The sequence below is a fragment of the Actinomycetospora straminea genome (genome assembly GCF_028737255.1).
Classification (GTDB): Bacteria; Actinomycetota; Actinomycetes; order Mycobacteriales; family Pseudonocardiaceae; genus Actinomycetospora; species Actinomycetospora straminea.
Window position 1 is genome coordinate 57,672 of sequence record NZ_JAQZAN010000020.1, and the last position, 55,934, is coordinate 113,605.

Annotated in this window: 57 protein-coding genes and 2 tRNA genes (1 of these 59 only partly in view); 39 read left to right on the plus strand and 20 right to left on the minus strand. The window is 72.1% G+C overall.

The genetic code is table 11. The annotated features are described in order from the left end of the window. Positions 1-347: the 5' portion of a DinB family protein gene (locus tag PH190_RS23715; RefSeq protein ID WP_274233999.1), read on the minus strand. Its footprint begins 205 nt before the window's first position; only the first 347 of its 552 coding nucleotides appear in the window; it begins with the start codon at positions 345-347; its stop codon lies beyond the left edge, outside the window. Between the two features lie 83 nt (positions 348-430). On the opposite strand from PH190_RS23715, the gene PH190_RS23720 reads away from it, so the two are divergent. After that, positions 431-1,603 carry a serine hydrolase domain-containing protein gene (locus PH190_RS23720; RefSeq protein ID WP_274234000.1) on the plus strand — a complete coding sequence of 391 codons (1,173 nt, stop codon included), beginning with the start codon at positions 431-433 and terminating at the stop codon, positions 1,601-1,603. 90 nt (positions 1,604-1,693) lie between these two features. Further along, positions 1,694-2,662, plus strand: a complete 969-nt coding sequence (locus tag PH190_RS23725; protein WP_274234001.1) for a DMT family transporter — start codon at positions 1,694-1,696, stop codon at positions 2,660-2,662. A 2-nt stretch (positions 2,663-2,664) separates the two neighbouring features. Here PH190_RS23725 and PH190_RS23730 read toward each other — a convergent pair whose 3' ends face one another. Continuing rightward, positions 2,665-3,048, minus strand: coding sequence for a VOC family protein (locus PH190_RS23730; protein WP_274234002.1), 384 nt, complete (start codon positions 3,046-3,048; stop codon positions 2,665-2,667). Positions 3,049-3,168: 120 nt separating this feature from the next. Here PH190_RS23730 and rox point away from each other — a divergent pair, with 120 nt between their 5' ends. Continuing rightward, positions 3,169-4,596 carry a rifampin monooxygenase gene (gene rox / locus PH190_RS23735; RefSeq protein ID WP_274234003.1) on the plus strand — a complete coding sequence of 476 codons (1,428 nt, stop codon included), beginning with the start codon at positions 3,169-3,171 and terminating at the stop codon, positions 4,594-4,596. 56 nt (positions 4,597-4,652) lie between these two features. Here rox and PH190_RS23740 read toward each other — a convergent pair whose 3' ends face one another. Further along, positions 4,653-5,615 (minus strand): SDR family oxidoreductase, encoded by a 963-nt coding sequence (locus tag PH190_RS23740; protein WP_274234004.1) that lies wholly within the window; start codon positions 5,613-5,615, stop codon positions 4,653-4,655. A 42-nt stretch (positions 5,616-5,657) separates the two neighbouring features. Beyond that, positions 5,658-6,392, minus strand: a complete 735-nt coding sequence (locus PH190_RS23745) for a DUF3159 domain-containing protein (RefSeq protein ID WP_274234005.1) — start codon at positions 6,390-6,392, stop codon at positions 5,658-5,660. A 201-nt stretch (positions 6,393-6,593) separates the two neighbouring features. Here PH190_RS23745 and PH190_RS23750 point away from each other — a divergent pair, with 201 nt between their 5' ends. Further along, positions 6,594-7,466 carry a helix-turn-helix transcriptional regulator gene (locus PH190_RS23750; RefSeq protein ID WP_274234006.1) on the plus strand — a complete coding sequence of 291 codons (873 nt, stop codon included), beginning with the start codon at positions 6,594-6,596 and terminating at the stop codon, positions 7,464-7,466. Between the two features lie 12 nt (positions 7,467-7,478). Here PH190_RS23750 and PH190_RS23755 read toward each other — a convergent pair whose 3' ends face one another. Both PH190_RS23755 and PH190_RS23760 read right to left on the minus strand, forming a co-directional pair. Further along, positions 7,479-8,258: an MIP/aquaporin family protein gene (locus PH190_RS23755; RefSeq protein WP_274234007.1), complete on the minus strand. Its 780-nt coding sequence runs from the start codon at positions 8,256-8,258 to the stop codon at positions 7,479-7,481. Between the two features lie 349 nt (positions 8,259-8,607). Beyond that, complete coding sequence (locus PH190_RS23760; protein WP_274234008.1) at positions 8,608-9,513, minus strand: LysR family transcriptional regulator; 906 nt, start codon at positions 9,511-9,513, stop codon at positions 8,608-8,610. 72 nt (positions 9,514-9,585) lie between these two features. Between PH190_RS23760 and PH190_RS23765 the strand changes: the two genes are divergently transcribed. The 4 genes from PH190_RS23765 to PH190_RS23780 all read left to right on the plus strand — a co-directional run bounded on the left by PH190_RS23765 (position 9,586) and on the right by PH190_RS23780 (position 15,134). Then, complete coding sequence (locus PH190_RS23765) at positions 9,586-10,800, plus strand: MFS transporter (RefSeq protein WP_274234009.1); 1,215 nt, start codon at positions 9,586-9,588, stop codon at positions 10,798-10,800. A 1,395-nt stretch (positions 10,801-12,195) separates the two neighbouring features. Continuing rightward, positions 12,196-12,933 carry a GAF and ANTAR domain-containing protein gene (locus tag PH190_RS23770; protein ID WP_274234010.1) on the plus strand — a complete coding sequence of 246 codons (738 nt, stop codon included), beginning with the start codon at positions 12,196-12,198 and terminating at the stop codon, positions 12,931-12,933. Further along, positions 12,934-13,704 carry a GAF and ANTAR domain-containing protein gene (locus PH190_RS23775; protein WP_274234011.1) on the plus strand — a complete coding sequence of 257 codons (771 nt, stop codon included), beginning with the start codon at positions 12,934-12,936 and terminating at the stop codon, positions 13,702-13,704. Positions 13,705-14,021: 317 nt separating this feature from the next. After that, positions 14,022-15,134, plus strand: a complete 1,113-nt coding sequence (locus PH190_RS23780; RefSeq protein WP_274234012.1) for a GAF and ANTAR domain-containing protein — start codon at positions 14,022-14,024, stop codon at positions 15,132-15,134. Between the two features lie 82 nt (positions 15,135-15,216). Here PH190_RS23780 and PH190_RS23785 read toward each other — a convergent pair whose 3' ends face one another. Continuing rightward, the gene (locus tag PH190_RS23785) at positions 15,217-15,978 is read right to left on the minus strand and encodes a GAF and ANTAR domain-containing protein (RefSeq protein WP_274234013.1); all 762 of its coding nucleotides are present in this window, start codon (positions 15,976-15,978) and stop codon (positions 15,217-15,219) included. 76 nt (positions 15,979-16,054) lie between these two features. Continuing rightward, a complete protein-coding gene (locus PH190_RS23790; RefSeq protein ID WP_274234014.1) occupies positions 16,055-16,825 on the minus strand; it encodes a GAF and ANTAR domain-containing protein in 771 nt (256 codons plus the stop codon). Positions 16,826-17,411: 586 nt separating this feature from the next. Between PH190_RS23790 and PH190_RS23795 the strand changes: the two genes are divergently transcribed. Next, on the plus strand, positions 17,412-17,969 hold the full coding sequence (locus PH190_RS23795) for a hypothetical protein (RefSeq protein ID WP_274234015.1): 558 nt from the start codon (positions 17,412-17,414) through the stop codon (positions 17,967-17,969). Positions 17,970-18,736: 767 nt separating this feature from the next. Here PH190_RS23795 and PH190_RS23800 read toward each other — a convergent pair. The 6 genes from PH190_RS23800 to PH190_RS23825 form a co-directional block, all read right to left on the minus strand. Then, positions 18,737-19,063 carry a hypothetical protein gene (locus PH190_RS23800; protein ID WP_274234016.1) on the minus strand — a complete coding sequence of 109 codons (327 nt, stop codon included), beginning with the start codon at positions 19,061-19,063 and terminating at the stop codon, positions 18,737-18,739. Between the two features lie 105 nt (positions 19,064-19,168). Then, entirely contained in the window at positions 19,169-19,366 is a 198-nt protein-coding gene (locus PH190_RS23805) for a hypothetical protein (protein ID WP_274234017.1), read from the minus strand. Positions 19,367-19,376: 10 nt separating this feature from the next. Further along, on the minus strand, positions 19,377-19,907 hold the full coding sequence (locus PH190_RS23810) for an STAS domain-containing protein (RefSeq protein WP_274234018.1): 531 nt from the start codon (positions 19,905-19,907) through the stop codon (positions 19,377-19,379). Between the two features lie 721 nt (positions 19,908-20,628). Continuing rightward, positions 20,629-21,810, minus strand: a complete 1,182-nt coding sequence (locus PH190_RS23815) for an FmdB family zinc ribbon protein (RefSeq protein ID WP_274234019.1) — start codon at positions 21,808-21,810, stop codon at positions 20,629-20,631. 1,343 nt (positions 21,811-23,153) lie between these two features. Next, the gene (locus PH190_RS23820) at positions 23,154-23,951 is read right to left on the minus strand and encodes a class I SAM-dependent methyltransferase (protein WP_274234020.1); all 798 of its coding nucleotides are present in this window, start codon (positions 23,949-23,951) and stop codon (positions 23,154-23,156) included. Next, entirely contained in the window at positions 23,941-24,969 is a 1,029-nt protein-coding gene (locus tag PH190_RS23825; protein WP_274234021.1) for a hypothetical protein, read from the minus strand. The genes PH190_RS23820 and PH190_RS23825 overlap by 11 nt, the downstream gene beginning before the upstream one ends. Positions 24,970-25,238: 269 nt before the next feature. Here PH190_RS23825 and PH190_RS23830 point away from each other — a divergent pair, with 269 nt between their 5' ends. From PH190_RS23830 to PH190_RS23865, 8 genes are all read left to right on the plus strand, one after another. Beyond that, on the plus strand, positions 25,239-25,568 hold the full coding sequence (locus tag PH190_RS23830; protein ID WP_274234022.1) for a hypothetical protein: 330 nt from the start codon (positions 25,239-25,241) through the stop codon (positions 25,566-25,568). After that, complete coding sequence (locus PH190_RS23835) at positions 25,565-25,789, plus strand: hypothetical protein (RefSeq protein WP_274234023.1); 225 nt, start codon at positions 25,565-25,567, stop codon at positions 25,787-25,789. Before PH190_RS23830 ends, PH190_RS23835 begins: the two co-directional genes overlap by 4 nt. Positions 25,790-25,981: 192 nt before the next feature. After that, positions 25,982-26,722 (plus strand): hypothetical protein, encoded by a 741-nt coding sequence (locus PH190_RS23840; RefSeq protein ID WP_274234024.1) that lies wholly within the window; start codon positions 25,982-25,984, stop codon positions 26,720-26,722. After that, positions 26,715-27,599, plus strand: coding sequence for an FtsK/SpoIIIE domain-containing protein (locus PH190_RS23845; protein ID WP_274234025.1), 885 nt, complete (start codon positions 26,715-26,717; stop codon positions 27,597-27,599). The genes PH190_RS23840 and PH190_RS23845 overlap by 8 nt, the downstream gene beginning before the upstream one ends. After that, complete coding sequence (locus PH190_RS23850) at positions 27,596-27,898, plus strand: hypothetical protein (protein ID WP_274234026.1); 303 nt, start codon at positions 27,596-27,598, stop codon at positions 27,896-27,898. Before PH190_RS23845 ends, PH190_RS23850 begins: the two co-directional genes overlap by 4 nt. Beyond that, the gene (locus PH190_RS23855) at positions 27,895-29,436 is read left to right on the plus strand and encodes a replication initiator (protein WP_274234027.1); all 1,542 of its coding nucleotides are present in this window, start codon (positions 27,895-27,897) and stop codon (positions 29,434-29,436) included. Before PH190_RS23850 ends, PH190_RS23855 begins: the two co-directional genes overlap by 4 nt. A 51-nt stretch (positions 29,437-29,487) precedes the next feature. Then, complete coding sequence (locus PH190_RS23860) at positions 29,488-29,697, plus strand: helix-turn-helix domain-containing protein (RefSeq protein WP_274234028.1); 210 nt, start codon at positions 29,488-29,490, stop codon at positions 29,695-29,697. Beyond that, the gene (locus tag PH190_RS23865) at positions 29,697-30,854 is read left to right on the plus strand and encodes a tyrosine-type recombinase/integrase (RefSeq protein ID WP_274234056.1); all 1,158 of its coding nucleotides are present in this window, start codon (positions 29,697-29,699) and stop codon (positions 30,852-30,854) included. The genes PH190_RS23860 and PH190_RS23865 overlap by 1 nt, the downstream gene beginning before the upstream one ends. 89 nt (positions 30,855-30,943) lie before the next feature. Here PH190_RS23865 and PH190_RS23870 read toward each other — a convergent pair. Continuing rightward, positions 30,944-31,017 (minus strand) — tRNA-Gly (locus PH190_RS23870). 169 nt (positions 31,018-31,186) lie between these two features. On the opposite strand from PH190_RS23870, the gene PH190_RS23875 reads away from it, so the two are divergent. Next, positions 31,187-31,345 carry a hypothetical protein gene (locus tag PH190_RS23875; RefSeq protein ID WP_274234029.1) on the plus strand — a complete coding sequence of 53 codons (159 nt, stop codon included), beginning with the start codon at positions 31,187-31,189 and terminating at the stop codon, positions 31,343-31,345. Positions 31,346-31,418: 73 nt separating this feature from the next. Continuing rightward, positions 31,419-31,492 (plus strand) — tRNA-Pro (locus tag PH190_RS23880). Between the two features lie 11 nt (positions 31,493-31,503). On the opposite strand, the gene PH190_RS23885 is transcribed toward PH190_RS23880, so the two are convergent. Continuing rightward, entirely contained in the window at positions 31,504-31,875 is a 372-nt protein-coding gene (locus PH190_RS23885) for a VOC family protein (protein ID WP_274234030.1), read from the minus strand. A 164-nt stretch (positions 31,876-32,039) separates the two neighbouring features. Between PH190_RS23885 and PH190_RS23890 the strand changes: the two genes are divergently transcribed. From PH190_RS23890 to PH190_RS23900, 3 genes are all read left to right on the plus strand, one after another. After that, the gene (locus PH190_RS23890) at positions 32,040-32,240 is read left to right on the plus strand and encodes a helix-hairpin-helix domain-containing protein (RefSeq protein WP_274234031.1); all 201 of its coding nucleotides are present in this window, start codon (positions 32,040-32,042) and stop codon (positions 32,238-32,240) included. A 67-nt stretch (positions 32,241-32,307) separates the two neighbouring features. Then, the gene (locus PH190_RS23895; protein ID WP_274234032.1) at positions 32,308-32,709 is read left to right on the plus strand and encodes a cupin domain-containing protein; all 402 of its coding nucleotides are present in this window, start codon (positions 32,308-32,310) and stop codon (positions 32,707-32,709) included. A gap of 136 nt (positions 32,710-32,845) precedes the next feature. Then, positions 32,846-33,208, plus strand: a complete 363-nt coding sequence (locus tag PH190_RS23900; RefSeq protein ID WP_274234033.1) for a DUF4180 domain-containing protein — start codon at positions 32,846-32,848, stop codon at positions 33,206-33,208. On the opposite strand, the gene PH190_RS23905 is transcribed toward PH190_RS23900, so the two are convergent. Then, positions 33,189-33,515: a YnfA family protein gene (locus PH190_RS23905; RefSeq protein WP_274234034.1), complete on the minus strand. Its 327-nt coding sequence runs from the start codon at positions 33,513-33,515 to the stop codon at positions 33,189-33,191. The two genes, PH190_RS23900 and PH190_RS23905, sit on opposite strands and share 20 nt — an antisense overlap. Then, positions 33,512-34,318 (minus strand): pentapeptide repeat-containing protein, encoded by an 807-nt coding sequence (locus tag PH190_RS23910; protein ID WP_274234035.1) that lies wholly within the window; start codon positions 34,316-34,318, stop codon positions 33,512-33,514. The genes PH190_RS23905 and PH190_RS23910 overlap by 4 nt, the downstream gene beginning before the upstream one ends. 606 nt (positions 34,319-34,924) lie before the next feature. On the opposite strand from PH190_RS23910, the gene tig reads away from it, so the two are divergent. From tig to clpX, 4 genes are all read left to right on the plus strand, one after another. Beyond that, positions 34,925-36,478, plus strand: a complete 1,554-nt coding sequence (tig, locus tag PH190_RS23915; RefSeq protein ID WP_274234036.1) for a trigger factor — start codon at positions 34,925-34,927, stop codon at positions 36,476-36,478. A gap of 242 nt (positions 36,479-36,720) precedes the next feature. Next, on the plus strand, positions 36,721-37,323 hold the full coding sequence (locus PH190_RS23920) for an ATP-dependent Clp protease proteolytic subunit (RefSeq protein WP_274234057.1): 603 nt from the start codon (positions 36,721-36,723) through the stop codon (positions 37,321-37,323). Positions 37,324-37,336: 13 nt separating this feature from the next. Beyond that, positions 37,337-37,990 (plus strand): ATP-dependent Clp protease proteolytic subunit, encoded by a 654-nt coding sequence (locus PH190_RS23925; RefSeq protein WP_274234037.1) that lies wholly within the window; start codon positions 37,337-37,339, stop codon positions 37,988-37,990. Positions 37,991-38,237: 247 nt separating this feature from the next. Continuing rightward, complete coding sequence (clpX, locus tag PH190_RS23930; RefSeq protein WP_274234038.1) at positions 38,238-39,524, plus strand: ATP-dependent Clp protease ATP-binding subunit ClpX; 1,287 nt, start codon at positions 38,238-38,240, stop codon at positions 39,522-39,524. A 14-nt stretch (positions 39,525-39,538) separates the two neighbouring features. On the opposite strand, the gene PH190_RS23935 is transcribed toward clpX, so the two are convergent. Together PH190_RS23935 and fdhD are read right to left on the minus strand one after the other, a co-directional pair. Beyond that, positions 39,539-40,474: an alpha/beta hydrolase gene (locus PH190_RS23935; RefSeq protein WP_274234039.1), complete on the minus strand. Its 936-nt coding sequence runs from the start codon at positions 40,472-40,474 to the stop codon at positions 39,539-39,541. An 85-nt stretch (positions 40,475-40,559) separates the two neighbouring features. Then, a complete protein-coding gene (gene fdhD / locus PH190_RS23940; protein WP_274234040.1) occupies positions 40,560-41,408 on the minus strand; it encodes a formate dehydrogenase accessory sulfurtransferase FdhD in 849 nt (282 codons plus the stop codon). Between the two features lie 103 nt (positions 41,409-41,511). On the opposite strand from fdhD, the gene PH190_RS23945 reads away from it, so the two are divergent. The 13 genes from PH190_RS23945 to proB form a co-directional block, all read left to right on the plus strand. After that, positions 41,512-42,891 (plus strand): OFA family MFS transporter, encoded by a 1,380-nt coding sequence (locus PH190_RS23945; RefSeq protein ID WP_274234041.1) that lies wholly within the window; start codon positions 41,512-41,514, stop codon positions 42,889-42,891. After that, positions 42,888-43,019 (plus strand): MFS transporter small subunit, encoded by a 132-nt coding sequence (locus tag PH190_RS23950; RefSeq protein ID WP_274234042.1) that lies wholly within the window; start codon positions 42,888-42,890, stop codon positions 43,017-43,019. Before PH190_RS23945 ends, PH190_RS23950 begins: the two co-directional genes overlap by 4 nt. Before the next feature lie 57 nt (positions 43,020-43,076). Then, a complete protein-coding gene (folC, locus tag PH190_RS23955; protein ID WP_420791705.1) occupies positions 43,077-44,645 on the plus strand; it encodes a bifunctional tetrahydrofolate synthase/dihydrofolate synthase in 1,569 nt (522 codons plus the stop codon). After that, positions 44,642-45,037: a DUF4233 domain-containing protein gene (locus PH190_RS23960; RefSeq protein WP_274234043.1), complete on the plus strand. Its 396-nt coding sequence runs from the start codon at positions 44,642-44,644 to the stop codon at positions 45,035-45,037. The genes folC and PH190_RS23960 overlap by 4 nt, the downstream gene beginning before the upstream one ends. 74 nt (positions 45,038-45,111) lie before the next feature. Further along, positions 45,112-45,516: a nucleoside-diphosphate kinase gene (gene ndk, locus PH190_RS23965; protein ID WP_274234044.1), complete on the plus strand. Its 405-nt coding sequence runs from the start codon at positions 45,112-45,114 to the stop codon at positions 45,514-45,516. 556 nt (positions 45,517-46,072) lie between these two features. Beyond that, entirely contained in the window at positions 46,073-48,055 is a 1,983-nt protein-coding gene (locus PH190_RS23970) for a TIGR03960 family B12-binding radical SAM protein (RefSeq protein WP_274234045.1), read from the plus strand. A gap of 70 nt (positions 48,056-48,125) precedes the next feature. Then, positions 48,126-48,647, plus strand: a complete 522-nt coding sequence (locus tag PH190_RS23975; protein ID WP_274234046.1) for a GNAT family N-acetyltransferase — start codon at positions 48,126-48,128, stop codon at positions 48,645-48,647. Further along, complete coding sequence (locus tag PH190_RS23980; protein WP_274234047.1) at positions 48,647-49,471, plus strand: TIGR03936 family radical SAM-associated protein; 825 nt, start codon at positions 48,647-48,649, stop codon at positions 49,469-49,471. Before PH190_RS23975 ends, PH190_RS23980 begins: the two co-directional genes overlap by 1 nt. A 184-nt stretch (positions 49,472-49,655) precedes the next feature. After that, complete coding sequence (locus PH190_RS23985; RefSeq protein WP_274234048.1) at positions 49,656-53,003, plus strand: Rne/Rng family ribonuclease; 3,348 nt, start codon at positions 49,656-49,658, stop codon at positions 53,001-53,003. 169 nt (positions 53,004-53,172) lie between these two features. Further along, entirely contained in the window at positions 53,173-53,472 is a 300-nt protein-coding gene (rplU, locus tag PH190_RS23990; protein ID WP_274234049.1) for a 50S ribosomal protein L21, read from the plus strand. Between the two features lie 11 nt (positions 53,473-53,483). Next, a complete protein-coding gene (gene rpmA, locus PH190_RS23995) occupies positions 53,484-53,753 on the plus strand; it encodes a 50S ribosomal protein L27 (protein WP_274234050.1) in 270 nt (89 codons plus the stop codon). 99 nt (positions 53,754-53,852) lie between these two features. Further along, a complete protein-coding gene (gene obgE, locus PH190_RS24000; protein WP_274234051.1) occupies positions 53,853-55,337 on the plus strand; it encodes a GTPase ObgE in 1,485 nt (494 codons plus the stop codon). Continuing rightward, positions 55,334-55,934, plus strand: a 601-nt coding sequence (proB, locus tag PH190_RS24005; protein ID WP_274234052.1) for a glutamate 5-kinase, incomplete at its 3' end; no start/stop codon positions are given. The genes obgE and proB, both read left to right, overlap by 4 nt.

A 55,934-nucleotide genomic window follows, 5' to 3' on the forward strand; every position in this document is an offset into this window, starting at 1 on the left:
GCGAGGGCCTCGGCGGCGGTGCCGGCGTAGTGGTGGCTCGCGTAGTCCACCGGCGGCCCACCGAAGTGGCCCGCCACCCGCATCGCGAGCACACCGACGATGACGTGCCCGAGGCGCCAGGCGATGGTCGTCACCGGCGGCGGGTCGGGCTCGGGGAACGCGAAGTCGATGACCACGTCGCCCGCGCCGGCGGCCATCGGCCAGGGGGACGCGCCGCGCGGGCGCACGCTCCACGCACCGGGCGCGGGCTCCCAGAGGTACTGCTCGTCGGTCAGCCCGTCGAGGCGGGCCCGGAATCCCCGCCACAGGAAGTCGACCTGCTCGACCAGCATCGGGTTCCACTCCATGCGACACCCCTCCGTTCGTCGGGTCCCGACGAGTGTGGCGCCGAGCACACTGGTGCGGACGATCACTCCAGGAGGTCCACCCCATGAGCAGGACGATCGACGGCTCCGGCATCGACAGCGTGCTGGCGGCCGCCGTCGACGCGGGCGACGTGCCCCACGTCGCGGCGATCGCGGCCGACGCGGACGGTGTGTTCTACGAGGGCGCGGCCGGGCCGCGCGCGGTCGGGGAGCCCGACCAGGTCTCCACGAGCACGCACTTCCGGATCATGTCGATGACCAAGATGGTCGCGACCACCGCCGCGCTGCAGCAGGTGGAGCGCGGCGAGCTGGACCTCGACGCCCCGGTCGAGCAGTACCGGCCGGAGTTCGCCGAGATCCAGGTGCTCGACGGCTTCGACGGCGACACCCCGCGCCTGCGGGCGCCCGCGAGCCGGGCGACCGTGCGGCACCTCATCACCCACACCTCGGGCCTGAGCTACTGGTTCTGGAACGCCGACATCCACCGCTACGAGCAGGTCACGGGCCACCCGAACGTCGTGCCCGGCCTGCGCCGCGCCCTCATGGCGCCGATGGTCGCCGACCCCGGCACGCGCTTCGAGTACGGCATCAACACCGACTGGCTGGGGCTCGTCGTCGAGGCCGTCGCCGGCGCCACGCTCGACGTGGTGATCAAGGACCACATCACCGGGCCGCTCGGCATGGACGACACGGTCTTCGCCCTCGACGACACCCAGCAGGGCAACAAGACCCCGGTGCACGTCCGCGGCGAGGACGGCGCGTGGACCAACGCCGGCAACCTCCTGCCCGACGACCCGGAGTGGTGGGCCGGCGGCCACGGCCTGCACTCCACCCCGCGCGACTACATCCGCTTCGAGCGCGCGCTGCTGCGCGGCGGCGAGCTGGACGGCACGCGCATCCTGCGCCAGGAGACCGTCGACGCCGCGTTCTCCGACCAGCTCGGCGGCCTGCCGTTCCCCGAGGAGATCGCGACGGCCGACCCGGCCACCACCGACGTGCTGCACCTGGGCCCGGGCTGGACCTGGGGCTACGGCCTGCTGCTCAACACCGAGGACGTCCCCGGACGGCGCCGGGCGTGGAGCGGGGCGTGGGCGGGCCTGCTCAACACCCACTTCTGGATCGACCGCAGCACGGGCATCTGCGCCTCGATCTACACGAACTCGCTGCCGTTCATCAGCGAGCACGAGGCGTGGAAGCTCTACGGCGACTTCGAGTCGGCGCTCTACGCCGCGCTGTGATCACCGCACTGTGACGACCGCCCCTGTGACCACCGCCCTGTGACCGGGGACCGTTTGCGTTGTCGTTAGCGGTGCTATGGACTGGGGGCCATGCTCCGTGACAGGCGCGCCGGTCCCGTGGCCGTGTCCGCCGGCTCGTCCGGCGCCACGGGGCCGGCACCGTCGCGGGCCTGGCTCGTCCCGCTGCTCAGCGCCCTGTTCGTGCCCGTCTACGCGTCCGGGTTCGTGGTCGGCAAGATCGCCACCGCGCACATGGCCGTGCCGACGGTGCTGCTGTGGCGGTTCCTCGTCGCGCTCGTGGTGGTCCTGGTCGCGGTCGTCGCCACCCGGCCCGCGCTGCCACGGGGACGGGCGTGGGGCCACCTCGTGGTGACGGCCCTGCTGCTGCAGGTCGGACAGTTCGCGTTCTGCTACGCCGGGCTGGCCGCCGGTGTCCCGGCGGGTGTCACCAGCCTCGTGCTCGGCATGGCGCCGCTGCTCGTCGGCCTGCTCACGCCGCTGGTGCTGTCCACGCGCCTCGGCGCGGCGCCCGTGATCGGCCTGATCGTCGGCGCGTGCGGGGTCTACATCGTCCTGTCCGACCGCCTCGGCGGGGACCTCGGCACGACGATCGTGCTGCCGGTGCTGGGCGCGCTGTCGATGGCCGCCGGCACGCTCTACCAGAAGCGGTTCAACGACGAGACGCCCGTCGCGACGAGCGTCGCCGTGCAGATGGGGACCTCGCTGGTCGTCACCGCCGCCGCGATGCCCTTCCTCGGTGCCGCCTGGCTGCCCGCCGACGCCGCCGGGTGGTGGACCTCGCTCTGGCTCGGCGTCGTGAACTCCGCGGGGGCTTTCGTGCTGATGTTCGTGCTGCTGCGGTGGCGCTCGACGGTGCACGTCAGCTCGCTGCTCAACCTCGTCCCGGCGGTCACCGCGCTCGCCGCCGTCCCGATCCTCGGCGAGCCGTTGACGCTGCACGCCGTCGCCGGGCTCGCCGTCGCCCTGCTCGGCATGTACATCGGTCTCGGGCTGGTCGGACGGCGGCGGCGCGCCGCCGTGCCGACGCGAGCCACCTGACGTCAGGCGCCGGGCACGAACAGGCAGAACAGGTGCCCGTGCGGGTCCCGCATGACCACGACGCCCTCGGCGGGCTGGTGGCCCTCGCGGACGGCGCCGAGCGCCTCGGCGCGGGCGACCTCGGCCTCGAGCGCGTCGGGGGCGACGAGCAGGTCGAGGTGGGCGTGCATCCGCTGCTCGCCCTCACGTGCCGGCCAGGCGGGGGCGAGGTGGCCGTGCTCGAGCTGGAAGCTGATGCCGGGACGCTCGCGCTCGGGGCTGCGCAGGCGGACGAAGGTGGGGTCGCCGCCCTCGACCGTCACCCAGCCCAGCAGGGCGCGGTAGAACGCGGCGAGGCCGGCGGGGTCGGGCGTGGAGAGGACGACGGACCCGACGATCGGAGCCACCTATTTCCCCGCCATGGCCAACGTATAGCGGACCGGGGGGCTTGCGGCAAGGCCCGGTGCGTTCCGCAGAATGCGCGCCCGCATTCTGCGGAATCGTCGTCGCATTCCTCGGGAGGATTCTTGTTCGACGTCGTCGTCGTCGGTGCCGGCCCCGCGGGACTGGTGCTGGCGAGCGAGCTGCGCCTCCACGGCGTGGACGTGCTCGTGCTCGAGCGGGACGCGGAGCCCACCCGGATCGTGCGCTCGCTCGGGCTGCACGCGCGCAGCATCGAGATCCTCGACCAGCGCGGCGTGCTCGACCGCTTCCTCGCCGTCGGGACCCAGCACCCCGTCGGCGGCTTCTTCGCCGCGATCCCCTCGACCCCACCCGAGCGGCTCGACTCCGCCCACGCCTACGTCCTCGCCATCCCGCAGCCCACCACCGACCGGCTCCTCGCCGAGCGGGCCGTCGAGCTCGGCGCCGAGGTCCGGCGCGGCGTGGCGGTGGTGGGCCTCGAGCAGGACGCCGAGGGCGTCACCCTGGCGCTCGACGACGGTACGCACCGGCGGGCGCGCTACGTCGTGGGCTGTGACGGCGGGCGCAGCACCGTGCGCCGGCTGCTCGGCGTCGCCTTCACCGGGGAGCCGTCGCGGACCGAGACGCTGATCGGCGAGATGGAGGTGGGGGAGTCGCCGGAGACGGTGGCCGCGGTCGTCGCCGACGTCCGCCGCACCCAGCTGCGCTTCGGCGTCGGGTCCCTCGACGGTGACGAGGTGTACCGGGTCGTCGTGCCCGCCGAGGGCGTCGCGGCGGACCGCTCCGTGCCGCCCACCCTCGACGAGGTGCGCCGGCAGCTGCGGGCGGTCGCGGGCACCGACTTCGGCGTCCACTCCCCGCGCTGGCTCTCCCGCTTCGGCGACGCGACCCGCCAGGCCGAGCGCTACCGGGTGGACCGCGTCCTCCTCGCCGGCGACGCCGCGCACGTCCACCCGCCGGTCGGCGGACAGGGCCTCAACCTCGGCATCCAGGACGCGGTGAACCTGGGGTGGAAGCTCGCCGCCGCGGTCGCCGGGTGGGCACCGGACGGGCTGCTCGACAGCTACGAGGCCGAGCGGCACCCGGCGGGCGCGGACGTCCTGTGGAGCTCGCGGGCGCAGATGGAGCTGATGTCCACCGAGCCCGGCGCCCGCGCGGTCCGGCGCCTGGTCACCGAGCTCCTGGCCTACGAGGACGTCCGGCGCCACCTCACCGAGAAGATCACCCGCACGGCGGTCCGCTACGACCTCGGCGGCGAGCATGACCTCGTCGGGCGCCGGCTGCGCGACATCGGGCTGGCGCGGGGGCGGCTGTACGCGCTGCTGCACGAGGGCCGCGGGCTGCTGCTCGACCAGACCGGGCGCCTGACGGTGGCGGGCTGGGCCGACCGCGTCGACCACGTCGTCGACGTCAGCGAGGAGCTCGACGTCCCGGCGGTGCTGCTGCGGCCCGACGGCCACGTGGCGTGGGTCGGTGAGGACCAGGAGGGGCTGGCGGCGACGCTGTCCCGGTGGTTCGGCGCCGCCGCGTGAGTAGTCGCGACACGACGAGGCGCCCGCGGCCGGCCGGCCGCGGGCGCCCTCGGTCGTCAGGCGCGCGGCGCCACCGGCGGGGTCGTCGCGGGGAACGACACCCCCGTCATCTCCTGCGACACCTGCCACACCCGCTCGGCCTCGTCGATGCTGCGCAGCGTCGGCCACGACTTCTGCTCGCCGGGCGGGCCGCCGAGGCCGCCGATCCCCTGGGGTCCGTAGAAGTGCCCGCTGCGGGCCTGCGGCGACGTCGCGGCGTAGAGGGCGGGGAGCCCGGCGCTCTCGACGGTGCCGGCGAGGATGCCGTGGCGGGACAGGAAGCCGATGACCTTGCGGCCGCGGACGGCCTCGGCCCGCCCGAGCTCGGGGCGCGCCATGAGCAGGTTCGACGGCGCGATGCCGGGGTGCGAGGCGTTGCTCGTGATGCCCCACCCGCCGGCGCGGCTGCGGCGGTCGAGCTCGAGCGCGAAGAGCCCGAACGCGATCTTCGACCGGCGGTAGGCGCGCATCCCGTCGTAGGAGCGCTCGGCGTTCAGGTCGTCCCAGTCGATCGACCCGGCGCGGGCGGCGATGCTGAGCTGCGAGGTCACCCGGCCACGGCCGGCGCGCAGCAGCGGCAGGAGTTGGGCCACGAGGGCGACGTGGCCGAGGTGGTTGGTGCCCCACTGCAGCTCGAAGCCGTCGACGGTGGTCTGCCGCCCGGGCGGGGTCATGACGCCGGCGTTGTTGATGAGCAGGTGGATCGGGCGGTCCTCCGCGCGCATCGCGGCACCGAGCGCGGCAATCGAGGCGAGCGAGGACAGGTCGAGCTCGCGCAGCGACACCGCGGCGCCGGGGACCTGCTCGCGGATGGCGCTGATCGCCGCCTCGCCCTTGCGCGGGTTGCGGACCGGCAGCACCACCTCGGCGCCGGCGGCGGCCAATCGTCGGGCGATCCCGAGGCCGATGCCGTCGCTGGCGCCGGTGACGACGGCGCGGCGGCCGGTGAGGTCGGGGACGGTGAAGGGCGTGCGGGACATGGCTCCTCCTGGAGGGGTGGGTCGGGGCTGGTGACCGGGGCGCTACGGGGCGGCCGTGATCGCGCGGCGGGCGGCGACGAGGGTCACGGCGGCGATGAGGGCGAAGACGGGCGCGGCGGCGACGCCGAGGGCGGCGAGGACGGCCGGTTGGTCGGCGAGGTAGGCGAACCCGCGGGCGACGAGGTTCACGGCGTGGAAGGCGACGGCGGCGAGCGTGCTGAGGGTGTAGACGCGCATCAGGCGGGGGTGCTCGCGCCAGTCCGCGGGGCCGCCGACGAGGCGGTTGAAGATCATGCCGGTGATCGGCCGGCGCACGAGGACCGAGCCGAGGAAGACCACGCCGAGCACCGCCGGGATGAGGGTCGGCAGCAGGAAGAAGGCCCGCGCCTCGCCGGAGAAGGCGGCGATGCCCGCGCAGACGCCGGCGACGGCGAGGCCGATGAGCGCGCCCCGCAGCGACTCCCGGCGGGCCAGCCGCACGCCGAACGCCACGGGCGCGGCGACGGCGAGGGCGATGAACGCCCAGGTCAGCCCGCCCACGGCGTCGGCGGCGACGAACGCGATCGCGGGCAGGCCGGCGACGAGGATGCCCGTCATGCCCCCGGAGCGCGCGAGGCTCCGGCGCAGCGCCGCGGACAGCGTCGTCGGCTGGTCGTCGTCGGGCTCGTCGGCCTGCCGGTCGGCGGGCTGGTCGTCGAGCTCGTCGCCGGGCTGGTCGTCGACGGGTCGAGCGGTGGCGAACTGCTCGGTCGGGGCGGCCGCGAGGTCGTTCGTCATGGGAGCGCTCCTGGGGCGTCGGGGGTGGACGCCGTCGACACTCACCCCTCGCCGGGGCGACAACCACGGCCTGCCGATCCGTGGCTGACGGGACCGCTCCACCGCACTCCTCCGGCTCACCGAAGGGGGGATCGACGATCCGTGGCTGCCCGGTGCCCGCGCCGGTAGGAACGGGGGAGCACCGAGGAGAGGGCGGTACCCATGATCGACCGGGCCGGGCTGGCGGCGTTCCTCCGGCGCCGTCGCGAGTCGCTGCAGCCCGAGGACGTCGGCCTGCCGCGCGGGCAGCGCCGGCGCACCACCGGGCTGCGCCGCGAGGAGGTGGCCGCCCTCTGCCACATGTCGACCGACTACTACGCGCGCCTCGAGCGCGAGCGCGGCCCGCAGCCGTCCGAGCAGATGATCGCGTCGATCGCGCAGGGCCTGCACCTGTCGATCGACGAGCGCGACCACCTGTTCCGGCTCGCCGGGCACCAGCCGCCGGCCCGCGGCGCGGCGAGCGAGCACATCAGCCCCGGGCTGCTGCGCATCCTCGACCGGCTCGCCGACACGCCCGCCGAGATCGTCACCGAGCTCGGCGAGACCCTGCGCCAGAGCCCCATGGGCGTCGCGCTCACCGGCGACACGACCCACTACACCGGCCCGGCGCGCAGCCGCGGCTACCGGTGGTTCACCGAACCGGCCACGCGCGCGCTCTACGCGCCCGAGGACCACGCGTTCCTCTCCCGGATGTACGCCGCGGGCCTGCGCCAGATCGCGACGATGCGCGGGCCAGGCTCCCGGGCCGCCCGGTTCGTCGACCTCCTGCTCGCCGAGAGCGAGGAGTTCCGCCGGCTGTGGGACGACCACGAGGTCGGCCTGCACCCGGCCGACACCAAGCGCCTCGTCCACCCCGAGCTGGGGACGCTGACGCTGAACTGCCAGACGCTGCTCGACCCCGACCAGTCGCACCGGCTGTTCGTCTACACCGCCGTCCCGGGCAGCGAGAGCTACGAGAAGCTCCAGCTCCTCGCGGTCATCGGGGCCCAGCGGGTCGGGGCCGACCTGCCGGCCCAGGCGTCGGGACACGCCTGAGCCGGTCGCCGGTCAGGACGGGGCGTCGCCTTTGCTGATCAGCTTGTCGTAGGCCACGGCCGCGACGATGCCGCCGACGATCGGCCCGACCAGGTAGATCCACCAGTACGAGAACGAGCCGGCGACGATCTCGGGGCCGAGCGCGCGCACCGGGTTGACGGCCCCGCCGGTGATCGGGCCGGCGACGAAGACCCCGACCGCGAGGGCGGCGCCGACGGCGATGGGGGCGACGCTGTCCGCGACGCGGTCGTCGGTGGCCACCGAGATGATCACGAACACCAGCACGAACGTCACGATCGCCTCGACCGCGAGGCCCTGCAGCGGTCCGACGCCCGGCGTCGGCGCGGTGGCCGCCAGCGACGCCTGGTCGCGGCCCGGGGCGCCGAACGCGACCCAGGTCCCGAGCGCGCCGAGCACGGCGCCGACGAGCTGCGCCACGAGGTAGGCCGGCACGTAGCGCCAAGGGAACTTCCCGGTGACCGCGAGCCCGAGCGTCACCGCCGGGTTCACGTGGGCGCCCGAGACGTGGCCGATGGCCGCTACCACGGCCAGCAGCACGATGCCGAAGGCCAGCGGGGTGGCCAGCGAGTCGTAGGCGGCGCCGGCCACGGGCTTCGCGAGCGAGGCGGCCGTGGCCACCGCGGTGCCGCCGAGGACGAGGATCGCGGTGCCGACGAGCTCCGCGGCGCTCGCCGCGGCCATGTTGACGCCGGTGCGGCTGCCGTAGAGCCCGCGGCTCCCGGAGCTGCTGCCCGGGGCCCGGTCGGTGGTGCGGTCGGCGGTGGTGGTCATGACGGTCCCCCTGGGACGACGGTGGCGACGGACTCGCGTCGGCACCTGCTCGACCGACTGCCGCACCGCGTTACCCCACCGGCCGCACCCGGAACCCCGACACGGAGCACCCGCGGCCCGTGTGCTCCCTCCTCCGCACGCGCAACCGAGGTGAGTCCCGTGAGCATCGACTAGTCGCCCGAGCCGGTGGTCGGCCGGCCATCCCTCCGGTCGGCGACCACCACGGCGGCCCGTGGGACCGTGCCGGACAGGCACCTGCGCGAGGCGCTGGCCCGCTCGCCACGCGCGCTCACCCACGTCCGCCTCCACCAGCGCGACCCACCGGACCCTCCCCGCGCGGACCGACGGGTCATCCCGCGATCGATGCGGCGATGCCCGTGATCGAGTCCAGCGCGTGGCTGATCACCTTCTGGGCGGCGCCGCCCGCGCGCGTCACGGCGACGATCCGCCGGACGGGGGCCGCGGGTCCGCCCAGGCGCAGGCGCACGATGTCGGTGCCCGGGTGCACCGGGGCCAGGCGGGGGAGCATGAAGATGCCGAAGCCGTGGGCGACCAGCGCTGTCCCGGTGTCCCACTCGTCGGCGTAGTGGGCGACGAACGGTCGGAAGCCGGCGGCCTGGCACGCGGCGAGGGTGAGCCGGTGGTACGCGCTGTCGGGCCGGCAGGTGATGAAGGGCTCGGCGGCCGCGTCGCGCAGCGACACCTCGGACCGGGTGGTGAGGGGGTGCCCGACCGGGACGGCGAGGTCGATCGGGTCGTCGAGCACGGGGTGCTGCTCGAAGCGCTGGTCGGTCGCGGGCGGGACGCGGTCGTCGACCACGAGCAGCGCGAGGTCGCAGTCGCCGGCCAGCAGCAGGTCGATGCAGCGCGCCGGCTCGGCCTCGACGACCTGGATCGCCAGCGCGGGGAAGCGCTCGCGCAGTGCCGCCGCCGTGGGGACGAGGAGCCTCGTCGCGGCGGTCGAGAACCCGCACAGCCCGATCGTGCCCGGGGTGTCCTCGGCGCCGGCCAGCTCGGCGCGTGCGATCTCGGCGAGGGCGTGCAGTGCCTCGGCGTGGCGCAGCAGGACGTGGCCCGCCGCCGTGGGCTCCATGCGCCGCCCGACCTGGCGCACCAGCGCCACCCCGAGCTCGTCGGAGAGCCCGCGCAGCTGCTGGGACACCGCGGACGACGTGAAGTGCAACGCCCTCGCGGCCGCGCTGACCGAGCGGTGGTGGGCCACGAGCTGGAGCGTCCTCAACCTCGGATCGATCATGTAGTGATGCTACGCGCTGCATGAAGAAACGTGCGCTGGTGCTGAACGATCAGGATGCGCATCGTCGAGGTCATGACCGCTGCTGCACCCCCCGGGACGGACGCCTCGACCGGGCCGCCCTCCCGATCCGCGCGGGCGTGGGCGCTCGCGCTGCTCGCCCTCGGGGCCGCCGGCGCCGGCATCCCGAGCCCGCTCTACCCCGCGTACCAGGCACAGCTCGGCTTCTCCGACGTGACCCTGACCGCCGTCTACGCGGTCTACCCCCTGGTCAGCGTCCCCGCGGTCTTCCTGCTCGGACCCCTGGGGGACCGGCTGTCCCCCCGCCGCGTCATGCGCTGCGGCATCGTGCTCGCCGCCGCGGGGTCGCTCGCGCTCGCCCTCGCGCCGAGCACCGGCTGGCTGGTCCTCGGTCGCGTCGCCTACGGCATCGCGCTCGCCGTCATCACCGGAGCCGGGGTCGCGGTCGCGACCAGTGGCGCGGACAAGGTGCGCGCGGGTGCCGTGTCGGCGGTGGTGTTCATCCTAGGAACGGGGGCGGGTCCGGTCCTCGGGGGCGCGCTCACCGCGTACGGCCCGACGCCCGGCCTCCTGCCCTTCGGCGTGGACCTGGTGCTGCTCGCCGTCGTGTTCGTCGGCCTCGGCAGCGTGCGGGATCCCGGGCCCGCTGACGTCCCGGCGCCGGACACCGAGGGCGACCCGCCCGCGACCGGCACCGCGCGGCGGGCTCTCGTCGTCGCCGCCGTGAACGGCTTCCTCGGCTGGGCCGTGGTCGGACTCTTCCTCGGGCTCATCTCCTCGGTCGCCGAGCGCTTCCTCGGCCTCGGGGATCCGCTCTGGGGCGGGGCCCTCGCCGGCGCGCTGCTGCTCTGGTCCACGCTGACGGTGGCGGTGGTCGGCCGACTGGGCCCCCGTCGCTCCCAGCTCGTGGGTCTGGTCGCCCTGGCCGTGTCGCTGGTGGTCCTCGCCCCCGCCGTGGACTCCCTCGCCGCGATCGTGACGGCGTGCGTCGTCGCGGGCCTGGCCAACGGGCTGCTCTACGGCGGGGCGACCACAGTCGTCGCCACGACGGCCCCGCCGGAGCGGGCCAGCCGCACGGCCGCCGCGGTCTACTCCGCCTTCTACCTGGGCGCCGGGCTCCCGACCCTCCTGGTCGGTGTCCTGACGACCTTGCTGCCCCTCGACGCGGCCCTGTCGACCATCGCCGTCGCGACGCTCGCGCTCACCGCGGTCATGATCGTCGTATCGGGCGTCGACAACCACCGGGCCGCGGCATCGGCGACCCGTTGACCTGCGGTGTTTGCTGTGGAGCGGGCGACGGGAATCGAACCCGCGTAGCCAGTTTGGAAGGCCGCGCCAGGGGAGCGGTCACAAGCGGTGACCTCGACCGGAACGCGGCAGCTGGTGTCCGTGCTGGCCCCGGTTGACCTCGCCCAATCGCACGCTAATCGCACGCGAGGCCGCGGGCGGCATGATCCTTGACAACTCCATGATCCACCTCGGGCGGAGCGCTACCGTATCAATGCCTCTCGGCGGCCGTCGGCAAGGTCGGCGGGTGTTGCCACCGCCCGTCTGACCTGCACGTCCGTGCCCGAGAGTGCTATCCCGTGGTGGCCTGAACCGTCGCTCGTGCTCCGCGCACGCTCCGAGTGAGCAGCGAACCGGGTTGGTTGGCGCACGGTGTCGTACGGCTGCAGGAGATGATCTTTGACAACGACATCGTGGCCACTGGGGAAGTGCTTGTCGAAGGGGGTTGCGGCCTCGGAACGGGGGCGGGACGCGCCACGCTCCTGCGGCAGTGACCCATGTCGACCGCCGCAATTTCACTTGGTGCCATAGCGGCGACCGAGGTCGTCGTGCCGCCGCATCGCCGACGTCGTCGATGAGGTGCTCTTCCATGGACGTCCTATGGCTTAGCCCGACCGACCTGACAGGCAACTGGGTTCCTGATGGCCGTAGTCGTACGCGAGCACGCGGCGAGCGCCTCACCATGAGGGGCACAGATTCTCCCTCTGCGTCTTGAGCCGCTGGCGTAACCAGAGGACCATCCACTGTCGGCTCGCAACGTGCGCCGTCCGCCCTGCCCCGGCACGGAACGGCGTGTGAGCCACCTGAGGACAGCCCAGACCCCGCTGTCCCCCCGCCGCGCTGGTCTGGGCTGTCCTCACCCCAGCAGTAACAGTGACGCGTCCGACGGCCACGGGACGGCCATTGAGTCCCCGGGTAGCGCCCATGGACTACCCGGCCACCGCTTCCGTGCTGCTCTTTCGCCACAGGGGTGCGCCGAGCCGGGCGGGCAGGGTCGGGCCAGGGCTCGTGGCCGGTGCGCTGGCTCACGTGGTGATCGAGACGCACCGCGAGCACAGCTCGTCGTTGACGAGAAACGCAGGGACGGGCCTTTCGCTGCGCTATTCGGCGGACCGCTCCGTGGGTAGCCGGTGGCCGTGAAGGCCGGTACGGTTTCGGGGGCGGCCGCCGCCCAGATGTTGACCAGCCAGCGCAGGGGCGCGGTGGCACACCGCGGCGTCACCCCGGCCCCTGGTGGCGCCCGGTCTCACCCGCCTGCCTTTGCCGGGCAACGATGGGGCGTGATACCACCAGCGTCGTATGGAGTCTGAGGGCTGTGGAGATCGGCGGGCACCGTCGTTGCCTCGCGGGTGACGCCGGTGAGCAACCGGGACAGTCGTGGGTGACCTGAGGACATTCGAGCGTGAGCTCGCCGTGGTCGTGACCCAGGGCGGCACCGACGGGCCCCAGCGCATCGTCGAGCTGTGCGTGGCGCGGCTGCCCGTCTCCGGTGGGGGTATCACGCTGATGGCCGGGCCCGATCGTCAGCAGCCGCTGTGGGCGTCCGACGAGGTGGCCGCGCGGATCGACGAACTACAGTTCCGCCTCGGGGAGGGCCCGTGTGTGGATGCGTTCGTGACCCAGCACGTCGTGCTGGTGGCCGACGTGGCCGATGCACGGGATGATCGGTGGCCGGCGTTCGCCGCGGCCGCCCGCGACACCTCGGCGCGCGCGCTGATGGCACTGCCGTTGCGCGCACAGCAGGAACGGATCGGGGTCATCGACTTCTACCGGGACCGCCCCGGATTTCTCGAGGCCGACGACATGGCCGCAGTGCGCCGGGCCGCCGACGCCACCTTCTGGGCCCTGATTGGCCTGCACGATGGTGGCAGGGGCCGGGAGGACGACGCGCCGCCGGACGGCGACGACGACCCGGCTCGATGGTTGCCGGAGGCTCCGCTCGAGCACGTCGAGGTCCACCAGGCGACCGGGATGATCGTCGCCCAGCTCGATGTCCCCGTCGACGCGGCGCTGGCCCGGTTGCGGGGCCATGCTTTCCTGCACGACCGCCCGCTCGCCGACGTGGCTCGTGACGTCGTGGCACGGCGTCTGCGCTTCTCCGAGGAGGGGAACTAAATGAGCGGTCAGCCGCAGGGCGCACCGCGGGAGGCCGCGCTCACCGATGCTCTGGTGCGCCTGGCCGACACCCTGGTCGACGATTTTGACGTCATCGACCTCATGGTCGAGCTGACCGCGGACTGTGTGGCGCTGTTCGCGGTCGACACCGCCGGTCTGCTGCTCGCCGACGGGCGGTATCGTCCACGCGTCGTGGCGGCCTCGACCGAGGAAACCCGGTTGGTCGAGCTGTTCGAGCTCCAAGCGGACGAGGGCCCCTGCCTGGAGTGCCTCCGGTCCAGCCGCCGGGTCAGCGAGCCGGACCTGGTGGAGGCCACGGCCCGCTGGCCCGGGTTCGCGCCCCGAGCGCTCGACGCGGGCTTCCGGGCCGTGCACGCCATCCCGATGCGGCTGAGGCGGCAGACGATCGGCGCGCTCAACCTGTTCACCGCCTCCCCCGGTGACCTTCCCGCCGCCGACGTGCTCGCCGCCCAGGCCCTCGCCGACGTCGCCACCATCAGCGTGTTGCAGAACCAGGCGAGCGTCTCGCGCCGCGATGTCACCGCCCAGCTTCAGCTGGCGCTGGACAGCAGGATCGTCATCGAGCAGGCCAAGGGGGTCCTCGCCGAACGTGGCGGGCTGGACATGACTACGGCGTTCGACCGCCTGCGCAAGTACGCCCGCCACCACCGGCTGCGCCTCAGCGGGCTCGCTGAGGACATCGCCGCCCGCCGCGTAAGTCAGAAGACCATGGCAGAAATCCTCGGCGGGACCACGGCCGGACGCCTCTGATGCGCACCGGGCGCCGCCGCTGCATGCGTGCATTTGGGATCGGCCAACCCGGCGGACGGCACGATCTGGCCACCTGGTGAGACCTCCTGGGCGCACATCCGCGGTGCTCAGGTTCGTTGGCCGCGTCGGTGAGTCCTGGAGCCACCTGTCGAACCGGCGCATGGTCAGCAGCCCGGTGATCTGCTCAATGGTCCTCTTCGGCGAGCGGCATCCGCCCTGCGTGCAGCTCGCTCCTCCTCCGGGCCCGCTGAGACCACGGGCGATCTGTTGCGCCCGAGGTTTTCGTGCTTGGCTGGAGGACGTCGCACGGTCAAGACGTGGCCGTGCCGTGCCGGGATGGTCGATCGTCGATCTATCGTCCGCCCGGACTGTTCAACCTCATGTTGGAGAGTGCGCAGGGGGCAGACGGGTTGGGCATCGAGAGCGGGTTGTTCGACGTAGTGGAGCTGCTCTCCGAGGTCGCGGAGCGGCTCGAAGAGTTGGAGCCGCTCGACGCGAACGAGCAGCGCTCGGCAGCCGCTCTGTCCGGCGATACGCCGGCAGCCACTGAGAATCGCGCGATCCACTCGGCGCGAATATCAATCTCGCGTGAATGGGCGCGCGAGATGCGTGCTGATCTCAACCGCCTCCGGGCCAAGGCGCGGCAGATGGCCGATGAAGCTCGCCGGGTTTCGACTCACACGTGTGGCAAGTCGATCGGTCGGCTCTCTGCAAGCCGCCCGAACGAGGTCCACTCCGTCGGGGGTGATCACCTGCACCGGTTCGGGGCCGCAGCACGAGCTCTGAAGCAGACCCACGATCTCGACCGTCTGTACCAGTTGCTGGCGGACGGCCTTCGCGAGATGGTTCCCGGAGCCGCAGTTGTCGGCGTCTGTGCCCTGCGGGTGGGTGGTAGCGAGGCCGGCGCTCTCGAGTTGGTGGCGGGTGAACCGCCACTGGCCCAGGTCATCGAGGTGGAGAACACGACCGGGCGCGGCCCCTGCCAGGACGCGCTAGCAGGCCAAGTGGTCATCAATGTTTCGGAGATGCCGGAGGCCGGTCGGTGGCCCGAGATCGCGAAGACGATGGGACGTCAAGGCTGGCGGAGCGTCCTGATCTGTCCGTTCGCCGAGCGGACAGACAGGCATCGAGGGGCCCTTGTTGCCTACAGCCGGTCGGCCCGAGGAATCCACCACTCCGATCGTGAGGCAGTGGAGTATCTGGCGGAGCTGGCCGGGGTGTCCCTGTCTGGATCTCGTCGAATAGCTGCTCTCCTGGGCGCGGTGGAGTCCCGCGACCTGATCGGCCAAGCCAAAGGCATGCTCATGCTCCGCGACAATATCGATGCCGACCAGGCCTTCACGAGGTTGGTCGAGGCATCGCAACACGCCAACCTGAAGCTACGCGACGTAGCCGCATGGCTCGTCGAAATGCGAGGAGTCGTGTCGTGACCGGCGATCGCAATGTGGGGCCGTCAGAGCACCCGAATTGGGCCGTCGAGCAGACCAATGCTGTCGCTCGCTCCCGTCGGCGTTAATCTTGTGGTCGTCGGTCGGACCGCGAGGAGCGGAGCAGTGTGTCGGTGTCGAGGGTGCCGTCGACGACCCCGCGGGCGAGGTCGGTGAGGCGTTGGTTGGTGGCTCGCGCGCGGTCGCGCATGCGTGAGAACGCGTCGTCAAGCCCGATCGTGCCGCGCTCGCCGAGCACGCCCTTGGCCTGCTCGATGACGACGCGGCTGGTGAGCGCTGCCTGAAGCTGCTCGGTGAGCTGGTCGCGTTCGCGGGTGCCGCGGTCGGTGAGGATGGCGATGGTGGCGACGTCGGCGAGAGCCTGGCTCACTCCGAGCTGATCCGGCGTCATGGCAACGGCGCGTCGGTGGAAGAGGTTCACGGCCCCGATGGTCAGGCCGCGAAGGCGCATCGGGAGGGCGTGCACGGCGGCGAACCCGTACTCGATGGCGTGGGCGGTGAACCGCGGCCAGCGGGTCTCGGCGCGCAGCTCGGGGGCGTGGACCTGCGCGGAGGTGTGGAAGCAATCTAGGCAGGGTCCTTGGTCGGCTTGGAGCTGGAACAGCTCGAGCAGGTGGGTCGCTTCGGTGGAGGCGGACACGACCTGGAGGCTGTCGCGCTGATCGGTGATGAGGAGTCCGGCGGCGTCGACGGCGAGCAGATCGATGCAGTCGGCGCAGAGCTGGTGGAACAGGTCGATCACGTCGTAGTCGGCGACGAGGGTGTCGGCCAGGCGGACGAAGGTCTCAACAAGGAGCTGTTCGCGCCCCTGCGGTGGTGTGGTCATGGTGTTCTCTCCTCGGACCCGGCCGTCTTGGTAGACCGCGGGTGGGAATCGGGCTCCTCGCCCGGGGGCGGTCGGGTTACGTGAGCGGTGGATCATGGGGCGGCTCGGATCGCCAGGTCCCGTCGGGGCTCAGGCGCAACCGCCGTGCAAGCACGTCCTTGGCGACCTCGCCGATGGGTCGGCCGGAGGCGAAAGCGGCCCCGCGCAGCCGGGCCAGTGCCTCGGTCGCCGTGGACCCGAACTGAGCGAGCAGCATGCCAGTGGCCTGATGAACCTCCGCGCGGGTGAGAGCCGAGCCGTCGAACCAGTCCCTGCCGGAGGTCCCGCCTGTCGAGGGTTCGGCGCTGATCGTCCGCTGCCCGATACGGTCGAGCAACACCCAGACCGCGGCGTCAGCGGCGTGCAGGGCACCGATGATTTCTCGGTCGTCCAGCCCGCCGGGCGTATCGCGGTAGCAGTCCAGAACTCCGATCCGAGCGGCGCCGAGGTGGAGCGGGAACACAAACATCCCGCGAGCGCCCGTCTCGGCGGCGGCGGCCGTGAAGATTGGCCAACGAGCCTCGGAGGGGTCGGCGATGTCGTCGACGAGCACGGCGCGACCGCTGGTGAACGACTCCAAACACGGCCCCTCGCCCAGGGTGAACTGGAGATCATCGATCCTGGCCGCAGTGGTGTCCGTGGCGCACACGGGCTCCTGCGCACCGTCCTGTGCGCTCATCATGGCGATCGCGACCCCGCCCATCGGGAGCCATTCGGCGGCGGATCGGCAGATCGCCAGCGGCGCGGCCGGCCCACCGGCGTCAACCGCTGCGGCCAGCGTCTGCATCAGCTGGACCTGGTTGACCACCGCTGTCCACCTCCCCTGGACACGGGCCGGGCGGCTGGCACCGCACGGAGGGGGAGTCGACGCATCGGCACCGATGTCGAGGAAACCACGGTCGGACCTCCCGGGCGGTCGTGGCGGCGACGAGCCACGCGTCACCGCGCCCGACAGGGTCCAGATCGAGCCCGCACAGCCCACGAGCGACGGCATGTCCGGGAGGACCACCGTATACCCGCCGACCGCGAGTTCGACCGGTCGACTGACCTCATCACCAGCGCCGTCCGATCGCGTAGGAGAACGGCCCAGACCATCTCAGGCGGGGATGGCGGGGTCCGGGCCGTCCTGCCCCGCTCAGCGACGAACCTCGCGGGGGGACGAGGTCGCAAGGTCATTCGAGCCAGCACACAACGGTCCTTCGAGGCGGTGCAGCGGTCAAAGCACCGTTGGTGGCGATGACGCTCCCGAGCGTGTGTCAGGGCCTGTCGCTGCGTGCTGTCGGACGCTACGGTGCGCGTAGCCCGCGTCACGCAACGCTGACCAGCGACGTGAGTGCGGAAGACACCCCGGCCCCCGGTGTCGCTGAGAGACGCGAGTAGACGGGGGAACCGGGATGACGATCAGCGTGTGCAGCACTGCTACTCCGTCCTGGCCCGGCGGGGGCCGCCAAGCCGTCCTCGTGGTGTCCGGCGACCTGTATGGCTGGGAGTGGCCAAAGATCGCCGGCGCCATCGCCGAGGCCGAGGCCACTGGTGTCGCCCTGATCGTGCTCGACATCCGGGCCGTGCGTTCCTGCGATCGTGAGGCGCTGTTCGAGTTGGTCGCCGTTCGCGGTCGTTGGCCCACGCCGGAGGGTTGTCCCGTCGATGTCGTAGGCGTGCGGGCAGCGCAGTTTTTGGACGCCATGGCCCACGAGCCGATCACGCAGCTGCACGACCTGCAGGTCGTCATCGGTGAGCTGCGGCGACCGCGCGTGTCTCCACCTACAACCGTGTCGGAATCCGAGCAGCCTAGAGATGGCGGCGACCCGTCATGGGGCGGGACAGCGGAGGAAAGGGCTCGTGGCCGCGGGACCTCGGCGCCGGCCGCATCGAGGGGCAGCGGCCGGAGCCCCGTCCAGGGACGCGCGTCGGCGGACCTTCACCTGCTCCGGGGTCGTCATCGCGAATGAGCCGCCGCCGCCCCAGACGGCCGAGCGGGAAGCGGAGAGACGCGGAACCAGCCTCGTCTTGGCAGCGACGTCGTCCCTGGCGCCCCATCGGGTGGGCGCCCGACCCGAGCAGCCTTGGTGTACCCGGGCCGGGCAACCCAGGTGGTCGTGCCTGCCGCCTCCACGTCGATCTTGCGTACGACGAGCCCCCGGACGGGTCCGGCACGTCCACCGGATTACGTGGCACCGGGGTCTCGGGCACCGCGTCCAGGATGACACACCCGAGGTGCGACTATGCGGCGGCATCGGTGGCCTGCCGTGGCCGACACCGCGCTGACCCGCGCGAACGATGTGGAGCGGGCGACGGGAATCGAACCCGCGCAGTCAGTGTGCACGGAAGGACGCGGCGCCGGGCCCGCAGCCGGAGACGGGACGACCGTGACGAGATCGATCCAAAGCGGTGCACTCGTGCCAGGGACGTCCGAACTTACGTTCGATTGCTCCACAATCCTTGGGGTCCAGCTCTCCCTACGAGCGTTCGTCGCCGGGGGCTGGTCGACACCGCGGCGAGCGCGGCAGCGTGTAGCGAGATACCGGCGTGCGCGGCGCGGGCTCCGAGGGCCTGCAAGCCTTGGGCACCTGTCAGTCCGTGGGCGTCGGCTATCATCCTCGCCGCCCGTTCGACGTCACGCTCGTCTTGCCGCTCATGCGGATTCTTGCAGGACATGTCGGTCCTCTCTGGCTGCCCGAACGGCAGTGGCGCACGGATCGGACGGCGGGAGCAACCCTCAGCGGCGTCGATGTCGACCGGGCCGGGGGTCGCTCGTGGTCGTCATTGTCGCTGTGTCCTCCGCCAGCGGTCGGAGCGCGTACAGGTGCCGGCGCAGCGGCCGTTGCTCGGGCAGCGGCGGCGACTCGATCAGCAGGTGCTCCGTCGGTTCGTTCGAGAGGACCCCGAGCGCTGCCGCGTGCAGAGACAATCCTTCTAATGCGGCGCGGTATCTCAACGCCTCGACACTCGCGTCCCGACCGAGCCCCGACGCCAACGCGAGCAGAAACTCGGCCTGACAGATGTCCCGCCGTTCTTGCAGTTCGGACGGGTTCTGGCGGATCATGGTTCTCCTGAGGAGGCAGGAGCGCCGCTGTGGCCCGGTGCGGGAACCCTCGTCGGCAAGCGACCAGAGTGCCCATTCAGGGAGACCGGCGATCAGGCGAGCGATTCAGGCCGACGACGCGCCGAGCTCATCGCAGGTATGTGCCACGCTGTCCCACATGCGTCGGGCGACGGGGTCGTCGGCCATCCACTTGTTCGCGTGGGCTGCCGCGGTCGTGTCACCGTTGGCGGCCAGAACATGGAGCTCGACGAGACGATCGCGATCCACCCATTGGGCGACCTCTGCGTTGTCGGCGCTGGCCATTCCCGCCTCCTCATTCATGAACAGAGCGTTCGAATCGTGGTCGGCGCGAGCGTGTCGGGGAGCGCCGGTTGAGTCCGCCACGGCCCCCTGAAGCAGGGCGGACGCAACCGGACCCTGAGCCAACGCCGATGTCGTCATTCGCGCTGGCGCGGGCACCCACGCGAACCGGGCTCTGCGACCGGATCGGGGCGGTGGTGGTCGCGGCGGTGTTGTGGTGGCACGCGGCCTGATAAACGACGAACAACTCGTCGAGTGGTGCTTCGTCGAGGGCCGCGACCACCGCGGGACGGTGCAGCCCGACGAGGAACAGTTCGCAGCCTTGCGCCCGGGATGCTGCCGTCAGCTTGGCGAGGGTGTTGACGAAACTGGGGTAGGCGTCATCGAGGGCCGACAGGTCGACTGTCAGCTCGACGACGCCGCAGGACAACAGGCCCTCGGCCGTCCCGCGCAGCGAGGCTGCGGCCAGGTCGTCCCCGAGGCCGTCGACGCGCAGGTGCGCGCTCGCATACGACCTCGGGGGCACATTGTCCGGCGTGGTCATCGCTCACCACCGACCGTCCACGCGAGGGCGGCCATGACGAGACCATGCAACATCAACCATGGTGGTGGAGGACCGGCGACTCTCTAGGGGTGCCCGATGCTCCCCTTGGGGCCGTACTACCGAAGACCGCCAGCCTTGATGACCGATGGTGATGCCCGCAGCTGACGATGACGATGTCATGCGCTCCTGTGCGCGCACAAGGTGCGTCGGCGAGTGATGCGGGTCAGAGGCCGAGTGGCGGCGTGCATCGCGAGCAGGTGCCCGGGGGTCTGTCGGCCCCGGTCGGGGTGGCGGGCGCTGCCCCCGCCACGCTTGGAGCGCCTGAGCACGGACGCGGAGGCTCGCGATCAAGGGCGGACGGTCCACCGCGTCCCCGTCCCAGCTGCTGTGTGTGCTTGACATCGTGGTGGACCGGCTGTCGCGTAGCGATGCGCTGCACCCTTGATCGGGAGGGCGTCCGTGTGACGCTCCGGGGCCGACAGACCTCTCCGCCGCAGGCGGTTCGATCGTTCTTGATCTCGGCCGCGCGGCCATGAGCTGCCTCGCGTCCAGTGAGGCTTACGCGTCTACTGCTGGTCTACGGGTGTGGCCGGGCGTGCCCGCGCCGGCCGCCGGGCCGAAGGTAGAGGCGGGCCGGCTGCGAGGCCGCCCGGTCCGGTCCGTCAGGGCCGGCTTGAAGACGTAAAGAAAGTCCTCACCAGCAACGCAGCATGGTCTGCCATCAGGGTTCTTCCTCGCGCCAAGGAATCGCTATCGTGCGGACGAAATCCTGCCTTCGATCCTTGAGGTGCTTCGAATGTTCGGAGATCAGCTCTCCGCGCGTGGCGTCACGGGCAGGGCCGCGAGCACGATAGCGCGAGCGTTTCGCGAGAGGATCATCGCCGAGTACCGCAATTGGATCAAGTTCGTAGAGGTGCTCCGCTGTAAGGGTTACGTGCTTCCGAGTGGATGGAGCATCTGTCCACCAGAGATCGCCACACTCGTCAGCTTCGTCTAAGGTCGCGACAAACGTCATGGCGGCGTCGAGCCGGTCAGCAACCGTCCATAGCTTCGTGAGGTCCTCCTCGCGGAGCCCGGACGCGCTGTTCTTGCATTCGCCCACGATCAGACGGCCATCACGAAGAAGTAGGACCACGTCGAGTTCAGGCAGCTTGTTTGCTGGATCGTCCCAGAACTCGATGCCGGGATAAGAGCCGAATACGGACTTCGCAAAGAGTTTATGCATGAAGGATTGAGCCAGCATCGGAGTCAAGAGGTCAGCGCTCATGACAGCTGTGAGCAAGCCCGATCCTTGGTATCGGAAGTTGAGGGTGTCGAAACCGAAGGGTTTGACAATGTTCTCTCCGCAACTACGGCAAGAGATCGGTGGAGCGAGGTCGGCCATAGGTCGCCATTGTTCGCCCTCCGTCCCGCAGTGCGAGCATTTGACTACTATGCCACGTCGAACAATTTTGGTGCGTTCCGCCCAGCTAAGCCACGTCTCCGCTGCCTGAGCATCAGCGAAAGACCGTTTGATCCGTCCAAAGACGAGGCTCGAGAGGTCATCAGGATCGACAGTGCCAAGGCTGTCGCGAAAGAGAGAATTGAGATAGTCTCGGTCGATGGCGTCTGCAGGAATGTTAAGTCGAGAGGCGACATCATCGGCGAACTGGCCGAGACGTCGCTTGATGAATCGAAGCCCCCGGCGAGCCGTCAGCTCGTCGAGAAGAATCGGGATGGCCGGACTCTTGAGCCAATCAATCTCATCCAGTCCGCCGATTTGTCCTAAGAAGCGCTCCGCCAAAGCACCTGGCGCGCTTGGTGAGCACCGCAGCCCGCGATCGGTCGCGATAGCGCAAAGAACGTCTCTAGGAGTCGGGTAGGGGATGCTGGCAAACCCTTTGCGGTCCGAGGAAGCGATCACGCATCCTCGCGCGTAGCGAGGTGTTGCCACCCGGGCGAAGGACAAGGTGGTGCTAGGAGGTAGCGTTAAATCCGCGACCTCGACAGTCAAATTTAGCGACCCGCCAAAGGTGCGACGGAGCTCTGCGCCGAGCTGACTCTGCTCTCCGTCTGCAGCCGCCGGAACGCTGCCAACGCCATCAGTAAAAGTCGCTGTTCCACTTGAGACGACCCCTGGCCCAGAGATCGGTTGAAGTACTGAGCGCCAGTCGTGCGCCTGGAGCAATGGGCCGGCAGCGGCCGCTTCGGCGAGCCGTTCTCTACTAACCGATGTGCTAACGAGCGCTATATAGTTGGTCCGGAAACCCCACCACCTCGGCGCGTTCTTGCTTACCCAGTCCTCTACGACCTCCGTGATATTGGCGCCAACCGGTATTCCGAGTGGCAGGCCTTGCGGCAGCCCGTGAATCGCTCTCAGGTTCCAGAGAAGGCAAAGGTCGGCTACATTGCCGGGTGTATAGATAACAACGACATTAGGTCCGATGTCGGACGCAAGCTCGTTGTCACGAGGGAATAGAGGTCGATCCTCGAAGTGACTACCGAGCGCGGCGCTGTAGACCGAAAGCAGGGCTGTGCTGAGAGCGCAAGCTGTTGCAGAGGACTGCAGTCTCAGGCTCTGAAGCAAGTCGGCACCAGATAGTTGGTCAGCAGCGTGCTCAAAGGCCAGGACATCACCGTAGGAGGCGTCCGGCCTGATGCCAGCCGTTCTGGCATCCTGCTCGTCAAGTCGATCGGGAAGTCGGCCCCAGCAGGCGGAGTATGCAAGGTGCCATGGATCTTCAACGGGAAGACTGTTCCCTATAAGTGCGACTGGCCAGTTGTGCTCACCCGGAGCAAGGTCCAGCGCGGCGAGGGTAAGGGAGCGCCTCCCGTACGGTGACATAGGAACTCCGGTCTTTTCCGACCGCGGCGGAAGCCAGCCCTGCGGCATCTCCCACTCAATCCCATGAGTTTGCACCTGATCTACGTAGGTCGCGTCGACGAATGCTTGCCATGCTGAATCGACTGCTTGGCCGGAATCGTCGACCGGAATGATCGGATGCTGCGCTCCGCCCCACGTGTTGCAGGACAGCTCGATGGCTCGCAAGCAACTCGCATAGCTTTGCGTGTTTACGTAGTTTGCGATTACACGGGGTGAGAGCGTTCGCTGAACGGCTACTGTTCCATTAAGTTTCTCGTCGCTCAGCACTCTCACTCGGGATACCCTTATGTCGCTCGATTGTCTGCGCTTGCGTGATTCTTCTTACGGTCCGCTAACCAGCGGTCATCGCTGTCTTGCCGTGCGGGTCGGTGGCGCATAGGTCGCTAGGAGACAGTAGGCCCTAGGGAAGTTTGCGAGTCTCCACGGGCGTAATCGCTTCCACGTGCTTCGGCGAGTATGAGCATAAAAAGGGGCTTAACGAAATTCTTACGCCACCACTCGTCTGTCGCAAGAAGGTCAGCGCTGGGATGGGGTTCCTCGAGCGCAGCGATGACAAAGCCGGCATCGATAATGCAACGGGTGTAGAACTCCAGGGGCCGGAAGCGCATGTGGACTTCGTCCGGCGACTCGATGCCTGCGACCTTGAAGGTCTGGTCGACATGGCGCTCGGAGAAGTAGGTGGTGACCGGGATGGTCCCGGTAGCGTCGCGCTCGGCGTGTGCTGTGTAGAAGCACGGGTGCAGCATGAGTAGCACGAGCTGGCCCCCGGGGCGGAGCACGCGGCCCAGCTCTTTCAGAGCGGCGGCCGGGTCGGCGACGTCGCTGATGACGTGGTTACAGACTGCGGCGTCGAACGTGCCGTCGGCTTCGGGGATCGCTTCGAGGCTGGCGACCGCGTAGCGGATGCCTCGCCGTTGGGCGTCGGGATGCTGCCTTGCGGACTCGATGAGGGCGGCGGAGGTGTCGATGCCGGTTACCTGCGCGCCGCGTTCGGCAAGGGCTCGGCCCAGATAGCCCTCACCGCAACCACCGTCGAGCACCCGGGCGCCGTTGACGTCGCCTAGAGCGGCGAGGACTGCGGCGTCTGTGAGCTCGGTCCGGTAGCGGTCGAGCTGCTCACGGATGATCCGGACCCAGAACTCGGCGTTGCTGGCGTAGGTGTCGGTGATGTCACCACCCACTGTCAACGGGGTCTCCCAAGGTGCCGGGGGTGTCGTCAAGCTCGCGCAGGATAGCCGCGCACGCGGCGGCGGTCCTGGCCTGGTCTGTGGCCTCGGCCCGGGTGCGAAGCCGGCGGCGGAGGTCGTCGCGCTGGAGCCCGAACGTCGGATCGGTGCGCAGAATCATCGGGATCGAGGTCTCGGCGAGGTAGAACAGGTACGCCTCGTTGTAGCTGTCGATCTCGCGCAGGACCTCCTCGGCGGTGTGACGCAGGAGCACCGACCGCGGCAGGGAGAAGTCGGGCGTCGGCTTCGCGTCGTGGGTGTAGGTCGGGAACGCCCACCCTTCGACCAAGGCGGCGAGGTGCGAGGACTGCACGACGCGGCCGTAGCGCTCGGCCACGTCGAGGTCGTCGGTCGCCATGATCTCCCCGATCACCGAGCTACGGAACGCCAGTGCCGTGCTGCGGGTGATGTCGCGCTCGCTGACGGCGGACACGATCTCGCCCGTGGCTCGGGTGATGTGGTGCAGCAAGTTTGCCTGCGCGACCATCGCGTGAAATGAGTTCTCGCGAGCCGCGAGGCCATCGACCATGTCAATCGCAGCAGTTACGAGCGGTGCGGGGTCGACGAGAAGTGAGTCAGAATCATTGGTCCCGAACACGAAGCCGAGCGCGTAGTCCTGTCGACGTCCCCAGAATCGCGCAAGATGCGAAGCTGCTTTTCGGACGTCGCCGTCGAGTACGCACGCGGCCGTGTCGAGGGCGTTGCTCAGGTACTGCTCGGGGATGCGTCGCTCTTGGACGAGACGGCGGAAAGCCTCCTGGTCGACCTGCACGCTGCGCCCGTCGAGCTGGTCGGCCAGTCGGGTCCGCCGGTCCGCGAGCGAGAAGCCAAGGACATACTCACCGACTCCTGGGAGCACGCTGACCAGGGCTTGCAGCGAGCGGCCCTTGATCCGGTCGAGCCACTCGGGGTCGTCCCAGAGCCGACTGACGGTGCTCTCGTCGAGGCCGGCGAGGAAGGCGACGTCGGCCATGCCGAAGCCTGAGGGCTCGGCGATCCTCGCAAGGGACTTCGGCGCAACCGGCATATCCGCCACCTTAGTTGGGGCTGCAACGCAATTGAGTCTACGCAAGCAGTCCGCAGGAAACAAGGCTACTTGTGTGCACGCAAGTGCCTGGCTCGCAGTCAACGCAACTGCGCGTACAAAATGGTACGCGACAACTGCCGACGATTCTTTGACAGTGGTCACAGCGCCCCGAAGAGATCGGGAAACGCGCTCCGAGTCCCTGGAGGACCGCCGTCATGGCAGCAATCAGAGTGGACATCTCGCAGGACCGCTACAGCGTCGGCTCGGAGCCGAAGCCGAAGACCGACATGCAGGGCCGCCAGCGCACCGACCGCGTCACGGGGATCGGGCTGTCGACCACGCAGCTGGTCAAGATCGGCCCCGAGGGGGCCGAGGTCCTGAACTGCGTGACGGCGGGCGTGCCCGAGGTCAACGTCGGTGACGAGGTCCGCCCTCGCAACCTCATCGCGATCCCCTGGCAGCAGGACGGTCGTTCCGGGGTGTCGTTCAAGGCCGACGCCATCGAGACCGTCCCGGCGGCGACCGGCAAGGGCGGTGCGGCGTGATCCGCTTCCCGACCAAGTCAGAGCAGCGCGAGCAGCGCTGGTCTGGCCTCAACATCGCTCAGGCGGACGGCCTGGAGTGCGTGATGTGCGAGACCAACTACCTGCACCCCAGCGTCCCGGACCCCGCCGTGCCGCATGTCCCGGTCGGCATCTCGACCGACACCGGATCGCAGGTCTTCGCCTGCGCGGGCATCTGCGCCGCCCTGGCCTGGCCCGACTGACCGCTCGCATTGGGAGTCGGGGCTGGCTTCCCCGCAGTCCCGACCCCCTTCCCTCCCCGTTGCTCAGCTTCTTCCCGGAGTGTCCTCATGGCTCGCACTACGTCCCGCCCCACGTCCCGCCGGTCGATCCGCGTCGCGCGGACCGACGGCTTCGAACTAATCACCGCCCCGGCCATCCATCCCGCCGCTCGCGTGGCCGGGCTTCTGATCCGGCTGCGCGCGGAACTGCTCGCCCTGGCGCTCGGGTTCGCGCTCCTCGCTGCCGCCTACTCCTGGCTTCCACCCGCGGCGGCCTCCGCGGTCGTCGCCGTGACCGTGGCCGTGCTGCTCGCGGTGCCCGCCCTGCGCCGATTCGTCTCCCGCCGCGCGTCGGCAGTGATGACCAGGCATCGGCTGCGTCAGGTCCTCGTCGAACGCCGCTGCCTGAACTTCTCCCGCCACGCCCCACTGTTCCTCTGGTCGCACCCCACCGAGGTCGGCGAGACCGTCTGGCTGCTCCTGCGCGCCGGGATCAGCCCCTCCGACGTCGAGGATCAGATCGAGTGGATCGCCTCCGGCTGCTTCGCCCGCGACGCCCGCGTGACGCCGACCCGCCGGATGACCGCCCTGGTGCGGGTCGACGTGATCCGCCGCGACCCGCTCGCCCGCGACCTGATCGCCTCCGAGCTGGACGACTGGACCGCCACCACCGGCCAGGCGCCCCCGCGCGGCACCGTGATCGTCCCGCCGAAGCCGGCCAACCAGCATCACTCCGGCACCCGCACGGGTGCCACCAACGGCGTGCCGGTCTCGCGGTCCACGCTCGACGAACGCGACGACGTCCCCGTGGTCATTGACCACCCCGAGCCCGCACAGCCCGAGCACTCCGACCGCGCGGAGAACGAGCGGGCCGTGGTGCCCGACCGTGGCGGGGACTGGTCGGACTATGTCTGAGCCGACCCACCTGCGCGTCCTGCTGCGCGACTGGCTCTACGCGATCCGCACCCCCGCCGCCCTGTGCGACGAGGCCCCGGAGCCCTCCGCGCTGTCGATCTGGGACCCGATCCACCTCGGGGTCGACGAACACAGCCACCCGGTGCGCGTCACGCTGGCCTACCGCAACATGCTGCTCGCCGGGGAGCCCGGCGCCGGCAAGTCGGTCGGGCTGAACCTGCCGGTCGGGCACGCCGCCCTGTCGACCGACTGCGACCTATGGCTCTTCGACGGCAAGCTCGTCGAACTCGGCCTCTGGCGCACCTGCGCCGAACGGTTCATCGGCCCCGACCTCGACGACGCCATCACCGCCTGCCAGGACCTCCAGGCCGAGATGGACCGACGCTACGACCTGCTCGATGCCCAACGCCGACGCAAGATCACCCCCGGCGACGCCGCCCACGGGTTCCGTCCCGTCGTCGGGGTGTTCGACGAGGTCGCCTACTACTCCGCGACCGTCGGCACCAAGACCCAGCGTGAGACCTTCTCGGTGCTCGTGCGCGACCTCGTCGCCCGCGGTCGAGCCGCCGGGATCATCGTCATCGCCGCCACCCAGCGCCCCAGCTCGGACATCATCCCCACCAGCCTGCGGGACCTGTTCGGCTACCGGTGGGCGTTCCGCTGCACCACCGACAGCAGCTCAGACATCGTGCTCGGCGCCGGCTGGGCCACCCGCGGGCACACCGCCGCCGCCATCGCCCCGGAAGACAAGGGCGTCGGGCTCCTGCTCGCCGAGGGCGGCGAGCCCCGCCGGATCAAGTCCGCTTACCTGTCCGACGAGCAGGTCTACGCCCTCGCCGACCGCGCCGCCGCCCTGCGCGCCGGGAGCACGCCATGAACGCCCCCGCCGACCGCGCGGCTTCCGACCGTGGACCCGTGCAGCTCGCCCTCGACGCCGACCCGGCCGACGACGGGCGACCGCAGCTGTTCCGGCTCTGCGCGGCCAACATCGCCTCGGTCATGGACGCCGCCGCGATCGTGCTCGTCGTCCGCCTCACGGTCCTGCCCGACACCACCGTGGAAGTGATCCTCTCCCCGGACGAGGCGGACCTGCTCGGCCGCGACCTGCGGGCCAACGCCCGCTACCTCGCCAGCCGCGACCCCAGCATCGACACCTCCCGCTGGGGCCGACGATGACCACAGCCACCGCGCCGACCACAGCGCACATCACGCGGCCGACGGGCCTGACGGTCGACGAGCTCGCCGCTCGCCGTCTCGCCAAGGCTGCCGGGTCGGTGTCGTTCGACGAGCTCGCGGCCTCCCTCGCCCGGGACTACGACGCCTGGAGCGCGCACGTGGCCGGCGCCGCCGGCTGCTCGCACCCCATCCGCCTGGTCGGGCTCGTCCAGCACGTCGAGCAGGCCACGGGCCGGGTCACCGGCGAGCGGCACACCACCGACATGCCCGACGGGGTGCTCTACACCCCGTGCGGCAACCGACGGGCCGCCGTGTGCCCGGGCTGCGCGGAGACCTACCGCGGCGACACCTACCAACTCGTGACCGCCGGCCTTGTCGGCGGCAAAGGCGTCCCCGCCAGCGTGGGCGAGCACCCGTGCGTGTTCCTGACCGCCACCGCCCCCTCCTTCGGCCCGGTCCACACCCACCGCACCGACCGCGCCGGACGCACCCTGCCATGCCGGCCGCGCCGCGATCTCGAGCACTGCCCCCACGGCCACCCGCTCGCCTGCTTCACTCGCCACGCCGACGACGCCGCCGAGCGGGGACGGCCGCTGTGCCTCGACTGCTACGACCACCCCCACCAGGCCGTGTGGAACCTGGCGAGCGGGGAGCTGTGGCGCCGCACCGTGATCGCCGCCCGCCGGGCCGTCTCGGCGCTCGCGAAGCGACACGGCATCAAGCTGCGGCTGTCCTACACCAAGGTCGCCGAGTTCCAGCACCGCGGCGCCGTGCACTTCCACGCCCTGCTCCGCCTCGACGGGCTCGACCCCCGCGACCCCGACGCGGTCATCCCGCCCGATGCTCGCGTCGGCGCCAACCACCTCGGCACGATCCTGCGCGATGCGGTGGCCGGGACCCAATTCACCACCGCGCCGCATCCGGCCCGCGAGCAGGGGTGGACGATCGCGTGGGGCGAGCAGGTCGACCCCCGCCCCGTCCGGCTCTCGCGGCTCGACCTCGACGACGCCGGAGAGATCACCACCACCGCGGTGGCCGGCTACCTCGCCAAGTACGCCACCAAGGCCACCGAACTCGCCGGCCACACCTCCACCCGACTGCGCGCCGACACCGTCCGCGCCCACGCGGCCCTGGACACCCATCCCGGCCGACAGGTCGACGTGTGCTGGCACCTCGGCACCCGACCCGAGAAGGCGGATGCGAAGGAATGGGCCGCCGGCTGGGGCCGGCTCCAGCGCTGGGCGCACATGCTCGGCTTCGGCGGCCACTTCTCCACCCGCTCCCGCCGCTACTCCACCACCCTCGGAGCGTTGCGGCAGGCACGCCGCGACTGGCGCCTCGCCCAGCACAACACCCGCCCCGACCAGGACGACGAGTCCGACGACGAGGACACCACCGAGATCATCGTCAGCTCTCTGGCCTACGCCGGCATCGGCTGGCACACCAGCGCCGACGCCCTCCTCGCGAACACATCGGCGGCCAACGCCCGCGCCAGGGGCCGTGCCGCGCGCGACGAACTCGCCTCGCTCGGCGCGTAGCGATGCCCAGAGGCTGAACCCACCGACCGACGACGAAGCGATGTGATCGAGATGGAGAAGAAGTACCTGACAGTTCCTGCCGCCGCCGACTACCTCGGGACCTCCGAGCGCTTCATCCGTCGCCTTATCGCGCAGCGACGGATCGCGTTCCACCGCGTCGGTCGGCACGTGCGACTGGCTGAGGTCGACCTCGAAGCCTTCGCCCAGGCCGGTCGGGTCGAGCCCATCACCGCGAGGCGCGTGCGACGGGGGGTGGCGTGATGGCGAACAAGAGAGGTCACCGTCGCTTCGGGTCGATTCGCAAGCTGCCCTCGGGCCGGTACCAGGCCAGCTACCTCGGCGACGACGGCCAGCGGCGCGTGGCACCCGAGACCTTCGAGCGCAAGCGCGACGCCGAGCAGTGGCTCTCGGTGCTGGAGGGCGAGATGCTGCGCGGCGACTGGACCGACCCATACCTCGGTGAGGTCGAGCTGGGGGAGTACGGCCGCCAGTGGATCGCCGAGCACCGCTGTTCCCGCCGAACTCGCGAGGAGTACGCCAGCCTGTGGCGTCTCCACATCGAGCCGTTCCTGTCCACGGTCGAGCTGGCGAACCTGAGCACTGAGCGAGTCCGAACCTGGCGCGCGTCGCTGCTGGCGTTGGGACGCTCGGAGGACCGGACCGCAAAGGCCTACCGGCTCCTGCACGCGGTGATGGCGACGGCAGTCGACGACGGGCGCGTGAAGCGGAACCCATGTCGCATCAAGGGCGCCGGCCAGCACCGGACACCAGAGCGGCCGTTCGCGTCGGTCCCGCAGGTCTTCGCCCTCCGGGCCGCGCTCCCGAGGCGCTACCGGGCGCTGGTCCTGGCCGCGGCGTTCACCGGGCTCCGGTGGGGTGAGCTGATCGCTCTCCGACGCTGCGACGTGGACCTGGCCGCCAAGGTGCTGCGGGTGCACCGCAGCCTCGGGCAGACCCAGGGCGGGGAGATGGTCGTCGGACCTCCGAAGTCCGAGGCCGGCGTCCGGGGTGTGGCGCTGCCTGACGTCCTGGTCGATGAGCTGGCCGAGCACGTCGAGTGTTTCGGCGAGCCGGGGCCCGCAGGCCTGTTGTTCACGGGGTCGCGAGGCGGAGCGCTGCGTCGTGGCAACTTCCACCGGGAGACGGCCTGGACGAAAACGGTGGTCAAGGTCGGGCTCCCGGCCGGGTTCCACTTCCACGACCTGCGGCACACCGGGAACCAGCTCGCGTCGATCTCCGGGGCCAGCACCAAGGAGCTGATGCGCCGCATGGGGCATGCGTCGATGCGCGCGGCGCTGATCTACCAGCACGCCAGCGACGAGCGGGACCGGGCGATCGCGGACAGCCTGAGCGCTCATGTCGAGCGGTCACGGGCGGCTGATGACGACGAGGAGGACGACGATGCGGCAGCGTCCTAATTGCACGCTAATCGCACGGCAGGGAGTCTCGACTGTGGTCGCGCGGTGCGCCGCGGTGGTCGACATCGCGCTGACCTGCATCGACGTTGTGGAGCGGGCGACGGGAATCGAACCCGCGTAGCCAGTTTGGAAGACTGGGGCTCTACCATTGAGCTACGCCCGCGGCGGGCCGATCAGGCCCGCGACCACCGTAGCGGATGCGTCCTCCCCGCTCGGCCGCCTGGGGCACCGGCGAGCTGACGGCGCCCCGACGAGGACGTGACGCCCCGGCGACCGGCTCCTGAACGATCCCGATCGTGTCTTGACCGATCGACTGGAACGATCAGCCGAGCGTGACGTCCTACGAGTACGCCCCGGTAGGTATCTACTCCACACCACCCTGGGGACGTCGGACGCCAACGAGGAAGGAGTCGGGGATGAACACCGCACGCGAGGTCATCGACGGGGTCGAGGGCGTCGAGGACGACCACATCGTCCGCGGGCTGGACTGACCGCCGTCATCACCGGGCCGGGAGGCAGCGGCGCCTCCGCGGTCGGCGGCCCCCGCCCCTAGACTCGCCGCCACGGGGTGTGGCGCAGCTTGGTAGCGCACTCGCTTTGGGAGCGAGGGGCCGTGGGTTCGAATCCCGCCACCCCGACCGCGTGGTCGTCAGCCGGTCACCGAGGTCAGGCAGAACGGGTGGCCGGCCGGGTCGAGCAGGACGCGCCACGATCCGGGACGCGGCTGCGAGGACGGCCGCCGGGCACCCAGGGCCACCACGCGCGCCTCGAGCTCGTCGAGCCGGTCCGGGCTGTCGACCCGGAAGTCCAGGTGGACGCGGAGCGGCTCGGTCGCGTCGGGCCAGCGGGCCGCCCGGGCCTCGCACCTCTGGAAGCCCAGCCCGAGCGGGGCGCACGCGAGGAACACGAACTCCGGGCTGCTGTAGACGATCTCGCCGCCGGCCACATCCCGGTAGAACGACGCCAGCGCCGCCGGGTCGGGGCAGTCGAGGGTGACGCTGGTCAGCGGGGCGATGGCCATCCGTCGGTACGGTACAAGGATCGATCGATCCGACGAGGGAACTCGGTGCACGATGAACGCTCCGGCTGCTCCGTCGACCCGCTGACAGCCGGTGCGCGGAGCACCTGCAGCGATCACCGGACCGCGCGTCCGGAGGAGGGCGCCTCCTCGTACCGTCCGGTGCCGTGGACGAGGACGTCGACGAGGATCTCCCGCGCAGCATCGGCCGCCCGGCGACGAGCGCGCTGCGCCACGTCGGCTACACGCGCCTCGAGCAGCTCGACGGCGTGCCGGCGCGGGACCTGCTCGCGCTGCACGGCGTGGGGCCGAAGGCGGTGCGGCTGCTGGGTGAGGCCCTGGCCGCGCGCGGGATGCGCCTGGGCTGAGGGTCTTGTGGCGGCATCGTCCGCGGACGAGCGTGGGCGTCCCCGCTCCACACCCCGGAGGCGCCCCGTGACCACCCCGAGCACGCCCGTCGAGCTCACCGTCGTCGACACCACCACCGCCGAGTGGCAGGGCTTCCCCGTCGCCTACATCGGGGCGAACCTCGAGCACGTGCCGCTCGTCGAGGACCCGGAGACCGGCATGACGGTCCTCAAGATGGTCTACCGCGCGGGCTTCACCAACCCCTGGCACAGCCACCCCTGCGCCCACGGGGTCTACGTGCTCGAGGGCGTGCTCAACACCCACCAGGGCGACTACCCGGCGGGCAGCTTCGTCTGGTTCCCCGAGGGCGGCGTCATGCAGCACGGCGCGACGCAGGACCAGGACGTCACGTTCCTCTTCATGACCAACAAGCCGTTCGACATCCACTTCGTCGGCGACGAGAGCGACCCCCAGGCGCCGACGATGTGACGCTGCGCGAAGATGGGCGCAGCGGTTCACGATCGCAGCCGCCCCGGCGGCCCTGCCGTGACAGGTGGCTCTTCACCGGCAGGGCCGCCACGCCATCGCCGGCAAAACGCCTCGCGCGCCGCGCGATGATCGCGTCATGGCGACGACCCGCGAGCTCCACGGTGTCCGCGTGCTGGTCCTCGACCGCGCGGGGCCGACCGTCCGCGACGAGGCCACCGCTCTCGACGTCATCGGGCAGACGTACGGCACGGAGGTCGACGTCGTCGCGATCCCGGTCGAGCGCCTCGACCCGGCCTTCGCGCAGCTCGCGAGCGGCGTGGCCGGTGCGGTCGTGCAGAAGTTCGTGAACTACCGGCTGCGGCTGGTCGTGGTCGGCGAGCTGGGCGCGACCTCGGGGCCGGTCGCCGACTGGGTCCGGGAGGCCAACCGCGGCCGCGAGCTGTGGTTCGTCGCCGACCTCGGCGAGCTCGAGGAGCGGCTCAGCGCGGCGCGTACATGATGACGCCGACCCCGACCAGGCAGATCAGCGCGCCGACGACGTCGAAGCGGTCGGGCCGGTAGCCGTCGAGGACGACGCCCCACGCCAGCGAGCCCGCGACGAACACCCCGCCGTACGCGGCGAGCACGCGGCCGAAGGCGGCGTCGGGCTGGAACGCGGCGACGAACCCGTACAGCCCGAGCGCGAGCACCCCGAGCGCCGCGAACCACCACGCCCGGCCCTCGCGCAGCGCCTGCCAGACGAGCCACGCGCCGCCGATCTCCAGCACGGCGGCGAGCACGAAGAGCGCCACGGAGCGGACGGTCACGGGCCGGACGGTAGAGCAGCCCAGTGCTCGGGGCGGGCGAGGTGCGCCGGCACGGTCGTGGCCGCGTCGCCCCGCGTGGCGGTGAGCTGCGGGGCCGTGAGCAGCAGCGCGCCCTCGAGGCGCGCGCCGCGGACGTCGGCCCCGCGGAGGTCGGCACCGAGCAGCTCGGTGCGGTCGAGGTCGACGCCGCGCAGGTCGGCCCCGACGAGCAGGGCGCCCCGCAGCCGGGCGGCGCGCAGGCCGCGGCGGCGCAGGTCGGCGCCCAGGAGGTCGGCGCCGCGGAGGTCGGCGCCCGGGCGCCCGGCGTGGACGGCGGCGACGTACTCGTCGAACAGCGCTCCCGCCTCGCGGCGCACGGCACCGACGTCGACGACGGCGAGGTCGTCGGCGTCACCGCGGACCGTCGCCTCGACGCGGGCGACGAGCGCGGTCGCGTCGTCGCCCACCGCCGGCGACCGGGCGGCCTCGTCGAGCAGGGCGAGGACCTCGTGCAACGGCCGCAGCACCTCGAGGGCGTCGAACATGGCCGGGACCCGCCGGTCGGAGCCCCCGAAGGTGACCTGCACGACCTGCTGCCCGGCGCCGAAGCAGTCGAACGCCACGCAGCCCGGGAAGCCGCGGGGACGCAGGCGGTCGTGGATGGCACAGCCGTGGTCCGACCGCAGGTGCCGGCACGGGGTGTGCGCCGGCTTGTCGACGGCGAAGTCGGCCGAGGCCGCGAACGACGGTCCGACGCAGCACAGCGCCAGGCACGCCGAACAGTCCGATGACCTCGCGGGCGACCCCGCCGCCGACCCGGTCACGTCAGCGCCGCGTGCGCTTGCGCCGCTTGGTGCCGTACCCGGCGAGCACCTCGAAGGTCTCGAGGGCACGCTCGATGTTGAGGCGGATCTTCTTCATGGGGCTCACGTCCTCCTCCTGTGGCGAGGCCCGCCGATCGGGGAGCGGTGGCGGGACGTGCCCACGGTGCCAGCCGCGCACGGGACGTCCAACGACGCGACGAGAGGGCGTCCCGTCGTCCGAACGGACGCAGTCCTCGGCGTGTCGCGACCGGGACGAGCGACGCGCCGTCCGGTGCGCGAGACGGGCGGCGGGACGACCGCCCGACGGCGCCGTCGCGGTGCCGCTCGCCGTGAGGTCGGCGGTCGTCACCGCGAGGTCGGCGGTGGCCGGCCCGGACCCGCCGGACGGGCGCCACGGCGAGCAGACGGGGGTCACGTCTAGACTCGCCGCCACGCCCGGGCGGGCGCGTCAGCAGGTGCAGGCACCGGTGCTCCGGTGCTCCTCGACCGTGAGCGGTGAGGACGGCCTCCCGCGTCACGCCACGGACCGACCCGCCCGTACGCCCACGGGGTGCGGCCGGGTCACTGCACGAGCGCACGATGGCCTGCCCCGAGGAGAGACGACCAGTGAAGTCCACCGTCGAGCACCTGTCGCCGACGCGCGTCAAACTCGCCGTCGAGGTGCCCTTCGACGAGCTCAAGCCCAACTTCGACCGGGCCTACAAGAAGATCGCGCAGCAGGTGCGCATCCCGGGCTTCCGTCCCGGGAAGGCGCCCGCCCGCATCCTCGACCAGCGCCTGGGCCGCGGCGTCGTGCTCGAGGAGGTCGTCAACGAGGCCGTCCCGGCCAAGTACGGCGAGGCCGTCTCCGAGGCCGAGGTCCAGCCGCTGGGCCAGCCCGAGATCGAGGTCACCGAGATCGAGGACGGCGACAAGCTCGCGTTCACGGCCGAGGTCGACATCCGCCCCGAGATCACGGTGCCGGACTACACCTCGATCACCGTCGAGGTCGACGACGCCGAGGTCACCGACGACGACGTCGACGAGCAGCTCAAGGGCCTGCAGGCGCGCTTCGGCACGCTGACCGGCGTCGACCGCGCGGTGCAGAACGGCGACTTCGTCGTCATCGACCTGTCCGCGACCGTCGACGGCGAGCCCGTCGAGGAGGCCCAGACCTCGGGCATGTCGCACGAGGTCGGCTCGGGCCAGCTCATCGACGGCCTCGACGAGGCCCTCGAGGGCATGACCGCGGGCGAGACCAAGCAGTTCACGACGAAGCTCGTCGCGGGCGAGCACGCCGGCAAGGACAGCGAGGTCTCGGTCACCGTCACGTCGGTGAAGGAGCGCCAGCTCCCCGAGGCCGACGACGAGTTCGCCCAGCTCGCCAGCGAGTTCGACACGCTCGACGAGCTCAAGGACGACCTGCGCACCCGCTACTCGCGCGTGAAGAAGATGGAGCAGGGCAGCCAGGCGCGCGACCGCGTGCTCGAGGCCCTGCTCGAGGCGGCGGACGTGCCGCTGCCCGAGTCGGTCGTGCAGTCCGAGGTCGAGGTCCGCGCGCACGAGGCGGTCCACGAGTTCGACCACGACGAGGCGCGCCTCACGCAGTACGTCGAGTCCCAGGGCCAGACCCGCGAGGAGTTCGACACCGAGCTGCGCACCAACGCCGAGCAGGCCGTGAAGACCCAGCTGCTCCTGGACAAGATCGCCGACGAGAGCGGCGTCCAGGTCGAGCAGCAGGAGCTCATGGAGCGCATCATGATGCAGGCCCAGCGCTTCGGGGTGAGCCCCGAGGAGTACATCCAGCAGGCGCAGCAGGCCAACCAGCTCGGTGCGATCTTCGCCGACGTCCGCCGCGGCAAGGCGCTGGCCACGGTCGTCCAGGCGGCCACCATCACGGGCCCCGGCGGCGCCGAGGTCGACCTCTCGGAGCTCTTCGGCACCGCCGGTGAGGTCGAGGGCGAGACGATCGACGCGGCCACCGAGGAGGCGCCGAGCCCGGACGAGGACGCGCCGTCGGCCGAGGGTGCGGACACGGCCGCCGGCCCGACCGACGGCAGCCAGGTGGCCGACGCCGACACCGACGCGAGCGACCCCGCGTCGCCCAGCTCGCAGGTGGAGGCCGAGCCCACCGCGGACACCGAGGTCGTCGGCGCGCCCGACTCCACCTCCCGCACCTGACCCGCCCGGGCCCGTCGGGCACCCCGCCCGACGGGCCCTCCCGGCGTCGCCGTGACCCGTCCGACGGCCGTTCCATCGGCCAGGAGCGAACACGGCCCGTCGACGGACTGCCGGGCCCCTACCGGCGGTTACTGTCGACTGTGTTCGACCCGGAGGGCCCGACCGACGCCAGACCGATCACCTCAGCAGAGAAAGCGGGGACACAGGTGAGCCAGCACCTCTCCATCCCGGCCGGGGCGGTCATGCGCTCCGCCGGGGGATCGATGACCCTCAACGACTCGGTCTACGAGCGCCTCCTGCGGGAGCGCATCGTGGTCCTGGGTCAGGAGGTCAACGACACCATCGCCAACCAGATCTCGGCGCAGCTCCTGCTGCTCTCGGCCGAGGACCCCAAGTCCGACATCACGCTGTACATCAACTCGCCGGGTGGCTCGGTGTCGGCGGGCATGGCGATCTTCGACACCATGCAGTGGATCGAGCCCGACGTGTCGACGGTCGCGATGGGCCTCGCCGCCTCGATGGGGCAGTTCCTGCTCTCCGCGGGCGCCCGCGGCAAGCGCCTCGCGCTGCCGCACGCGCAGATCATGATGCACCAGCCCTCCGGCGGCCTCGGCGGCACGGAATCGGACATCACGATCCGCGCCGAGTCCATGCGCAAGCTCAAGCGCGAGATGGCCGAGCTGATCGCCGAGCACACCGGCCAGACGTTCGAGCGCATCACCGAGGACTCCGACCGGGACCGCTGGTTCTCGGCGCAGGAGGCCCTCGAGTACGGCTTCATCGACCACGTGGTGACGCGCGCGTCGGACCAGCCGAGCAGCAACGGCAACGGCCAGAGTTCCTGAGAGGGAGACGCAGATGAGTGAGCTCCACGTGCCCGGTGGCACGGCTCCGGCCTCGCCGCAGTCGCGCTACATCCTCCCCTCCTTCGTCGAGCGCACCAGCTACGGCGTCAAGGAGTCGAACCCGTACAACAAGCTCTTCGAGGAGAGGATCATCTTCCTCGGGGTGCAGATCGACGACGCGTCGGCGAACGACGTGATGGCCCAGCTGCTGTTCCTGGAGTCGAACGACCCGGACCGCGACATCACGATGTACATCAACTCGCCGGGTGGCTCGTTCACCGCGCTCATGGCGATCTACGACACCATGCAGTACGTGCGTCCCGACATCGCGACGGTCTGCCTCGGGCAGGCCGCGTCGGCCGCCGCGGTGATCCTCGGCGCGGGTGCGCCGGGCAAGCGCCTCGCCGTGCCGAACGCGCGGGTCATGATCCACCAGCCGGCCACCGAGGGCTTCTACGGCCAGGTGTCCGACCTGGAGATCCAGGCCGCGGAGATCTCGCGCATGCGCCGCCTCATGGAGGAGACGCTCGCGCGGCACACCAACCGCAGCGCCGAGCAGATCCGCGCCGACGTCGAGCGCGACAAGATCCTGACGGCGGCCGAGGCCAAGGACTACGGCCTCATCGACGACGTGGTGGCGAGCCGCAAGCTCTCCGCCTCGCGCTGACCCCGCTCCCGGGGCCCGCCCACCCGGGCGTGGCCCCGGGGAGGGGGCGCGGCGCACCCGGCGCAGCGGGCCGACCGCTGGTCGCCCGAGCGCTGTGCGGCCGGTGCTGCGCAGCGGCGTCGCGGGCCCGCGACCTGCACGATCCACCGGTCTCGAACCTCCCCGTCCGGCGGGGTGGGCAGGTACGGTCAACCACGAACGAGCGCACCGACCACGGTGTGCCGGAGGGGACACGAGGTCTGCTGCGATGGCACGCATCGGCGACGGCGGTGACCTGCTGAAGTGCTCCTTCTGCGGGAAGAGCCAGAAGCAGGTCAAGAAGCTCATCGCCGGTCCGGGCGTGTACATCTGCGATGAGTGCATCGACCTGTGCAACGAGATCATCGAGGAGGAGCTCGCCGAGGCCGGCGAGGTCAAGCTCGACGAGCTCCCGAAGCCGACCGAGATCCACGACTTCCTCGATCAGTACGTGATCGGCCAGGACGACACCAAGAAGACGCTCTCGGTCGCGGTCTACAACCACTACAAGCGGGTCCAGGCCGGCGAGAAGAACCGCGAGAACAGCCGCAACGACGACACCGTCGAGCTGGCGAAGTCGAACATCCTCATGCTCGGCCCCACCGGCTGCGGCAAGACCTACCTCGCGCAGACCCTGGCGAAGCTGCTCAACGTCCCGTTCGCCATCGCGGACGCCACGGCCCTCACCGAGGCCGGCTACGTGGGCGAGGACGTCGAGAACATCCTCCTCAAGCTCATCCAGGCCGCCGACTACGACGTCAAGCGCGCCGAGACCGGCATCATCTACATCGACGAGGTCGACAAGATCGCGCGGAAGTCGGAGAACCCGTCGATCACGCGCGACGTCTCCGGCGAGGGCGTCCAGCAGGCCCTGCTGAAGATCCTCGAGGGCACGACGGCGTCGGTGCCGCCCCAGGGCGGGCGCAAGCACCCGCACCAGGAGTTCATCCAGATCGACACGACGAACGTCCTGTTCATCGTGGCCGGCGCCTTCGCGGGTCTCGAGAAGATCATCGCCGAGCGGGTCGGCAAGGGCGGGCTCGGCTTCGGCGCCGACATCCGCTCGAAGGCCGAGATGGAGTCCGCCGAGTCGTTCGGCGACACGCTGCCCGAGGACCTCATCAAGTTCGGGCTCATCCCCGAGTTCATCGGCCGCGTGCCGATCGTCGCCTCGGTGTCGAACCTCGACCAGCCGAGCCTCGTGCAGATCCTCACCGAGCCGCGCAACGCGCTGGTCAAGCAGTACCAGAAGCTCTTCGAGATGGACGGCGTCGAGCTCGAGTTCGCCCCCGAGGCGCTCGAGGCCATCGCCGACCTCGCGATCCTCCGCGGCACCGGTGCCCGTGGCCTGCGCGCGATCATGGAAGAGGTCCTCAACCCGGTGATGTACGACATCCCGGGTCGTGACGACGTCGCCAAGGTCGTGGTCACCGAGCAGACCGTCAAGGAGAACGTCAACCCGACGATCGTCCCGCGCCAGCCCTCGCGGCGGGAGCGCCGGGACAAGTCGGCCTAGCGGTCCGGAGCCGGTCAGCCGGCCCGGCGCGGTCCCGCGCCGGGCCGCTGGTCGCGGGCGTGCCGGCCGAGGAAGCCGATCACGTCCGGCATGACGCGCGCGTAGTAGAGGCCGTCGTGGCGGCCGGGGCCGATCGACGCCACCTCCGGGCGGGCGAGCGCGACGTAGCGGCGGGTGGCCTCGACGAACGGGTCGCGGTCGCCGCACCACACGCCCGTCGGCACCTCCGTGAGCTCCGCCGAGAAGCGCAGCGGGTCGTTGGCCTCCCAGTCGATCCGGTCGCGGAACGGGCGGCGGGCGGCGACGCGCCAGTCGGTGAACAGGCCGGGGCTGATGACGCCGACCGCGCGCAGCGGACGCCGCCGGCGCACCCGCTCGCGGGCGTAGAGCAGCGCGCCCGCACCGCCCATCGACACGCCCGTGGCCATCGCCGGCTCGCCGGGCAGGTCGCCGGGCGCGGGGGTGATGGCGAGGCCGCGCTCGCGCAGCCATCCGGGCAGCTCGTCGAGGAGCATGCGCAGCGGGTCGTCGCCGCGGGAGTAGGGGTGCCAGTAGTTGTCGCCGCCGTCGACGCCCACCATCGCGAACGTCGGCACGCCCCGCGCCCAGGCGTCGCCGAGCAGTCCGCGGTTGCCGGCCTCGCCGAACCACAGCGCGTTGCCCCGCAGCCCGTGCAGCGCGACGCACACCGGCAGCTGCGCCCGGTCGGCGCCCGGCGGCGTCACCGTGACGAGCCGGACCCGGCGACCGCGGGCCGCGGAGGGAAGCCACTCGACGGTGCTGACGGCGTCGGTGGGCGACGGCAGGCGCGGCGGGTCGGGGATGCGCTGGGGCGGGGGAGCCGGGTCGTCCTGGGTGACCAGCAGCCCGCCCACCCCGAGCGCCCCGGCGACCCCGAGGGCGCCGGCGGAGCCGAGGAGGAACTGGCGACGGGTCGGTCGGGCGGGCACGGTCGGCGTCCTCCCTCCACGCGAGCCGGGGTCCTCCGGCACCGTACGGGTCGGGGACCGGCGGCGGTGGGCCTCGGGCGGCGGGTCAGCCCCCGACCAGGGGAGCATCCTCGGTGACGATCCGCTGAGTCCCGGCGTAGACGTTCATCGAGTGGCCGCGCAGGAAGCCGACCAGCGTCATCCCCGACTCGCGGGCCATCTCGACGGCCAGCGACGACGGCGCCGACACCGCGGCGAGCACCGGCACGCCCGCCATGACCGCCTTCTGCGTCAGCTCGAACGAGGCGCGCCCCGAGACCATGAGCACGGTGCCGCCCGCGGGGATGCCGCCCTGGAGCAGCGCGTACCCGAGGACCTTGTCCACCGCGTTGTGCCGCCCGACGTCCTCGCGCGCGACGATCAGCGTGCCGTCGGCGCGGAAGAGCCCGGCGGCGTGCAGCCCGCCGGTGCTGTCGAAGACGGCCTGGGCCGCGCGCAGCGTGTCGGGCAGGCCGGCCAGGACCTCGGGGGTGAGGGTCACCGGGTCGTCGCCGGGCGCGAAGCGGGTCTTCGTCCGCACCGCGTCCAGCGACGCCTTGCCACAGACCCCGCACGACGAGGTCGTGTAGAAGCGCCGCTCGACCGCGTCGTCCGGGGGCGCGACGCCGGGCGCGAGGGCGATGTCGAGGACGTTGTAGGTGTTGCGGCCGCTGTCGTCGACCGAGTCGCAGTAGCGCGCCGTCGAGACGTCCTCGCGGTCGCCGATGACGCCCTCGGTGAGCAGGAACCCGTGGGTGAGCTCGACGTCGTGGCCCGGCGTGCGCATCGTGACCGCCAGGGACCGCCCGGCCACCCGGATCTCCAGGGGCTCCTCGGCGGCCAGGGTGTCCGGGCGGCGGCGCGTCTCGCCGTCCTCGATGTGCAGCACCGGACGCTTCACCGTCACGCGTCCCATGACCGACCCTCCGATGCGTCGCTGTGTGTGATCGGTGTGTGACTCGTCAATCGACCGGGTATGGGCCGTCGTACCGGACGGTGGCGGCGAAAGGGGACCATCCATGGCCGGCGGCTTCTTCGATCGCTCCTCCATCGTCGCACCACCGGGATGGAGTCGCTGGCTCGTCCCGCCCGCGGCGCTGGCCGTGCACCTCGGTATCGGCCAGGCGTACGCGTGGAGCGTCCTCAAGACGGGCCTGGGTCAGGGGCTGCAGCTCTCCGGCACGGCGACGGCGCTGCCCTTCCAGCTCGCCATCGTCATGCTCGGTCTGTCGGCCGCCGTCTTCGGCACGCAGGTCGAGCGGCGCGGCCCGCGCTGGGCGATGGCCGTCGCGACGGCCTGCTTCGCGGCCGGCTTCCTCATCTCCGCGGCCGGCATCGCCATGGGCCAGTACTGGCTCGTGGTCGTCGGCTACGGCGGTGTCGGCGGTGTCGGCCTCGGCATCGGCTACATCTCGCCGGTGTCGACGCTGATCAAGTGGTTCGTCGACCGGCCCGGGATGGCGACCGGCATCGCGATCATGGGCTTCGGCGGCGGCGCGCTCATCGCCTCGCCGGTCGAGACCGCGCTGCTCAGCGGCTTCGGCACCACGCCCGGCGGGCTCGCCTCCACGTTCCTCGTGATGGGCGTCGCCTACGCGATCTTCATGTCGCTCGGCTGGCTGCTGATCCGGGTGCCCCCGGAGGGCTGGCGCCCGCCCGGCGCTCCCGCGGAGTCCGAGGACCCGGCGCAGCGCGGGCCGGCCGTCTCGGCGTCGAAGGCCGTGCGGCTGCCGCAGTTCTGGTTCCTGTGGATCGTGCTGTGCTTCAACGTCACCGCGGGCATCGGCATCCTCGAACGCGCCGACGGCATCTTCCGCGACTTCTTCGGGTCCACCACCCCGGCGCAACAGCTCGCCGGCGCGGCCGCGGCGTTCGTCGCGATCCTCTCGCTGGCCAACATGCTGGGCCGCTTCGTGTGGTCGTCGACGTCCGACCTCGTCGGCCGCAAGAACATCTACCGGATGTACCTCGGGCTCGGCGCCCTGCTCTACCTGGTGATCCTGACCCTCGGCGAGGGCAACAAGGTCATCTTCCTGATCGCCTCGCTGCTGATCCTGTCCTTCTACGGGGCCGGGTTCGCCACCGTCCCGGCGTACCTCAAGGACCTGTTCGGCACCTACCAGGTCGGCGCCATCCACGGCCGGCTGCTCACGGCCTGGTCCGCGGCCGGCGTGCTCGGGCCGCTGATCGTGAACGCGATCGTCGACGCCAGCGACGTGCAGGGCCCGGCCCGGTACACCACGTCGTTCATCATCATGACTGTGCTGTTGGCGATCGGGTTCGTCGCCAACGAGCTCATCCGCCCGGTCGACCCGAAGCACTACGTCAGTGACGCCGAGCGTGCCGCGCCCGAGGGCTCGGCCGCCGCGGAGGACCGCCGAGAGGGAGCGAGCCGATGACCGACCGCACCACGACCGCCCCCTCCGGCGGCCGCCTCGTCCTGACCGTCGTCGCCTGGCTGTGGGTGCTGATCCCGTTCCTCTACGGGGTCTACTCCCTGGTGCTCAAGGTGCCCGCGCTGTTCTGAGCCGGCCCGGGACGGCGGGCCGGGGCGGACGGGCGGACCGCCGTAGCATCGAGGGTGATGACGAGCGACGACCGCTGGGGCTCCGTGTCGGCCGACCAGGACGCGTCGGGTGACGCGGACGCCGACGAGCTGGCCCAGCTCCTGGCGATGGCGGGCGGCGCCGACGACTCCGGCTCCGGGCCGGGCGGCGGCGCCCTCGCCGACGCGCTGAGCCAGGGCGTCACGACGGGGCCGACCGACGACCGGCCCGGTCACGAGCCCGACGACGCCGAGGCGCTCGCGGCCCTGCGCGCCGTCGAGACCGAGCTCGACCAGCGCTGGCCCGAGACCCGCATCGCGCCGTCGCTCGAGCGCATCCGCGCGCTGGTCGAGGTGCTGGGCGACCCGCAGCGCTCGTACCCGGCGATCCACGTCGCCGGCACCAACGGCAAGAGCTCGGTCACGCGGATGATCGACGCGCTGCTCACGCGCATCGGCCCGCGCACCGGGCGCTACACCAGCCCGCACCTGCAGCGGGTCACCGAGCGGATCGCCATCGACGGCGCGCCGATCAGCGCGCGGCGCTACGTCGAGATCTACCAGGAGATCGCCCCCTTCCTCGGAATCGTCGACCGCGCGCAGGGTGAGGGGCCGAAGCTCTCGAAGTTCGAGGTCCTGACCGGCATGGCCTTCGCGGCGTTCGCCGACGCCCCGGTGGACGTCGCGGTGCTCGAGGTCGGGCTGGGCGGGTCGTGGGACGCCACCAACGTCGCCGACGCCGTCGTCGCCGCGATCACCCCGATCGACATCGACCACGTGAACTACCTCGGCCCGGAGCTCGGCGGCATCGCGGCCGAGAAGGCCGGCGTCATCAAGCAGGGCGCCGTCGCCCTCATGGCCGAGCAGTCGCCCGAGGCGGCGAAGGTGCTGCTCGAGCGCGCGGTCGCGATGGACGCCGAGGTCGCCCGCTCCGGCATGGAGTTCGGGGTGCTCGGGCGCGAGGTCGCCGTCGGCGGCCAGCAGCTGCGGCTGCAGGGCCTCGGCGGCGAGTACGACGACGTCTACCTCCCGCTCTTCGGCGAGCACCAGGCCAAGAACGCGGCGCTGGCGCTGGCGAGCGTCGAGGCGTTCTTCGGGGCCGGGGCGTCGCGCAAGCTCGACATCGCCGCGGTGCGCGACGCGTTCGCGTCGGTGCGCGTGCCCGGGCGGCTGGAGCGGCTGCGGTCCGCGCCGACGGTCGTCGTCGACGCCGCGCACAACCCGCACGGCGCGCGGGCGGCGGCCGCCGCGGTGCGCGAGGAGTTCTCGTTCCGCCGGCTGGTCGGGGTCGTCGCGGTGATGGGCGACAAGGACGCCGAGGGCATCCTCGCCGCGCTCGAGCCGGTGCTCGACGAGGTCGTCGTCACCGCCGTCAGCTCGCCGCGCGCCATGGACGCCGACGAGCTCGGGAGCCTCGCGGTCGGGTTCTTCGGCGCCGACCGCGTGGTCGTCGAGACGCGGATGGACGCCGCGCTGGAGACCGCGATCGGGCTGGCCGAGGAGACCGACGACCCCGAGACGCCGGTCGCCGGCGCGGGCGTGCTGGTCGTGGGCTCGGTGGTCGCGGCCGGCGAGGCCCGCACGCTGCTGGGACGGGAGCCGTCGTGACGGAGCCCGGGGTGCCCGACGGCGGTGCCGCGGCGCGCAAGGCGTTCCGTGGCCCGGCGAGCGCGTGCCTGTCGCTCGAGGTGGTCACCGTGCCGCTCGGGCTGCTCGTCATGGACAAGGTCGAGGGCGGGCTGACGCCGGCGAAGATCGCCTGGGTGGTCGTCCTGACGCTCGGGATGATCGTCGCGATCGCGACCTTCTCGCGTCCCTGGGGCCTGCCGCTCGCCCTGGGCCTGCAGGTGCTCATGCTGCTCGGCTGGGTCGTGTCCCCGTCGCTGGGCGTGCTGGGCCTGGTGTTCTGCCTGGTGTGGGCGCTGATGCTGTGGATGCGGCACGAGGTGCTGCGCCGCCAGCGGGAGTTCGCGCAGCGCGGCGGCGCCGGAGCCGAGTGACCTGGGCCGAGCGGGACGCCCGACCCGGCTCGTTAGGCTCGGCCCCTCCGACATCCATCTGTGAGGGGAACGACGTGGACGAGCGCACCCTGGTGCTGGTCAAGCCCGACGGCGTGCAGCGGGGGCTGGTCGGCGAGGTCATCGCGCGCATCGAGCGCAAGGGGCTGCGCCTCGTGTCGCTGGAGCTCAAGGCCGTCGACCGCGGCCTGGCCGAGCAGCACTACGCCGAGCACGAGGGCAAGGGCTTCTACGAGGAGCTGCTGAGCTTCATCACCTCGGCGCCGGTCGCCGCGATGGTCGTCGAGGGCCCGCGCGCCGTCGCCGCCTTCCGCCAGATCGCCGGCGGCACCGACCCCGTCGAGAAGGCCGTGCCCGGGTCGATCCGCGGCGACCTGGCCCTCGAGACGGGCTCGAACATCGTGCACGGCTCCGACTCGCCCGAGTCCGCCGAGCGCGAGATCAAGCTCTGGTTCGGCTGATCTCCTGACCCGCCGCGCCGAGTGTGCGCGCATGGTGGTCCACAGGCTCTGTCGATCATGATGGACGCACACTCGGCGGACGGCGGAGCCGTGGAGGGCGCTGCTGCGTCGAACCCGGTGTGGACGACGCGAGGCCCTTCCGTGGCTCCGAGGCGGTCCGTGCCGGGCGTGTGACCCGGGGCCTGCTGACCGGGCCCGGCTTCCGCCGCGTCGGCGCGGACACCGATGTCGCGGCCGGAGCGCCCGACGACCTGCGGACGAGTACGACGGTCGCGACCACGCCCTCGACGACCGCCGCGGGCGCGACATCGACCGCCGCGACGACCTCCGGCGCGCGGGCGGGGAGGTCATCGTCGTCACCGCACGCCAGGTGCTCCGACGCCCCGGCTGGCTCCTCGCTCGGCTCCGTGAGGCGCTCCTGGCCCGCGGCTGGCGGCCCGGCGCCCTGAATGTGTGCGCATCGTGATCGACAGGCCGATTCGATCACGATGTGCGCACTCTCGGCGTCGCGCCCCGGGTGGGCCGGGGCGGGCGGGTCGCTCGTTACCCTGGGTGGGTGGTCGAGTCCGTGTTCGAGAGCCTGGAGCCCCTGCTGCCCCGGGTCCGCAAGCCGGTGCAGTACGTCGGCGGCGAGCGCAACGCGGGGACCAAGCCGTGGGGGTCGGTGCCGGTCCACTGGGCGCTCTGCTACCCCGACGCGTACGAGGTCGGACTGCCCAACCAGGGCCTGATGATCCTCTACGAGGTCCTCAACGAGCGCTCCGACGCGCTCGCCGAGCGCACCTACGCCGTGTGGCCGGACCTCGCCGCGCTGATGCGCGAGCACGGGGTCCCGCAGTTCACCGTCGACGGGCACCGCCCGGTCGGCGCGTTCGACGTGCTCGGCGTCAGCTTCGCCACCGAGCTCGGCTACACGAACCTGCTGTCGATCCTCGACCTCGCCGGCATCCCGCTCCACGCCGCCGACCGGACCACCGAGCACCCCCTGGTGCTCGCCGGCGGCCACGCCGCGTTCAACCCGGAGCCGATCGCCGACTTCGTCGACCTCGTGGCCCTGGGAGACGGGGAGGAGGTCGTCGGCGACATCACCGACGTCGTCAAGGCCGCGAAGGCCGAGGGCCTGGACCGGCGGGCGACGCTCGAGCGTCTGGCCGCGGTGCCCGGCGTCTACGTCCCGGGGCTCTACGAGGTCACCTACGGCGACGACGGCGCCATCGCCGCGGTCACACCGACCAGCCCGGCGGCCCCGGAGCGCGTCCACAAGCGGACCACCTCCGACCTCGACGACTGGCCCTACCCGAAGAAGCCGCTGGTCCCGATGGCCGAGACCGTGCACGAGCGGATGAGCGTGGAGATCTTCCGCGGCTGCACCCGCGGGTGCCGCTTCTGCCAGGCCGGCATGATCACGCGCCCGGTGCGCGAGCGGTCGCCGCAGGGCGTGGGGGAGATGGTCGAGCAGGGGCTGAAGAGCTCGGGCTACCACGAGGTGGGCCTGCTCTCGCTGTCGTCGGCCGACCACTCGGGCATCGGCGAGATCGCCAAGGGCCTCGCCGACCGCTACGAGGGCACCGGCACCGGCCTGTCCCTGCCCTCCACCCGCGTCGACGCGTTCAACGTCACCCTCGCCGAGGAGCTCACCCGCTCCGGGCGCCGCAGCGGTCTGACCTTCGCCCCCGAGGGCGGGTCGGAGCGCCTGCGCAAGGTGATCAACAAGATGGTCTCCGAGGAGGAGCTCATCGCGACCGTCTCCACCGCGTACGAGCACGGGTGGCGGCAGGTCAAGCTCTACTTCATGTGCGGTCTGCCCACCGAGACCGACGAGGACGTGCTGCAGATCGCGTCGATGGCCCACGAGGTCATCCGCGCGGGTCGCCAGGCCGCGGGACGCGGCGACGTGCGCGCGACCGTCTCGATCGGCGCCTTCGTGCCCAAGCCGCACACCCCGTTCCAGTGGGCCGGGCAGACGGCGCCCGACGTCGTCGACGCGCGGCTGCGCAAGCTGCGCGAAGCCATCAACAGCGACCGCTCGCTGGGCCGCAACATCGGCCTGCGCTACCACGACGGGCAGCCCAGCCTGGTCGAGGGCCTGCTCAGCCGGGGTGATCGCCGGATCGGGCGCGTCATCGAGCGCGCGTGGCGCGAGGGCCAGCAGTTCGACGGGTGGAGCGAGCACTTCTCGTTCGAGCGCTGGGTCGCGGCCGCCGAGAGCGAGCTCGAGGGTGTCGACCTCGCCTGGTTCACCACCCGCGAGCGCGGCGAGCACGAGGTCCTCCCGTGGGACCACCTCGACTCGGGGCTCGACCGCGGCTGGCTCTGGGACGACTGGCAGGACGCCCTGGCCGCCGAGGAGCAGGACGACTGCCGCTGGACACCCTGCTTCGACTGCGGCGTGTGCCCGACGATGGGCACCGAGATCCAGATGGCCCCTCCCGGGCGCCCCTCGCTGCCGCTCACGCCGGTCGAGCACCGGACCTCGACCCCGATCCGCAACCCCGCCTTCGCCTCCTCCGCCCCGAGCACCGGGGGGCGTGACGAGTGACGACGGGGGCCGAGCGCCCGTGAGCGCGGCCGGGTCGCGCCCCGGAGAGCCCCGGCCGCCGGAGCGTGCGGTGCCGCCCGAGCGCCCCGAGCGTGCTGTGCCCGAGGTCCGGGTGCGCCGGGCCGGTCCCACCGACGGCGACGCGGTCGCGGCGCTGCGCCGTGCCTGGGTGGAGCAGCGCGGGCGTGCCGCGCCCGGCGAGGACCCGGGCTTCGAGCAGGGTTTCGCGACGTGGTGGCGCGCCGAGCTGTCCCACCACGTCGTGTGGGTGGCCGAGGCCCGCAGCGGCGAGGACTGGGCGGCCGTCGGGTCCCTCGACGTCGCCGAGGTCGCCGCCATGCCCGCGCCCGGACGGCCGGGGGAGCGGTGGGGCTACGTCGGCAGCCTCGTCGCGCTCGGGGCCGCGCCGCGCGGGGTGCCCCGCAAGCTCCTCGGCGCGGCCGTCGCCCACGCCCGCGCGCGGGGGCTGGTGCGCCTCGTGCTGCGCCCGTCGCCGGCGGGCGCGGCCTTCTACCGCGCCGCCGGGTTCACCCCGGCCGGTGACGACATCGTGGTCCTGCCCACCGGCGGGGGACCGGGAGGGACGAGCTGATGGCGGAGACGCAGGGCGGACGGCCCTCGGTGCTCAAGGCCAAGGCCGGCGACGCGCCGCACCCGTCGGCGCCGGTCGTCGGGAAGCTCCGCATGCGCTACGCCAAGCGCGGGCGGGCGCGGTTCAGCTCCCACCGCGACATCGCGCGGACGATGGAATGGACGCTGCGACGCGCGGGGGTGCCCGTGGCCCTGTCGCAAGGGTTCAGCCCGCACCCGCGGCTGTCGTGGATCGGGGCGGCCCCCACCGGCGCGGCGAGCGAGGCGGAGTACCTCGAGATCGGCGTCACCGAGCACCTCGACCCGGCGGTCGTGGCCCGCGAGGTCGACGCGGTGCTGCCCGACGGGCTGGCCGTGATCGAGGTCGTGCCGGCCGGCCCGGGCGCGCTCGCCGACCGGATCGACACCAGCGTCTGGGAGATCGAGACGCCCGGCGTGCCCGACGACGCCCTGGCGCCGGCGATCGAGGCGTTCCTGGCCGCGCCGGAGGTGTCGGTGGAACGCGTCACCAAGAACGGTCCGAAGCCCCTGGACGTGCGAGCAGCGGTCGCCGAACTGCGTCTTTCGCTCACCCGGACGGACGAACCGGCCGACGCCGACCGGGAGGACCGTGCACGAGCGGCGACGTGTGGGAGACTGACAGCGGTCGTACGGCACACCACGCCGGCCGCACGACCCGACGATGTGTGCAGTGCCCTCCGCGCCGTCGCCGGCCTCGAGTTCCCGGAGCCCAACAGGGCCACCCGGTGGGCGCAGGGACGGCTCGACGAGCGCGGGGAGCTGATCGACCCGCTCGCGGCGGACCGCGCGGCACCCACCGCGTAGTCCCCCGGACGGGCCCGGTCGGCCTCGGTGCTCCCACCTCGGCGATCGCACGGTCCGACGGCTCCGAGAGACCCGCCGGTCGTGCCGCAGTCGGCGGCCGTCCCCGACGACCGTCCAGGCGAGACCACGCGAGGTCCCCGTGTGGCCGCGACCCCCGGGTCGCGCCCGGGGGCGGAGGAGATGGATGACCGACATCGACACCCCCTCCGGCGGAGACTCCGCCGCGGGGGGTTCCGTCGCACCCGGACGCCCCGACGACGCGGCCCTGGCCGCGCTCCCGGACAAGGTGCGGGTGCACGCCCTGGCCCGTGTCGTGGGCACGTCCAGCCGCGAGCTGCTGGCCGTGCTCGCCCGGCTCGGGGTGGGGGCGCGCAGCGCCCAGTCCAGCGTCGACCGGGGCGTCGTCGCCCAGGTGGTCGAGGACCTGTTCCCGGCCGAGGGCGCGGTGGCCGCCCCGGTCGCGCAGGCCACCCCGGGCGCCGCCGCGGTGCTCGACGACCTGCCCGAGCCCGCGGACTCCGTGCCCGCGCTCGACACCACGCCCGACACCACGGACGACACCACGGACGACACCACGCCCGACACCGGTGCTGGTGTCGGTGACGGCGCGACGACCCTGCCCGGCCAGGCCCCCGCGAGCGCGCCGAGCGCCGCCGCGCCGGCCTTCGCCGCGCCGATGTTCCTGGCGCCCGAGTCGACGAGCACCCCGGAGGCCGCGCCGTCCCGCACGCGCCGGCGTCGGGGCAGCCGCTCGACCGGCGTCGTGACCCCGGGCGAGGCCACCGAGACCGAGACCACCGGCGAGCCCGCCCCCACCGAGGACGAGCAGCCCGCCCCCGCCGAGGCCTCCGCCCCGGCCGACACCACCGCGGCGCCGGAGACCGGCCCCGAGACGGGCGAGCCGGGCGACGGTGACGACGACGAGGACGGCGGCCGTCGCCGGCGGCGCCGCGGGCGTCGCGGTCGCGGTCGCGGCCGTGGCGGCAGCGACGACGCCGACGGCAGCGACGGCAGCGACACCGAGGGCGACGACCAGGGCGAGTCGGACGACGCGTCCGGCGCCGGCGACGCGTCCGGCTCGTCCGGCTCGTCCGATGACGGCAGCGACGACGGCGACGACAGCGGGGACGACGAGGACACCGCCGAGGGCAGCGAGGGCGAGTCGTCCGGCGGCTCGCGGCGCCGCCGTCGCCGGCGTCGCCGCTCGTCGGACGACGGCTCCTCGGACAGCGCATCCGGCGGCTCGTCCGACGGCTCCACCGATCGCGACGACCCGCCGGACACCGTCACCCACGTCCGCGATCGCGTCGAGCGCCCCGAGGGCGGCCGCTCCTCCAACGACGAGGTCCGCGGCGTCAAGGGCTCGACGCGCCTCGAGGCCAAGCGCCAGCGCCGCCGCGACGGCCGCGAGTCCGGCCGACGCCGCCCGGCGATCCTCTCCGAGTCGGAGTTCCTGGCCCGCCGCGAGGCCGTCGAGCGCACCATGGTCGTGCGCCAGCAGGCCGGGCGCAGCCAGATCGGGGTGCTCGAGGACGGCGTCCTCGTGGAGCACTTCGTGGCGGGCGAGGGCCAGAACTCGATGGTCGGCAACGTCTACCTCGGCCGAGTGCAGAACGTGCTCCCGTCGATGGAGGCCGCGTTCGTCGACATCGGTCGGGGCCGCAACGCCGTGCTCTACGCCGGCGAGGTCAACTGGGACGCCTCGGGCCTCGAGGGCAAGCAGCGCAAGATCGAGCAGGCGCTGTCGACCGGCGACCAGGTGCTCGTCCAGGTGACGAAGGACCCGGTGGGGCACAAGGGCGCGCGCCTGACCACCCAGATCAGCCTGCCCGGCCGCTTCCTGGTCTACGTGCCCGCGGGCGGGGCCACCGGCATCAGCCGCAAGCTCCCCGACACCGAGCGCAAGCGCCTCAAGGAGATCCTCAAGCGGATCGTCCCCGACGAGTCGGGCGTGATCATCCGCACGGCCGCCGAGGGCGTCAGCGAGGAGGACCTGGAGCGCGACGTCCGCCGCCTCACCGCGCAGTGGGAGGCCATCGAGTCCTCGGCCGCGGGCGCGAAGAGCTCGAAGGGCCCGACGCTGGTCTACGAGGAGCCCGACCTCCTCATCCGCGTCGTGCGCGACATGTTCAACGAGGACTTCTCCTCGCTCGTCGTCTCCGGCGAGCGGGCGTGGGAGACCCTCGAGGGCTACGTCGCGCACGTCGCCCCCGAGCTCGCGGGGCGCCTGACGCGCCACGTGGGCCCGCAGGACGTCTTCGCCGCCTACCGGATCGACGAGCAGCTGATCAAGGCACTGGACCGCAAGGTGTGGCTGCCCTCGGGCGGCACGCTGGTCATCGACCGCACCGAGGCGATGACCGTCGTCGACGTCAACACCGGGAAGTTCACCGGCTCCGGGGGCAACCTCGAGGAGACGGTCACCCGCAACAACCTCGAGGCCGCCGAGGAGATCGTCCGCCAGCTCCGGCTGCGCGACATCGGCGGCATGATCGTGATCGACTTCATCGACATGGTCCTGGAGTCGAACCGCGACCTCGTGCTGCGCCGGCTCACCGAGTGCCTGGGCCGTGACCGCACCCGTCACCAGGTCTCGGAGGTCACCTCGCTGGGCCTCGTGCAGATGACGCGCAAGCGCGTCGGCCAGGGGCTGCTCGACGAGTTCTCGACGACCTGCGAGCACTGCCGCGGTCGCGGCGTCATCGTCTCCACCGAGCCGGTGATCGGCCACGAGCACGGCGCGTCAGCGTCGAACGGCAGCGGCGGGTCCACCGGCTCGAACGGGTCGGGCAAGGGCGGCGAGGGCAAGAGCGAGGGCAAGGGCGAGGGCAAGAGCGGCGGCGAGGGCGGGTCGTCCGGGCGCCGCAGCCGGCGCGGCCGCCGGGCCGAGCGCTCCGAGGGCGCCTCGCCCGCGACCGTCGCGGCCGCCACCGGCCTGCTGTCGGGCGACGACGAGGACGAGCCGGAGACCACCGAGCCCGCCGCGGTCGCCACCGCCGCCGAGGCCACGGCCGAGGCTCCCGCCGAGGCCGGCCCCGGCGACTCCGGCACCGTCGGGAACGGGGACGCCGCCGCCGAGACCGTCGTCGAGGCGGACGAGGCCGAGGTCGAGCTGGAGGCGGGGCTCGCGACGGCCAGCGCCGCGGGCAGCGCCGCCGAGGCCGAGGAGACCGACGCCACCGGGGACGCCGAGCCCGTCGAGCAGACGATCCACGAGGCGGTGCAGGCCGAGGTCGCCCTGGAGGCCGACCTCGCCGAGCACACCCCGGGCGCCAACGGCACCACACCGACGGAGCCCGAGCCCGAGCGGCCGCGCATCACCGGCGCCATCGGCGGCGGTGCCAACGGCGGCCTGTCTCGCGGCCGTGACGAGGGCCTGGTCACTCCTGCGGGGCCGGCCACCGAGGAGCCGGCCGACGAGCCGGCCACGGTGCCGGCCGCCGTGCCCACGGGCAGCGGCTCGGCCCGCCCCCGGCGGCGCCGCGCCGCCTCCCGCCCGGCCGGTCCGCCGGCCGGCGGATCGGACAGCTGATCCCCCCGGCACCCCGGGGTCCGGACCCCGGGGTGCGGGCGGGTACCCTTGGACGTCGGTGCCCGCCGGGTCACGAGCAAGACGCCCGCGGCACCAGCGCGCCGGGTCCGCACCGCACGGGCCGCGCCGGAGCCGGAAGCCACCTGTCAGACGAGGAGTCCCGCGGAAGATGTACGCGATCGTGAAGACCGGCGGCAAGCAGTACAAGGTCGCGGTCGGCGACGTCATCGACGTGGAGCTCCTCGACGGTGACACGGTCGACCTCCAGCCGGTGCTGGTCGTCGACGGCAGCACCGTGCTCAGCTCGGCGTCGGACCTGGAGAAGGTCTCGATCTCCGGCAACATCGTCGGGGACGCCAAGGGCCCGAAGATCAAGATCCTGAAGTACAAGAACAAGACCGGGTACAAGCGGCGCGTCGGCCACCGCCAGCGCTACAGCCGCCTCGAGGTCACGAACATCTCGAAGTAAGGGGAGCAGCCATGGCTCACAAGAAGGGTGCATCCAGCTCCCGCAACGGCCGCGACTCCAACGCCCAGCGGCTCGGGGTCAAGCGCTTCGGCGGCCAGGTCGTCAAGGCCGGCGAGATCCTCGTCCGCCAGCGCGGCACCAAGTTCCACCCGGGCACCGGTGTCGGCCGCGGCGGCGACGACACGCTGTTCGCCCTCGTCCCCGGCGCCGTGACCTTCGGGTCGCGCCGCGGGCGCAAGAACGTCAGCGTCATCCCGGCGGAGGAGACCGTCTCCGCCTGAGGTACCTCCAGCAGTAGCGTCAGGGGTGGGTCCGGGAACGGGCCCACCCCTTTCGTTCGTCACCACCCCCTCGATCACCGGGAAGGACAGCACTCCGCGATGGCCCGCTTCGTCGACCACGTGACGCTGCACGTCACGGCGGGCAGCGGCGGCCACGGCTGTGCGTCGATCCGCCGCGAGAAGTTCGTGCCCCTCGGGGGCCCCGACGGCGGCAACGGCGGGCGCGGCGGGGACGTCGTCCTCGTCGTCGACCCCGGCGTGCACACCCTGCTCGACTTCCACCACCGCCCGCACGCGACGGCCGGCAACGGCCGCCCGGGGCAGGGCAGCTTCCGCAACGGGGCGAACGCCGAGGACATCGAGCTCGCGGTGCCCGAGGGCACGGTGGTCCTCGACGCCGACGGCGAGGTGTTGGGTGACCTCACCGGCCCGGGCACGCGGTTCGTCGCCGCGCGCGGCGGCCGCGGCGGGCTGGGCAACGCGGCGCTGGCCGGACCCTCGCGCAAGGCGCCGGGGTTCGCGCTGCTGGGGGAGCCCGGCGAGTCGCGCGACCTGGTGCTCGAACTGCGGTCGATGGCCGACGTCGGGCTCGTCGGCTACCCGAGCGCGGGCAAGTCGTCGCTGGTCAGCGCACTGAGCGCCGCCAAGCCGAAGATCGCCGACTACCCGTTCACCACGCTCGCGCCCAACCTCGGCGTCGTCTCCGCGGGCGGCAGCACGTTCACCGTCGCCGACGTCCCCGGCCTCATCCCGGGCGCGAGCAGCGGCAAGGGCCTGGGCCTGGACTTCCTGCGGCACATCGAACGATGCTCGGTGCTCGTGCACGTCGTCGACTGCGCGACCTTCGAGCCCGACCGCGACCCGGTCTCGGACATCCGCGCCCTCGAGCACGAGCTCGCGGCCTACACCCCGGCGCTGGGCACCGACCTCGCCGCGCGGCCCCGCATCGTCGCCCTCAACAAGATCGACGTGCCGGACGCCGCCGAGCTCGCGGAGATGGTCCACGACGACGTGGCGGCGTTCGGGTGGCCGGTCGTGGAGATCTCGACGGCGTCGCACGCGGGGCTGGACACCCTCGCCTACGCGATGGCCGCCGCCGTCGACGACGCCCGCCGGAGCGCGGTGCCCTCCACCGCGCCGCGGGTCGTGCTGCGGCCCACCGCGGTCGACGACACCGGCTTCACCGTCGTGCCGGACCCCGAGGAGGGCTTCCTCGTCAAGGGCGAGAAGCCCGAGCGGTGGGTCCGCCAGACCGACTTCGCCAACGACGAGGCCGTCGGCTACCTCGCCGACCGGCTCGCGCGCCTCGGCGTCGAGGAGGCCCTCGCCGAGGCGGGCGCCGTGCCCGGCGACATGGTGACGATCGGCGTGCACACCTTCGACTGGGAGCCCTCGACGCCCGCCGGGGTCGCCGCCATGCGCGGCAACCGGGGCACCGACCCGCGCCTCGAGGGGCAGGGTCTGGCCGAGCGCGCCTCGGCGACCGAGCGCCGCGCCGCACGCGACGAGCGCCGACGCCACCGCAGCGACGACGAGCTCGGCGTCGCGCCCTGGCACGAGGACTACGACGAGGACGGCCGGTGAGCGCCCGCGAGGCCGTCGCGGGCGCGCGACGCCTCGTGGTCAAGATCGGGTCCTCGTCGTTGACCACCGTCGACGGCGGGCTGGACGTCGCCAAGCTCGACGCGCTGGTCGACGCCGTGGCCGCGCGGGCCGCGAGCACCCAGGTGGTGCTCGTCTCGTCCGGCGCGATCGCGGCCGGCCTGCGCCCGCTCGGGCTGCCGCGCCGGCCCCGGGACCTCGCGACCCAGCAGGCCGCGGCCGGCGTCGGGCAGCTGCACCTGACCCGCGCCTACGCCGAGGCCTTCGCCCGCCACGGCCGCAGGGTCGGGCAGGTGCTGCTGACCTCGCACGACGTCGTGCGCCGCCAGCCCTACCGCAACGCGCAGCGCACGTTCGAGCGCCTGCTCGGGCTCGGCGTGGTGCCGGTGGTCAACGAGAACGACACGGTCGCCACCGACGAGATCCGCTTCGGCGACAACGACCGGCTCGCCGCGCTCGTCGCCCACGTCATCTCCGCCGACGCGCTGGTGCTGCTCTCCGACGTCGACGGGGTCTACGACGCCGACCCCCGCTCGCCGGGCGCCACGCTGGTCCGCGAGGTGACGGGCGGCAGGGAGG

What these genes read in the sequence shown, in the direction of transcription:
- PH190_RS23740 (WP_274234004.1), bottom strand. Translation starts at nt 5,615, where the DNA reads ATGTCCCGCACGCCCTTCACCGTCCCCGACCTCACCGGCCGCCGCGCC.
- PH190_RS23800 (WP_274234016.1), bottom strand. Translation starts at nt 19,063, where the DNA reads ATGATCCGCCAGAACCCGTCCGAACTGCAAGAACGGCGGGACATCTGT.
- PH190_RS23985 (WP_274234048.1), top strand. Translation starts at nt 49,656, where the DNA reads ATGACCGACATCGACACCCCCTCCGGCGGAGACTCCGCCGCGGGGGGT.
- PH190_RS23945 (WP_274234041.1), top strand. Translation starts at nt 41,512, where the DNA reads ATGGCCGGCGGCTTCTTCGATCGCTCCTCCATCGTCGCACCACCGGGA.
- PH190_RS23845 (WP_274234025.1), top strand. Translation starts at nt 26,715, where the DNA reads ATGTCTGAGCCGACCCACCTGCGCGTCCTGCTGCGCGACTGGCTCTAC.
- rplU (WP_274234049.1), top strand. Translation starts at nt 53,173, where the DNA reads ATGTACGCGATCGTGAAGACCGGCGGCAAGCAGTACAAGGTCGCGGTC.
- folC (WP_420791705.1), top strand. Translation starts at nt 43,077, where the DNA reads ATGACGAGCGACGACCGCTGGGGCTCCGTGTCGGCCGACCAGGACGCG.
- PH190_RS23775 (WP_274234011.1), top strand. Translation starts at nt 12,934, where the DNA reads ATGAGCGGTCAGCCGCAGGGCGCACCGCGGGAGGCCGCGCTCACCGAT.
- PH190_RS23860 (WP_274234028.1), top strand. Translation starts at nt 29,488, where the DNA reads ATGGAGAAGAAGTACCTGACAGTTCCTGCCGCCGCCGACTACCTCGGG.
- PH190_RS23830 (WP_274234022.1), top strand. Translation starts at nt 25,239, where the DNA reads ATGGCAGCAATCAGAGTGGACATCTCGCAGGACCGCTACAGCGTCGGC.
- PH190_RS23825 (WP_274234021.1), bottom strand. Translation starts at nt 24,969, where the DNA reads ATGGCCGACGTCGCCTTCCTCGCCGGCCTCGACGAGAGCACCGTCAGT.
- PH190_RS23950 (WP_274234042.1), top strand. Translation starts at nt 42,888, where the DNA reads ATGACCGACCGCACCACGACCGCCCCCTCCGGCGGCCGCCTCGTCCTG.
- clpX (WP_274234038.1), top strand. Translation starts at nt 38,238, where the DNA reads ATGGCACGCATCGGCGACGGCGGTGACCTGCTGAAGTGCTCCTTCTGC.
- PH190_RS23720 (WP_274234000.1), top strand. Translation starts at nt 431, where the DNA reads ATGAGCAGGACGATCGACGGCTCCGGCATCGACAGCGTGCTGGCGGCC.
- PH190_RS23885 (WP_274234030.1), bottom strand. Translation starts at nt 31,875, where the DNA reads ATGGCCATCGCCCCGCTGACCAGCGTCACCCTCGACTGCCCCGACCCG.
- PH190_RS23925 (WP_274234037.1), top strand. Translation starts at nt 37,337, where the DNA reads ATGAGTGAGCTCCACGTGCCCGGTGGCACGGCTCCGGCCTCGCCGCAG.
- rpmA (WP_274234050.1), top strand. Translation starts at nt 53,484, where the DNA reads ATGGCTCACAAGAAGGGTGCATCCAGCTCCCGCAACGGCCGCGACTCC.
- PH190_RS23745 (WP_274234005.1), bottom strand. Translation starts at nt 6,392, where the DNA reads ATGACGAACGACCTCGCGGCCGCCCCGACCGAGCAGTTCGCCACCGCT.
- PH190_RS23785 (WP_274234013.1), bottom strand. Translation starts at nt 15,978, where the DNA reads ATGACCACACCACCGCAGGGGCGCGAACAGCTCCTTGTTGAGACCTTC.
- PH190_RS23900 (WP_274234033.1), top strand. Translation starts at nt 32,846, where the DNA reads ATGGCGACGACCCGCGAGCTCCACGGTGTCCGCGTGCTGGTCCTCGAC.
- fdhD (WP_274234040.1), bottom strand. Translation starts at nt 41,408, where the DNA reads ATGGGACGCGTGACGGTGAAGCGTCCGGTGCTGCACATCGAGGACGGC.
- PH190_RS23810 (WP_274234018.1), bottom strand. Translation starts at nt 19,907, where the DNA reads ATGACCACGCCGGACAATGTGCCCCCGAGGTCGTATGCGAGCGCGCAC.
- PH190_RS23920 (WP_274234057.1), top strand. Translation starts at nt 36,721, where the DNA reads ATGCGCTCCGCCGGGGGATCGATGACCCTCAACGACTCGGTCTACGAG.
- PH190_RS23855 (WP_274234027.1), top strand. Translation starts at nt 27,895, where the DNA reads ATGACCACAGCCACCGCGCCGACCACAGCGCACATCACGCGGCCGACG.
- PH190_RS23725 (WP_274234001.1), top strand. Translation starts at nt 1,694, where the DNA reads ATGCTCCGTGACAGGCGCGCCGGTCCCGTGGCCGTGTCCGCCGGCTCG.
- PH190_RS23850 (WP_274234026.1), top strand. Translation starts at nt 27,596, where the DNA reads ATGAACGCCCCCGCCGACCGCGCGGCTTCCGACCGTGGACCCGTGCAG.
- PH190_RS23865 (WP_274234056.1), top strand. Translation starts at nt 29,697, where the DNA reads ATGGCGAACAAGAGAGGTCACCGTCGCTTCGGGTCGATTCGCAAGCTG.
- PH190_RS23755 (WP_274234007.1), bottom strand. Translation starts at nt 8,258, where the DNA reads ATGACCACCACCGCCGACCGCACCACCGACCGGGCCCCGGGCAGCAGC.
- PH190_RS23760 (WP_274234008.1), bottom strand. Translation starts at nt 9,513, where the DNA reads ATGATCGATCCGAGGTTGAGGACGCTCCAGCTCGTGGCCCACCACCGC.
- PH190_RS23805 (WP_274234017.1), bottom strand. Translation starts at nt 19,366, where the DNA reads ATGGCCAGCGCCGACAACGCAGAGGTCGCCCAATGGGTGGATCGCGAT.
- PH190_RS23795 (WP_274234015.1), top strand. Translation starts at nt 17,412, where the DNA reads ATGACGATCAGCGTGTGCAGCACTGCTACTCCGTCCTGGCCCGGCGGG.
- obgE (WP_274234051.1), top strand. Translation starts at nt 53,853, where the DNA reads ATGGCCCGCTTCGTCGACCACGTGACGCTGCACGTCACGGCGGGCAGC.
- PH190_RS23750 (WP_274234006.1), top strand. Translation starts at nt 6,594, where the DNA reads ATGATCGACCGGGCCGGGCTGGCGGCGTTCCTCCGGCGCCGTCGCGAG.
- PH190_RS23980 (WP_274234047.1), top strand. Translation starts at nt 48,647, where the DNA reads ATGGCGGAGACGCAGGGCGGACGGCCCTCGGTGCTCAAGGCCAAGGCC.
- PH190_RS23765 (WP_274234009.1), top strand. Translation starts at nt 9,586, where the DNA reads ATGACCGCTGCTGCACCCCCCGGGACGGACGCCTCGACCGGGCCGCCC.